This is a genomic window from Thermaurantiacus tibetensis (assembly GCF_015354055.1).
Lineage (GTDB): Bacteria > Pseudomonadota > Alphaproteobacteria > Sphingomonadales > Sphingomonadaceae > Thermaurantiacus > Thermaurantiacus tibetensis.
The window spans coordinates 226,217-270,000 of the sequence record NZ_JACHTM010000003.1 but is presented as its reverse complement, the minus strand read 5'-3'; the positions used below and the strand labels follow the sequence as shown (position 1 = coordinate 270,000).

The window sequence follows — 43,784 nt, the reverse complement described above, 5'->3', positions numbered from 1 at the left end:
GCAAGGAGGACGAGTTCACCGGCACCGTCGTCCTCTCCTGGAAGCCGGTGCGCGACCTCATGGTCTATGGCTCCTGGGCGCGTGGCTACAAGGCCGGCGGCTTCAACCTCGACACTTCCGCGCTCGACATCGTCTGCAACCCGAGCGCGGGCACGCCGGCGCAGCAGGCCGCCTGCGCCGCCCAGCTCGCCCTGCCCGCCAACACGGTCGGCAACGCCCGGCCCGAGGCGATCGACCTCCAGTTCGATGCCGAGACCGTGCAGTCGATCGAGGTGGGTGCCAAGTTCAGCCGGCCCGACTTCTCGGTGAACGCCGCCCTGTTCCGCTCGGCCTTCTCGAACTTCCAGCTCAACACCTTCAACGGAGTCAACTTCGAGGTCACCAACACGGCCGGTTGCCGCGACAGCCTGAACGGGACCGACCGCGACCCCAATCCGGCGACCGGCGCCTGCGCGCCCGACCGGCTGAAGCCCGGCGTGGTGGCCAAGGGGGTCGAGATCGAGGTGTTCGCAAGCCCGCTCGAGGATGTCGCCATCACGACGGGTCTCACCTATGCCGACACCCGCTACGCCGGCGACCTCGTCGGCACCAACGGCCGTCCGCTCTCGCCCGTGCTCTTCCAGCTCCCGGGCCGGCAGATCTCGAACGCGGCACCGCTCACCGTCACCGGCTCGCTCACCTGGACTCCGCCAATCCGCAACACGGGGCTCAGGGGCCTGTTCTACATCGACTACCGGATGCAGAGCGACATCAACACGGGCTCCGACCTTGACCTCGAGAAGGTTCAGGATTCCTTCATCGTGGTGAACGGCCGGATCGGCATCCAGGCTGAGGATCGGCGCTGGTCTCTGGAGCTCTGGGCGCAGAACCTGTTCGACAAATATTATCAGCAGATTGCCGCCGACATGCCGCTCCATGGCTCGGGGACCTTCCGCGCCGTGGCCGACGGCCGGATCGCAACGGCGAACCAGCTGTTCCTGAACTTCCCCGGCGAGCCGCGGATGTTCGGCATCACCGGCCGGTTCCGCTTCTAGCGTTGAGCGCTTGACGGCAGTCAAGGCGCGTCCCGCCCGCCTCTGCCATCGGGCCAGAGGTGGGCGGGGCGAGTCGCCGCGCCCTCCTGAAATGCCAAGGAGGACCGTTCCATGGATCTCAAGTCGCTCATTCCCTTTGCCGTCGGGGCCGGCTCCGACCGCGACCCCTTTGCCCTCATGCGCCGCGAGATGGAGCGCATGTTCGAGGACTGGGGCCGCGGCGTGACCGTGGCGTCCGGCTTCCTCTCGCCCAAGGTGGATGTGTCCGAGACCGAGGCCGGTCTCGAGATCCACGCCGAACTCCCGGGGCTCGAGCCCAAGGACATCGACCTCGAGCTCGACGGTGACGTGCTCACCCTCAAGGCCGAGACCGGCTCGGTGCGCGAGGAGAAGGACGAGAAGCGCAAGTACCATCTCGTCGAGCGGTCGAAGGGCACCTATCTGCGCCGCTTCCAGCTGCCCTTCGCAGCCGACGAGGCCGGGATCACGGCGAGCTTCGACAAGGGCGTGCTGACGGTCAAGGTGCCGCGCGCCCAGCCGGCCGAGCGGCCGAGCCGGAAGATCAGCATCTCCGGCAGCTGACGGGCCGGGAGGGCGGGGGCCGCACGCTGGCCTCCGCCCTTGTCTGGGGCCTGGAGGTGGCCTAGCCGGCGCGCATGACATCCCGAAGCCCTCGCGCGCTTGCAGCCACTCTGGCGGCGGCGCTCTTCTTGGCCACGCCTGCCGCGGCCTCGCCCAAGGCCGACTTCGACCAGCTTCTTGCAGACCACTGGCGGTGGTGGCTCGAGACCAATCCGACCGTGGCGACCAGCCTCGGCGTTCGCGACTACGACACCCAGCTCCCCGATCTTTCGCTGGCCGGCCAGGACCGGAGGGCTGCGGCGGCGAAGGCCTTCGCGGCCCGGCTTGCTGCGATCGACACGACGGCGCTCGAAGGCCAGGACCGCATCTCGGCCGAGGTGCTCGCCCGCCTCTTGGCGCGGCAGGTGGAAGCGAACGGCTTTCCCGCCCGCGCGCGGCTCTTCACCAACCGGGAGGGCTGGCACACCAGCTTCGCCACTCTTCCTGAGCGCATGCCCTTCTTCACGAACGCCGACTACGAGAGCTACGTTGCCCGCCTCGAGGCCTTCCCCGCCCACGCTGACCAGGCGATCGCCACCTCCCGCCTCGCGGCGGAAGCCGGCTGGGCGCTTCCGTGCATCGTCCTCGACAATTTCGCGCCCACCGTTCGCGCGGTCGCCGTGCCGGTGCCCGAAAGCCGCTTCTGGAAGCCGTTTGCCCAGCGCCCGCAGACCATTCCCGAGGCCGACTGGGTGCGGCTTTCGGCGCGCGCCCGCGCGGCGATCGAGACCGGCGTCAATCCCGCCTACCTCCGCTTCGCCGACAGCTTCGAACGCGACTATCTGCCGAGGTGCCGCAAGGAGGCTGGCATCTCGGCAGCGCCAGGTGGCCGCGCCTACTACCGTTGGATTGCGCGCGAGCAGACCACGACGGCGCTCTCGCCCGACGAGATCCACGAACTCGGCCTGCGTGAAGTGGCCCGCATCCGCGCCGAGATGGAGGCGGTGGCGAGGCGTGCCGGCTTCCCCACTCGCGAGGCCTATATCGCCCACCTGCGCACCGACCCCCGCTACTATGCGAGGACGCCGCAGGAGCTGATGGCGGCGGCCAGCTACTGGGCCAAGGTGGCCGACGGCTGGATGCCGCGCCTGTTCGGCCGGCTCCCGCGCCTGCCCTACACGCTTGCCGAGATTCCGGCCGAGACCGCGCCCTACACCACCACGGCCTATTACCAGCCCGGCAGCGCCACGGCCGGCCGGGCAGGGGTCTATTTCGTCAACACCTCCAAGCTCAACGAGCGGCCGCTCTTCGAGCTCCCGGCGCTCACGATCCACGAGGCGGTGCCGGGCCACCACCACCAGATCGCGCTCGCGCAGGAGCTGGACCTGCCGCCCTTCCGCCGCCACGCTGCAAGCTTCACCGCCTTTGTCGAGGGCTGGGGCCTCTATTCCGAGCGGCTCGGACTCGAGATGGGGGTCTATGCCGAGCCCGCCAACGACATGGGGCGTCTTTCCTACGAGATGTGGCGCGCGGCGCGCCTCGTGGTTGACACTGGCATCCACTGGAAGGGCTGGCCGAAGGAGCGGGCGGTCGCCTTCATGCTCGAGAATACCGCACTCTCGCCTGCCAACATCGACGCCGAAGTGAACCGCTACATCGCCTGGCCGGGGCAGGCGCTCGCCTACAAGGTGGGCGAGCTCAGGATCCGGGCGCTGCGCGAGGAAGCCGAGACGGCGCTGGGGCCGCGCTTTGACCTCCGCGCCTTCCACGACACAGTGCTCGAGAACGGCGCCATTCCGCTCGATCTCCTCGAGGCCCATGTCCGCGCCTGGATCGTGGCGGAGAAGGCGAAAGGCTGACGGGGCGCTGCCATTCCGTCACCCGACCGAACAGGCACCACGCTGCGACGAGGGAGCAGGTCGGTTGCGGCCATCCTTTAGGGGCAGGCCGGAGGCGGTGTCGCGCCTGCAGCTACCCGAGTGTCCGATCAGAGGCTGCCGATGGCGTTGATCGCAGCGCGCGCCTCGGCCGGCGCCATGCCGTCGAGGGGAAGCGCAAGCAGCGCCGAGAGCCGACGATGGAGCGTGTCGTAGGTGCGGGCGAAGGCTTCCTGGACTGCCGTCTCGTCGCCGGTCACGGCGGCAGGGTCTGGCATGCCCCAGTGGCAGGTGAGCGGATGACGGGGCCAGACCGGGCAGCTTTCGCCGGCCGCGGAATCGCAGACGGTGATGATGAGATCCATGGGCGCTGCATCGGGGCCTGCGAACAGGTCCCAGCGCTTTGAGGACAGGCCCGAGACGTCGTGGCCGCGCGCCTCCAGAAGCGCGAGGGCGTAAGGGTTCACCCGTCCGACAGGGTTCGAGCCCGCCGAGTGGCCGCGCCAGCCCTTCGCCGCCCCCATCTGGTTCAGGAGGGCCTCGGCGAGGATCGAGCGGGCGGAATTGCCGGTGCAGAGGAACAGGACGTTCACGCCTCCCTCCGCACCGCGGACAAGGCATCCGGGGGGCCAACCGAGGCCGTGGTGGGCGCGGCAGGGTTCGAACCTGCGGCCCCTGCGGTGTGAACACAGTGCTCTACCACTGAGCTACGCGCCCCTGTTCACGGCCGGCGGAGGGACCGGCTAGGGGAGGGACCGGGCCCTGTCAACCGCCGCGCGGCGCCGTCGGCGAAGCGCTCCGCCGACCAGGCCGAAGCCGGCGACGAGCAGCGCCCATGTTCCCGGCTCGGGCACGAAGCTGACCGGCCAGGCGTTGCCCGAGGGGAAGCGGATGTTGAGCGTGTGGCCGATGTTGCGGCCCGCGGCGTTGAGGAAGGCGATGTCGAGGATGCGGAAGGTCGCGCCATAGTCGGCGAAGGCGAAGGCGTTCGCCCCTGCCGCGACCTCGGCGTTGGCGGCAAAGCGCCAGACGAAGTCGATGAGCTCGAGACCGGGGTCGAGTTCGGCGGTCAGGTCGAAGGTGAAGACCGTGTCGTCGGGTGCAACGCTGATCGAGGTGAAGCCGCCGGAGACCCCGCGTACCGTCTCCTCGCGGCCGAGCGAGTGGACCTGGAAGCTGCCGCTGTCGGCAAGGCGGCGGACCAGCAGGATCTCGTCAAGGACTGCAGGATCAGCCGAGAGCCCGCCGCGATAGACACCCATCCGCATGAAGGCCTCGGTGCGCGCCCCGACCATGCCGGAGCCATCGAAGAAGCTGGACTGGCTCCCCGACATCTGGATGGTGAAGCGGGCGAACACCGGCTCGCCGAGCGTGGTGAAGGTGATCCGCTCGGTCCAGGCGCCGCTGCCCGTGCCGATGGTCACGGTCGTCTGGTCGCCGAAGCCCCGGGCGAAGGCCTGACCTCGGAAGCTGCCCTTGGGTTCGGCGCGGGCGAAGGCCTGGAAGAACTGCCCCTGGCTTCCCGAGCGGATGCAGCTGATCGTCACATCGATGGCGTTCGTCGAGGTGCAGGGATTGATCAGCGTGCCGTCGATGACGCCCGCTGTCGTCCCGAAATAGCCGATCGCCGCTGCCGGCTGGCCTGCCGCCAGCACCAAGCACCCCAGAGCGCCAATCCTCGCCTTGCCCATCGTGCAGCCCCCGCGCCTGACATGCCTGTGAGAATGCAGCCTGGCGGCCGCCGACGCAAGCCGTCAGTGGGTGACGGGGGCCTCCGTCGGCGCGGGCGCCGCCGCCTGGGCCGAGGGGTCGAGCACGGGGAGCGGCACGATGGGCCTCGTGAAGGCGCGGGCGATCACCTCGTCCACGTGCGAGACCGGGATGATGGTGAGACCCTCCTTCACATTCTCGGGGATCTCGGCCAGGTCCTTCTCGTTCTCGGCCGGGATGAGGACGGTGGTGATGCCGCCGCGAAGTGCCGCCAGCAGCTTCTCCTTGAGGCCGCCGATGGCCAGCACCCGGCCGCGCAGCGTGACCTCGCCGGTCATCGCCACGTCGCGGCGGACCGGAATGCCGGTCAGGGTCGAGACGATCGAGGTGACCATGGCGATGCCTGCCGAAGGCCCGTCCTTGGGGGTCGCACCCTCGGGCACGTGGACGTGGATGTCCTTCTTGGCGAGCGTCTCTGCGTCGATGCCGTAGGCGGCGGCGCGCGCCTTCACGAACGAGAAGGCCGTCGTGATCGACTCCTTCATCACGTCCCCGAGCTTGCCGGTCTGCACCACCTGCCCCTTGCCCGGTACGGTCACGCTCTCGATGGTGAGGAGATCCCCGCCCGACTGGGTCCAGGCCAGCCCGGTGACGGCGCCGACCTGGTCTTCCGCTTCCGACATGCCAAAGCGGAACTTCCTCACCCCCAGGAACTCGCCCAGGTTGTCAGGCGTGATCGTGAAGGTCTCGCCCTTCTTCTCGAGGATCCGCCGCAGCGACTTGCGCGCGAGCTTGGCAAGCTCCCGCTCGAGCGTCCGGACGCCCGCCTCGCGCGTGTAGTAACGGATGATGTCGCGGATCGCCGCCTCGGTCACCGCGAACTCCTCGGGCTTCAGCCCATGGGCCTCGAGCTGCTTCGGTATGAGGTGGCGCTTGGCGATCTCGACCTTCTCGTCCTCGGTGTAGCCGGAGAGGGAAATGATCTCCATCCGGTCGAGGAGGGGCTGGGGCATGCTGTAGCTGTTGGCCGTGGTCACGAACATGACCTGGCTCAGGTCGAAGTCCACCTCGAGGTAGTGGTCGTTGAACTTCGCGTTCTGCTCGGGGTCGAGCACCTCGAGCAGCGCCGAGGCCGGGTCGCCGCGGAAGTCCTGGCCAAGCTTGTCAATCTCGTCGAGCAGGAACAGCGGGTTGGCCGTGCCGGCCTTGCGCAGGTTCTGGATGATCTTGCCCGGCATCGAGCCGATGTAGGTGCGGCGGTGGCCGCGGATCTCGGCCTCGTCGCGCACGCCGCCGAGCGACACGCGCACGAACTCCCGGCCCGTCGCCTTGGCGATCGAGCGGCCAAGCGACGTCTTGCCGACCCCCGGCGGGCCGACGAGGCAGAGGATGGGGCCCTTCAGCTTGTTGGTCCGCGCCTGGACGGCGAGATACTCGATGATCCGCTCCTTGACCTTCTCGAGGCCGTAGTGGTCGGCATCAAGCACCGCCTGGGCTGCCACGATGTCCTTCTTCACCTTGGACGTCTTGCCCCAGGGAAGCGACAGCAGCACATCGAGCCAGTTGCGCACGACCGTCGCCTCGGCCGACATGGGTGACATGGTCTTGAGCTTCTTGACCTCGGCGAGCGCCTTCTCGCGCGCTTCCTTCGAGAGCTTCGTCTTCGCGATCTTCGCCTCATACTCGGCGGCTTCGTTGCCATCCTCGTCGTCGCCGAGCTCGCGCTGAATCGCCTTCAGCTGCTCGTTGAGATAGTATTCGCGCTGGCTCTTCTCCATCTGGCGCTTGACCCGGCTCTTGATCTTCCGCTCGACTTGGAGGAGGCCGATCTCGGCTTCCATGTAGCCGAGGACCAGCTCGAGGCGCTTTGCGACATCGGTCTCGGCCAGCAGCGCCTGCCGGTCGCCGATCTTGAGGTTGAGGTTCGCGGCCACCGTGTCGGCCAGCCGGCCCGGGTCCTCGAGCGACTCGAGCTGGGCGGCGAGCTCGGGCGAGGCCTTGCGGGCCTGCTTGGCATAGCTCTCGAACTGGCGGACGACCGAGCGCTGGAGCACCTCGCCCTCGGGGCCCTCGGGCGGCACGTCGGCCAGCGGCTCGACCTCGGCGACGAGATGCGCGCCGCCGGTCGCAAGGTGCCGCACCTTGGCCCGCCGCTGGCCTTCGACGAGCACCTTCACCGTGCCGTCGGGCAGCTTCAGGAGCTGGAGGACGGTGGCGATGGTGCCGACGTCATAGAGGGCATCCCGCCCCGGATCCTCGTCGGACGGGTTCTTCTGCGAGAGGAGGAAGATCTGCTTTTCCGCCTGCATCGCTGCCTCGAGCGCGCGCACCGACTTTTCGCGGCCGACGAACAGCGGCACGATCATGTGGGGGAAGACGACGATGTCCCGAAGCGGCAGGACGGGGAATGCGGTAGTCATGGCCGCGATATGGGACGGCGCCTGCGTTCGCGCAATGTCCCGGCGTGGTGACCGGCTTCAGCCGGGCCCATTGCCGGCAAGCCGGGGGGCGGGCCCGGGCACGTCCACCGCCGGCGTTGCCGAGAAGCGGATGGGGTGGCGGGCCACGCGCACGCGCCCGGCCGGCCCCTGGTCCACCTCGACGAGGCAGCGGTTGTGGCGGACCTGCGGGTCGGCCATGAGGCTTATCCGGTCGTTGACGACGCAGCCAACGGCACCCGCCCGGGTGAAGCCCTCCATGAGCTCGGCCACCGTCCGCTTCGCGATCTCCGCGCCCATGGCCGCCATCATGCGCGGAAGCTCGGCAAAGCGGCCGGCGCCCGTGTCGAACACCGGGTCGGCGAGGCTCTCGGGGTGGCCGAGCGCTTCGCGCAGCGCGCGGAACTCGACGTCCTGGAGCGCGGAGAGCGCGACCCAGCCGTCCTTCGCGCGCCAAAGCCGGCCGAAGGTCGCGTAGTCGGGCATCGGCACCTCGGGGCCCTCGACGAAGGCCTGGTTGTACATGCCTTCCACCCAGTTGAAGGCGACCGCGGCGTCGAGCATCGGCACCTCGACCTTCTGCCCCGCACCCGTCCGCTCGCGCGCGAAGAGAGCGGCGGTGATGGCCTGCGCGGCGGTGATGGCCGTCACCTTGTCGAAGATGAGCGTGCCGACAAGGCGCGGCTCCGGGTCGGCGCCCGCCTGGAGGGCGCACACGCCCGACGCCGCCTGCACGACCGGATCATAGGCGCGCAGGTTCGCATAGGGCCCGTCGGGGCCGAAGCCGGTGATCGAGCACCAGACGAGCCGCGGATTGAGCGCCGCGCAGCGTTCGTAGGGAAAGCCGAGCTTCGCCATGGCGCCGGGGCGGAAGTTCTCGATGAGGACATCGGCCCAGCGCACCAGCTCCTCGAAGCGGGGGTGTGAGGCCGGGTCCTTGAGGTCGAGCTTCTCGCCGCGCTTGCCCCGGTTGACCGCGACGTAGATGCCCGAGATGCCAGCGCGCCGCGCACCGAAACCGGTGACCGGGTCGCCCTCGGGGCTTTCGAGCTTGATGACGTCGGCGCCCTGGTCGGCAAGCCAGGCCCCCGCCATGGGCCCCGAGACGATCTGCGACAGGTCGAGAACCCGGATGCCTGCGAGCGGTCCCATGCGCACCTCCTCCTCGGGCCGGCAGATAGGGCGGCCGGGCGGGGGAGGGCAGCGCGCGCTTTCGGGAGGGGCCGGCGGCATGGCCCAGCCTACCGGCGCAACCTCACGCTTCGCAGCGGCGAAGCGGGTCAGTGGTGCTCCAGCACGCGCTCCCGGGTCTCGGGCAGCCAGATGAGGGCGACGACGAAGGCCATCGCCACCACCCCCACCGTATACCAGAGGCCGGCGAAGGGGTCTCCGGTGCGCACCACAATGAGCTGCGAGATGAAGGGGAGGAAGCCGCCGAAGTAGCCGGTGCCGATGTGGTAGGGCACCGACATGGACGTGTAGCGCACCCTGGCCGGGAACATCTCGACGAGGATGGCCGCCACCTGCCCGTAGGTCATGGCAGAGAGCGCCACCATCACGGCGATGCCGAGGATGATCTTCCAGCGCTGCTTCTCGGCCGGATCGGCGACGAGGGGGTAGCCGGCGGTCTCGAGCGCCTGCTCCCAGGCGGCGGCGTCGAACCCGGCAAGCCTCACCCCTCCCACCCGGAGCGCAACCTCCGGGGCCTCGGCCTTGGCGTAGGCGATGCCCCGTTTCGACAGGAAGGCGAGCGCCTGGCCGCACTCCGTCTCCTGCGTGCGGGCGAACACGTTGAAGCTGCACGCCGGGGACTCGAGCGTCACCGGGTTCTCGCGAGTGGCCCTGGAGAGCGCCGGGTTGGCGCCATCGGCCATCAGCCGGAACAGTGGGAAGACCAGAAGCATGGCAAGCAGGTAGCCGGCGAGCAGCAGCTTCTTGCGGCCGATCCGGTCGGAGAGCATCCCGAAGCCGACGTAGAGCGGCGCGGCAATCAGCGCGCCGAAGGCGAGGTAGAGGAGCGCTTCCTCCTCGGAGACCCGCGCCGTGCCGGTGAGGAAGTAGAGCGTGCCGAACTGGCTCGTGTAGTAGATGACGGTGAGCCCCGCTGCCACGCCGAACAGGGCGACGAGCACGTTGCCCAGGTTCGCCCTGTCGCTGAAGGCTTCGAGGATGGGGTTCTTCACGATCGTGCCTGCGTCCTTCATCGCCTTGAAGACCGGGCTTTCCGAGAGCTTCATGCGGATGACGATCGAGATGACCAGCATCAGGAAGGAGAGCAGGAACGGGATGCGCCAGCCCCAGGCTTCGAACGCCTCCGGGCTCATCGCCCGGCGCGAGACGAGGACGACGACGACGGCGAGGAGGAAACCGCCGACGACCGAGATCTGGATCCAGCTGGTGTACTGCCCGCGCTTGCCGGGCGGCGCGTGCTCGCCGACGTAGATGGCGGCCCCGCCATATTCGCCGCCGAGCGCCAGGCCTTGCAGCAGCCTGAGCACGAGGAGAAGGGCAGGCGCCCAGAGCCCGGCCTGGGCATAGGTCGGAAGCAGGCCGATGGCAACCGTGGCCCCGCCCATGAGGGTGATGGTGACGAGGAAGGTGTACTTCCGGCCGATCCGGTCCCCGTAGTAGCCGAAGAGCATCGCCCCGAGCGGCCGGACCGCGAAGCCGGCGCCGAAGGCGGCGAGGCTGGCGAGCAGCGCGGCCGTGGGGTTGTCGGCGGGAAAGAACAGCTTGCCGATGAGCGCGGCCAGGATCCCGTAGAGGAAGAAGTCGTACCACTCGAACACGGTTCCCATGGCGCTCGCGGTGATGACGAGCCGATCCCGCCGGGGGTCGATCACGTCGTCGGCAGCAAGCGTGGGAGCCTTTGCGTCGTTCATCGGGGAGGGGTGCCTAGCTGCTGCCCCTCTCGCGGGCAAGCGCAGCGCGGCCCGAGGCCAGCCCTAGGGCGGCGCCCCAGGCGATCACCAGGGCCGAGGCCGCGGCTGCCGGCGCCCCGGCCAGGGCGGGTGGCGCGGTTGCGAGGTTGAACAGGGCGTGGAGAAGGGCGGGGGCGGCGATGCTGCGCCCGGCGGCGAGGTGGAGGTGGCCGAGCAGGAAGGAGGCGGCCACGAGGCTGGCCGCCCAGCCGAGGAGGGCGGGGCCGATCATCTTCTGCATGCCAGCGTGCACGGCAAAGAGCGGGGCGTGCCAGGCCAGCCAGGCCAGTCCGACGAGAAGCGCCGCGCGGAACGGGCCGGCGGGCGCGAGCCGGTCGAAGAGGAAGCCGCGCCAGCCAATCTCTTCCCCGAAGCCGTTCAGGAGAAGGACGAGGAGAAGGACGGGCAGGAGACCGAGGCCTTCAGGGAGGCCGGGAAAGGCGGCGAGTTCGGCGGCCGCCGGGAGCCGCCCCTCGATCCCGGCGAAGACGGCGAGCGCCACGGCGGGGGAGGCGAGGATTGCGACCGGAACCCAGGCCGGCCGGACCGGAAGCCGGAGGCAGCGCCGGGCGAGATCGGCAAGCGCCGCGCGCCCGCCGCCAAGGCCGAGGATGACGGCGGCGGCAATGCCCGGCCCGGCGAGCGCCGGGAGATGGGTGGCCGGAGAGCCGGGGGCGACCTCGAGGCCGAGCAGCCGGAGGCCGAGGCACCAGCACGACGTCCAGCCGAAGGCGAGCGCGAGGAACAGGCCGGCGGGACGGCGGACGGCGAGGCCCCAGAGGCCGCGCGAGGGGAGGGTCTCCCCGGCCTCAGGCGGGCCGGGCCGGGCGGGACGCCGGGGCATTGCGGGCCGGCGGGGGCGGGCACGGGTGCGTCACGATCCGCCCCCGTCCATGGCTCCAACCTGTTCCACGGGGGGGGGGCGGACCGGAGGCGCCCGACTTCAGGCGGCCAGCGCCTGGCTCGCGGCGCGTGCCTGCACGAAGCGGCGGACGATCTCGTCGACGTCGTCGAGCCCGTGCTCGGAGGAGAGCGAGCAGCGCAGCAGATAGACGCCCATCGGCGTTGCCGGCGGCCGGGCGAGGTTGCAGTAGATGCCCTGGTCGAGGAGCGCCGACCACATGACGACGCAGGCCTCCTGGCTCGGCATGAGGACGGCGATGATGGCGCTCTCGGCCGTCTCGGTTGCCATGGTGAAGCCGGCGGCCTTGAGTCCCGCATGGAGCTTCCGCGAGGCGGCCCACAGCCGCTCGCGCTTGTCCCGCGCGGCCATGAGCTTGCGGATGCTCGCCTCGGCCGAGGCCGCGACCACGGGCGGCAGCGAGGCGGTGAAGCGGTAAGGGTTGCACACCAGGCGGAGGATCTCGAAGTGCGGGTGGTTCGAGACGGCGAAGCCGCCGACCGTCCCCACCGACTTCGAGAAGGTGCCCACCACGAAGTCGACCTCTTCCTCCAGGCCCTGCTCCTCGTAGACCCCCCGGCCATGGGGGCCGAAGAAGCCCATGGCGTGCGCCTCGTCCACCAGCACCATGGCACCATGTGCCTTGGCGGCGCCGACGAGATCGCGAAGCGGCGCCACGTCGCCCAGCATGGAGTAGACGCCCTCGAGGATGACGAGCTTGCCCTTGCCCGCCGGGACGCGCCGGAGGCGCTTTTCGAGGTCGGCGGCATCGTTGTGGCGGAAGCGCACCACCTCGGCATTGCCCAGCTTGCAGCCGTCGTAGATGGACGCGTGGCTGTCGGCATCGAGCAGGATGACGTCGTCCTTGCCGGCAAGAGTCGAGACCATGCCGAGGTTCGCCTGGTAGCCGGTCGAGAAGACGATCGCGCTCTTCGTGCCGTAGAAGTCCTTCAGGGCCTGCTCGACCGCGACGTGGGTGGCGAAGGTGCCATTCAAGACCCGCGAGCCGGTGGAACCGGCGCCGAAGGCATCCATCGCGGCTTTGCCCGCTGCGATCACGTCGGGGTCGAACGTCATCCCCATGTAGTTGTAGGTGCCAACGAGGATCGTCTCGCGGCCGCGGATGATGGCCCGCGTGGGGGAGAGCACGCGCTCCATCACCACGCCGAACGGATCGGAGAGCCCCGTCGAGAGCAGGAACGCGTACTCGGTGCGGATCGCGTCGAACTTCGCCAGCAGGTCGACGGGGGGCGTGCCGCTCATGCCTCGGCCTTCAGCTTCACGATCGCGTCCGCCACCTGACCCACCGTCTCCAGATCGGGCAGGAGGTTCAAGGGCACGTTGATGTCCCACTCGTCTTCCATGCTGGCGACGAGGTCCATGACGGTCAGCGAATCGAACTCGAGATCGTCGGCAAAGCGCGTGTCCTCGGCGAGCGGGACGGCCTTGGTATTGAAGGGCTGGATGAGCTCGAAGAGGCGGGCGAGCACCGCGTCGCGGGAAAGGGCCATGGCGCGGCGGTTAGCCGGTTTTTCGCCCAAGGGAAATGCGCAGCAGCGGGAAGAACGCGTGGAGGATCTGGGCGCCAAGCCCCAATGCGCCGGAAACCGTGTCCCATTTCGCCACCTGCAGGGCCGGCGACGTCCCCGTCGCGGCCCCAAGCGCGAACTCGGCGGCGATCAGAAGCGTGAAGCCCGTGCCTCCCATGACGAGCGCGGGGGCGGCGCGTCGGGGCACGGCCAGCCGCCGCAGGAGAAGGCCTGCCCAAAGCCAGGCAGCCCAGAGCATGACCGGAAGCTCGACAAGCACAGCGACCGTCTCGCCAAGCCGCGGCACGAGCCAGAGGATGCGCACCACCCCGAGCAGGAAGGCGAGCGCAAAGACGCCCGCGAAATAGAACAGGCCCGCGCGCACCGCTGCCGTCACAGCCACCCCTCGGCGCGGTACCAGGCAACCGTCTTCGCCAGGCCCTCGGCGAGGCCATGGGCGGGCCGCCACAGGCCGAGCGCCAGGAGCGGCGCCGAATCCGCCCGCCAGTCCGGGTGGGCAAGGTAGCGCGCCCGGTCGAACGAAAGCTTGGGCAGCGTGCCGCGGAGCCGAGCCTGCGCCGTGTCGAGGGCCGCCCCCAGCCGAAGCGCCGCCCCCGGCACCTCGAGCGCCCGCACCCGCTGGCCCAGCGCCTGCCCGATCGCTGCAACCAGCGCGGACTGCCGGTAGCCGCCTGCGCCGTCGTCGATCTCGAAGCAGTGGCCCGCCGCCCGGGCCGGCCCGGCGAGATCCTCGGCAAGCGCGACGAGGGCCTCGGCAAGGTCGGGCGCGAAGATCATCGCGGCCACTGCCCCCCTGGGCACCGGGACCAGGCCCAGCCGCGCCGCCCGGAACAGCGCGAGGAGCTCGGTGTCGCCGGGCCCGTAGACCGCCGGTGGCCGCACCATCGCGACCGGGCCGGCGCAGCCGCGCGCCACATGCTCGGCCGCAAGCTTCGAGGCACCATAGGCCGAAAGCCGGGGTGCGCGCGCCGCAAGCGAGGAGACATGGACGAAGGGGAGCCTTCCGGCCGCCATCCGCATGGCGGCCGTTCCTGCAACATTGCCCGCAGCAAACCCCGCAGCATCGCGCGCGTTCACCACTCCGGCGACATGGATGATGGCGTCCGCCCCGGCCACGAGCCGGGCAAGCGCGGCCGTATCGGCGAGGTCGCCCGGCACCCACTCAACCCCGTCGCGCGACCGCTGCGGCCGGCGCGCGAGCGCGCGGACGCGGTGGCCCCGCGCCTCTGCCGCCGCGAGCACATGGGAGCCGACGAACCCGGTTCCCCCCGTCACTGCGAGCGTCAGCGCCATCGCGCCTGCCCTAGCCGCCCTGCCGGGCCCGGTGCTAGGCCGACCGGCGATGCGCCAGATCCCGCGCCTGTTCGTCGAACCCCGTCTCGCCGCGGGCCTGCGCTTCGAGCTGCCCCCCGCGCAGGCACACCAGCTTCTCGCCGTCCTCCGCCTCGACACTGGCGCGGAGCTTCGCCTCCTCGACGATCAGACGGGGGAATGGGCCGCCCGCATTGCCAGCGTCACCCGCCGCTCCGTGACCGTCGAGCTTGGCGCCATGATCCGCGGCCGCGAGACCGTGCCCGACCTCTGGCTCTGCGCGGCCCCCATCCGGCCCGAGCGCTACGCGCTCGTTGCCGAGAAGGCGACCGAGCTGGGCGTCGCCCGCCTCGTCCCCGTTCTCACGCAGCGCACACAGCATGGTCGCCAGAACATGACCCGCCTCAGGGCCCACATGATCGAGGCGGCCGAGCAGTGCGGCCGCACGGCGCTTCCCGCGCTTGCCGAGCCGGTGCCGCTTGCCACCCTGCTTGCCGACTGGGACGGCGCCCGCACCCTTCTCTTCGCCGACGAGGAGGGCGGGGCGCCGGCTGCCGAGGTCATGCCGGCAAGCCCGCCGCCGGCGGCCATCCTCATCGGCCCCGAGGGCGGGTTCTCGGCCGACGAGCGCGCGCTCCTGCTTGCCCACCCGGCCGCGCGGCGCCTCGCGCTCGGGCCCCGGATCCTCCGCGCCGACACGGCCGCCGTGGCCGCGGTCGCGCTCTGGCAGGCGCTGTCAGCCGATCGCCGCTGAGCGCCGGGCGCGCCGGCTGGCCGCACCCACGAGGCCGAAGCCGGCGACGAGCAGCGCCCAGGTGCCCGGCTCGGGGATGACGGCCGGCGGCGGCACCATGCGGAAGCCATAGTCGAACCCGCTTGCGGCCGTGATGCTGCTGACAGCGAGCGGCCGCCCGGCGAAGTCGGTGACGGCGGAGAGTCCGCGGATGCCAAGGGTGCGGCCGGCGTCGCACTGGGCAGTGCCCCGTGCATCGTCGAACAGGATGAAGTTCGCCGAGACGATGCAGCGGACCGAAAGCTCGAACGCGAGCGGCTGGCCGATCCAGAAGGGCATCACCAGCTGGAATCCGAAGCCGGAGAGGCCGACCGGCTCATTGCCCTCGAAACGGCTCTCCTCGTTCCGAAGCAGGATGACCTGGTCGAGCGGCCCGAGCAGGCGCGCGCCGTCGCGGATCAGGCCATAGCCGGCAGGCGACGAGCCGCCGCGGAAGGCGACGAGGCCGACTTCCGCCACGCCCTGCCATGCGCTGCCGGCCTCGGGCAGGTCCGACCAGGACTGGCCGAGGAAGATCGCCTCGCCCGAGAGGGTGTAGAGGGGCGAGGACGCGGGGGCGAAAGTCCGGACCTCGCCGCTTGCGACCAGATCGAGCACGGCAAGCCCGAGGCCCTCGGCGCCCTCGGTTCCGATCAGCAGGCGGTCGGCGAAGCGGCCGCCGGCCGAGCCGGACACGGCGAAACCGCTCGTCGCCGTGACCAGCGCCTCGCCGCCGGCTTCCGGCAGGCCGCCACTGCCGCCCGCCGTCCGGGCACGAAAGGCGACGGCCCAGGGCTGCTCCACCCCGCCCGCGCCCAGATCGACGGCAACCGGCAGGCTGAAGTCGCCGCCGGCGCGCTCGTCCCCCGCCGCGCCGCTGGCAACCATCGTGCCGCCGAGCACCCGGACTCCATAGCCCGCGGATGCGCCAGCGAGCGGTGCGACGGTGTCGGCGCGGGCAGGCACGGCAAGGCCGCCCGCGAGGGCGGCGAGCGCGGCGAGCCCGCCCGCCAGTCTTTGCCTGCCGGCTGACGCAAGCAGATGTTTTGCCACCACGGGGTCTCCCGAATCGATCACGGCCAGGCTTTTGTGCACTGGCAAGTTTTCCGGGCGATGACGTCCGCCGTCTCGTCGGCTCGCAGCGCGCGGCGGGCTTCGGCCACTGGCATCGGCGATGCCCGGGGGCTAAGGCCGACGCAAATGAGCACCAGGACCGAAGGCGCGGGAGATTCCGCAACCATTGAATCGCGCGCCGATCTCGTCGCCGTGTTCGAGAGGGGGGAAAAGCCGCGGAGCCAGTGGCGCATCGGCACCGAGCACGAGAAGTTCGTCTTCCGCCTCGCCGACCGCCGGGCGCCGTCCTACGACGAGCCGGGCGGCATCCGCGACCTGCTCCTCGGCTTCACCCGCTTCGGCTGGAAGCCGGTGGAGGAAGGCGGCAACATCATCGCGCTTGCCGGACCCGACGGCGGCATTAGCCTCGAGCCAGCCGGCCAGCTCGAGCTCTCCGGGGCACCCTTGCGGACCATCCACGAGACCTGCGCCGAAGTCGGCCGCCACCTCTTCCAGTGCCGCGAGCTTGGCGAGGAACTCGGTCTTGGCTTCCTCGGCCTCGGCTTCCACCCCACTGCCGCCCGCGCCGATCTCCCGGTCATGCCCAAGGGCCGCTACGCCATCATGCTCCGCCACATGCCGAAGGTGGGCAGCCTCGGTCTCGACATGATGCTCCGCACCTGCACGACGCAGGTCAACCTCGACTATGCCTCCGAGGCCGACATGGTGAAGAAGTTCCGCGTCAGCCTCGCCCTCCAGCCGGTCGCGACTGCGCTCTTCGCCAACTCGCCCTTCACGGAAGGGAAGCCCAACGGCTTCCGGAGCTTCCGCGCCCATGTCTGGACCGATACCGATGCCAGCCGCACCGGCATGCTCCCCTTCGTCTTCGAGGAGGGCTTCGGCTACGAGCGCTACTGCGACTATGCGCTCGACGTGCCGATGTACTTCGTCTTCCGGAACGGCCGCTACATCGACTGCGCCGGCGAGAGCTTCCGTGCCTTCATGGACGGCCGCCTCCCGCAGCTTCCGGGCGAACGGCCGACCCGGGGCGACTGGAAGGACCATCTGTCGACCGCCTTCCCCGAAGTGCGGATGAAGAGCTTCCTCGAGATGCGGGGTGCCGATGGCGGGCCGCAGGGGCGGATCTGCGCGCTCCCGGCCTTCTGGGTGGGGCTTCTCTACGACGGCACCGCGCTCGACGCCGCCTGGGATCTCGTCAGGGGCTGGACGGCCGAGGAGCGCGAGGCGCTGCGCCGTGCCGCCCCGCGCCACGGGCTTGCGGCAGCCGCTCCCGGGGGCGGCACGCTCCAGACGCTGGCGCTTGAGGTGCTCGCCATCGCCGAGGCAGGGCTCCAGCGCCGGGCGGCGCTCGATGCCGGCGGCGCGTCCGAGGCTGGTTTCCTCGAGCCCCTGTGGGAGACGGCCCGCTCCGGCCAGACGCTTGCCGACCGCTGGCTCGAACGCTTCCACGGGGCCTGGGGCGGCGACGTGACCCCCGTGTTCGCCGAAGCCCGCTTCTAGCGGGCCGGGATGCGGGTCCGGGCCGCGTAGAGCGCGACCGCCGCTGCCACCGAGACGTTGAGGCTCTCCACCGCGCGCGAGATGGGAAGCCGGGCGAGCGCATCGACGTGCGCGCGGGTGTTGTGGCGCAGCCCCTCGCCCTCGGCGCCGAGCACGAGGGCGACCGGCCCGGCCGGAAGCGCGTCTGTCAGCAGCGTCTCGGCCTCGCCGGCAAGTCCCAGCCGCCAGAAGCCGGCCTCGGCGATCGCATCGAGCGCCCGGGCAAGGTTGGTGACGCGCGCCCAGGGCACCAGCTCCAGCGCGCCGGCCGCCGCGCGCGCGAGCGCTCCGGTCTCGCCGGGCGCGTGGCGGTCCTGCGTGACGAGGCCTGCCGCTCCGAACGCCGCCGCCGAGCGCAGGATGGCGCCGACGTTCATGGGGTCGGTCACCTGGTCAAGCACGACGAGCGGCCGCCCGGCTTCGGGCACTGCCAGCAGGTCCTCGAGCCACGCGCCTTCCAGCGGCTCCACCTCGAGCACCAGGCCCTGGTGCGGCGCATCCGCCGGCACCAGGCGCGCAAGGTCGGCCGCGTCGCCCGACTGCACGGCAAGCCCGGCCGGCAGCGCCCCCAGCGCGGCGAGCGCATCGGGCGTTGCGAAGAGCTTGCGCAGGCGCCGCGCCGGGTTGGCGAGCGCGGCCATGACCGCATGCCGGCCGTAGAGCCGGGACCTGCCGCCGCCACCGCCGCCATCTCGGCCGCGGCGAACCTGGGGGGGAGGGCGTCTCGGCACCGGGAACCCATGCAGCGCCCGGGGCTTCAAGGGAAGGGGCTGCGAAACCGGACGGGCGGCTGGAGCGGGTAACGGGACTCGAACCCGTATAGTCAGCTTGGAAGGCTGCTGCACTACCCTTGTGCTATACCCGCTCGTGCGCCTCCTGTCCGCACGCGGACCCCTCCGTCTTAGGACCGCCTCCGCAGCCGGGCAAGACGCTTGTAGGCCCGCGCGCCGGCGCAGCTCGGAGGGATGGGCCGCCCGGCCAATCCACGGCAGCGGGGCCGGTTGCCGTGGCGGCTGCCTGCCATGCCCCATGGGCGTGGTGGAGGGGGTTGGATTCGAACCAACGTAGACTGACGTCGGCAGATTTACAGTCTGCTGCCTTTGACCGCTCGGCCACCCCTCCGCGCACATGCCGCTCGAGCCTGCGGGGAGGGCGCGGGCATTGCCCAAGCGCCGCTTTCCTGTCAACGTCGGGCGCGGCGGGCTGCGCAGCTGCGCAGGAGTCGGCTCAGGCCGAAACCCGTTGCGCGCGTGCCGCTGCTTCGCTAGGAGCCTCAGCCCTGCGCTCCCGCAGGAGTGTAGCTCAGTCGGTAGAGCATCGGTCTCCAAAACCGAGGGCCGGGGGTTCGAGTCCCTCCACTCCTGCCAGCGCCCGGCAGCGGGCAAGCCGGCCGGGGCTGGGGGGTGGGCTTGGTTGAAGATGTCCGGCGGAAGGCTTACCTTCGCCGGCACATGTGCGTTGAGGAATGATGGCGGACGAGGCAGTCCAGAAGGTCGAGAAGTCCCGGGTCTCCCCGGGCGAGTTCGTGCGCCAGGTGCGCGCCGAGACGGCGAAGGTCGTCTGGCCCTCCCGCCGCGAGACGGTGCAGACCACCATCCTCGTCCTCGTCATGACGTCGCTTCTTGCGCTCTTCTTCCTCGGGGTCGACCAGATACTCGGCCGGGTCGTGAAGTTCCTGCTTTCGCTCGGGGGCGCCTGAGATGTCGCGCTGGTACATCATCCACGCCTATTCCGGCTTCGAGAACAAGGTGAAGGACGCCATCATGGCCGAGGCCCAGCGCATGGGTCTCGAGCGGATGGTCGAGGCCGTCGAAGTGCCCACCGAGAAGGTGACAGAGGTGCGGCGCGGCAAGAAGGTCCAGACCGACCGCAAGTTCTTCCCCGGCTACGTGCTGGCGAAGCTGGAGATGAACGACCAGATCTACCACCTGGTGCGCAACACGCCGAAGGTGACGGGCTTCCTCGGCGCATCGGGCAAGCCCCAGCCCATCTCCGATGCCGAGGCCAACCGCATCCTCTCGACGCGCGCCGAGGCTGCGGCGGCTGCGCCCAAGACGCGGCGCAAGGTGAGCTTCGAAATTGGCGACCAGGTGAAGGTGCTCGATGGCCCCTTCGCCTCCTTCACCGGGCTCGTCGAGGAAATCGACTTCGAGAAGGGCCGGGTGAAGGTCTCGGTCTCGATCTTCGGCCGGGCCACGCCCGTCGAGCTCGACTTCGACCAGGTGGAGAAGACGAAATAGGCGCCCGCCACCCGCGATCGGGCGGGCGCCACTGACCGTGGGAGGCGGGGCGCGCCCCGCCGCGTGGACCACATGATCGCCAGGCAGCGGGCCGCTCCGGCTTCAGGAGGGCCCGGGACATGGAGTGAGAGATGGCAAAGAAGATCACCGGCTACGTCAAGCTGCAGGTGGCGGCCGGCAGCGCGACGCCCAGCCCGCCGATCGGCCCGGCGCTCGGCCAGCGCCAGGTCAACATCATGGAATTCTGCAAGCAGTTCAACGCCGCAACCGCCAACCTCGAGAAGGGGATGCCGATTCCGACGGTCATCACCGTCTATGCCGACAAGAGCTTCACCTTCGTGACCAAGTCGCCGCCGGCGAGCTGGTTCCTGAAGCGGGCGGCCGGGATCAAGTCGGGGTCGAAGACGCCCGGGCGCGGCAGCGTCGGCAAGGTGACCCGCGCGCAGATCCGCGAGATCGCGGAAGCCAAGATGAAGGACCTGAACGCCCACGACATCGAGATGGCGATGCGCACGATCGAGGGCTCCGCCCGCTCCATGGGCCTCGAAGTGGTGGAGGGCTGACCATGGCGAAGCTGACGAAGAAGGCGAAGGCGCTCCAGGGCACCGTCGAGCCGCTGAAGCTCTACCCGGTCGACGAGGCGCTCGAGATCGTGAAGAAGAACGCGACCGCCAGGTTCGACGAGACGATCGAGGTCGCCGTCAACCTCAACGTCGACCCGCGCCACGCCGACCAGATGGTCCGCGGCGTGGTCACCCTGCCCAAGGGCACGGGCAAGACGGTGCGCGTGGGCGTCTTCGCTCGCGGGGCGAAGGCCGACGAGGCGCGCGAGGCGGGTGCCGACGTGGTCGGCGCCGAGGATCTCATGGAGGCGGTCCAGGCCGGCAACATCGACTTCGACCGCTGCATCGCCACCCCCGACATGATGGGCCTCGTCGGCCGGCTGGGGAAGATCCTGGGCCCCAAGGGCCTCATGCCCAACCCCAAGCTCGGCACCGTCACCATGAACGTGGCGGAAGCCGTGAAGGCGGCCAAGGGCGGCCAGATCGAGTTCCGGGTCGAGAAGGCCGGCATCGTCCACGGCCGGCTCGGCAAGGCAAGCTTTCCCCCTGAGGACCTGAAGGCCAATCTCGCGGCCTTCATGGACGCGCTCCAGAAGGCCAAGCCTTCGGGCGCCAAGGGCAAATATGTCGAGAAGGTCGCGCTCTCGTCCACCATGGGCAGGGGCGTGAAGGTCGACCCGGCAACGATCGGCGCCTGATCCGCTGTCTCCTGTCCGGCAGGCGGAGAGTGCCTCCGTTGCCGGGCAGGGCCTTTGCAGCCCGGCCTAGCATCCCCCGTCAGGGTAAAGGAGAGGGGGGAGCTCATGCGCGTTCGGGTTCGTCTTCGGCCGCTCGGTCTGCTGTCGCTGGGTCTGGGGTTCGGCCTTGGCAGTCTTGGCACCGCTGTCGTCCCCGCCGCCGCGCAAGGCGCGCCGGGCGCGGAAGCCGCGCGCGCCGCGCCGGGCGACGACATCGTGGTGACCGCCCGCCGCCGCGAGGAGCGGCTGCAGGACGTGCCGGTCGCCGTTTCCGCCTTCGGCCTCGAGACCCTCGAGCAGCTGCAGATCCTGCGCACCGAGAATCTCGCCGCCGCCGTCCCCAGCCTCTACATCAACCGCATCTCGGCGAGCCCTTCGGCGCTTGTCGTCTTCCTGCGCGGGGCAGGCGAACAGGTGGGCGGGCTGGCCACCTCGGAGAGCCCGGTCGGCATCTATGTCGACGACGTCTATTTCGCCCGGCTCGCGAGCGCCTCCTTCGACCTTGCCGAGGCCGAGCGCATCGAGGTACTGCGCGGGCCGCAGGGCACGCTCTACGGCCGCAACACCATGACGGGCGCGCTCAAGATCACGACCCGCCGGCCCACGGGCTCGCCCTTCGTCCGCGCCGAGGCAGGCTGGGGCCGGTTCGACCGGGTGCGCCTCAACGCGACCGCTAGCGCGCCCGTGACCGACGGCCTTGCCGTGCTCGCAACCGTCGGCTTCACCGATGCCGACGGCTGGTTCGACAACCTGGGCACGGACCCGCGCCGCGGCGACCGCCGCACCTGGAACACGCGGGCAACGCTTGCCACCACCGGCAGCGGCCCTATCTCAGCCCGGGTCAGCGGCTTCTGGGCGAAGGATACGAACGACGGCATCACGCCCGCGCCCGTCAACCCGGCGCCGCCCTTCGAGCGGCTCGCCGGCGGCTTCCGCACCACCCGCTCGCCGGTGCCGGCCTATGGCGAGAACCGCCAGTGGGGCGTCACGGCCGACATCGCCGCCGATCTCTCGGACACCTGGACGCTCAAGTCCATCACCGGCTGGATCGAAACCCGCGACCGCTGGGGCCTCGACTTCTCCGGCGGCTTCCGCAACGCCTCCGGCACCATCGTCGCCGGCTTCTTCCGCCAGAGCGAGACCCGCCAGCGCCAGCTGAGCCAGGAGCTCCAGCTCCAGGGCGAACTGGCCGACGGCGCCGCCAGGGTGACCTTCGGCGGTTACGTCTTCGACGAGAAGGCCGAACAGACCCTCGCCGACAGCTTCGGGGTGGGCGTCTTCGGGCCCTTCCCGGTCTCGCTCCTCCCGTCGAGCTTCGACCTCGACACCAAAAGCCGCGCCCTCTTCGCCCAGGCCGAGATCCGCCTGGCGGACGGCCTCACCGCCACGCTCGGCGGCCGCTACAGCTGGGAGAAGAAGCGGTTCTCCGGCCTCATCCAGAACGGTCTCGGCTTCCCGCCGGCCTATGCGCCCCCGGTCTCGCGCCAGCTCGACGAGGGCGAGTTCACGCCACGGTTCGGGCTTGACTGGCGCATCTCGCCGGATGTGCTTGCCTATGCGTCGATCGCCCGCGGCTTCAAGGCCGGTGGCTTCAACGGCCTCGCTGTCGCCAACCCCACGATCTTCGGCGCGCCCTATGACGCCGAGTCGGTCTGGGCCTACGAGGCGGGGGTCAAGTCCGACCTGCTCGACCGCCGGCTCAGGCTCAACCTCGCCTGGTTCTGGAACGATCTCCGGGACATCCAGCAGAATGTGGTGGTCGGCGGCGGCTCGACCCAGACGCAGAACGCGGCGCGGGCCCGGCTCACCGGCCTCGAGGCCGAGACCTCGCTTGCCGTCACCGACACGCTGCGCCTGTTCGGCATGCTCTCGCTCCTGTTCGACCGCTACCTCGAACTCGACCCGGCAAGCCAGGCGGCGATCGCCGGGGCCACGCGCCTGCCGCTCGTCTCCCGGGTCCAGTCCCAGCTCGGGGCCAGCTGGCGCCAGCCGGTCTCGGACTCGGTCGACCTCCTCGCCACGCTCGACTGGTCGCACCGCTCGTCGCGCTTCTCCGAGGCGGCCAACCTGCCGCTCGGGCGCATCGGCCCGGTCGACCGGGTCAACCTGGTGGCAGGCGCGAGCTTCGGCGACGGCCGCTGGGAGCTGACCGCCAATGTCCGCAACCTGCTGAATGCCGATGACGACTATTCCGGCCTGTCGCTCATTCCCGGTCTTATCGCGGTGCGCTTCTTCGAGGAGCCGCGGACCTACCAGATGATCCTGCGCTACCGCTTCGGCGGCTGAGGCCCGGGGCGGGCCGTCGCGCGACATCCCTGCCCGTCCGCTGGGGGCGCCGCAGATGGTGCGGCCGATCGCCGCGGGGTTCGAGATGCGGCGGGAGGCTTCGGTGGCGCGACTTGGGCCTGGGCAGGGCGGCCCGCCTTCTGGCACGCGGTCGATCCCTTGCCTCAAGCTGGCGCAGTTTGCGCGGTTGAGATGTCAGGCACGCGGGGCGAGTGTGGTGGGGGGCGTGCGATGATCCTCATTCGGCCTACAGCCGCAGCAGCTCTGGTCGGGCTGGCGTTGCCCGCTGGCGTGGTGTCCATGGCCAGTGCAAGCGCCTCGGCGCGGCTTGCAATCACGCTGATGCCGCCGCCTCCTGGCATCACCTTTGAGCCAGGAGCGCCGTTGACCCATGTCCGGAAGTCCGAGAGGGGGTCGGGGACCGCCGTTGGAAGAGCGTCCGCGACCGGCTCAATCCTCCTCGTCTCCCCAGTCCAAGACGAAGCTCGAGCCGGACCCGACCTTCCGGTGCAGTTCGCGGACCTCTGCCTATACTCGCGGGTCGGCGCGCAGGTCCGGAGTCAGGATGACGGGCTCAACCTGATTGCGCCGCTCAGGCGAGAGATACTCGCACAGGTCGGCGATCAGTTGCCGTCGGTCGTCCCGGATCTGAAGTGACCGCAATGCCATGGCGAGTTCTGCCGCGCGTTCGTCCGGGTCGCGGCTGGTGTGGGCATCGATCCAGTTCCCGAACAGTCGCTCGCCCTCGCTTCCCCAGCAGGTTGTGCAGAAGGCTGCCGTGCAGCCGCGCGGCTCGTAAGCATCGATGAGGTCCTGCAGCCAGTTGGTCCTTGCCCGGTAGGTTCCTGGAATGGGCAACGTTCCCAGTTTCACCTGCGCGCATTCCCTGTTCCACCTGCGCGCATGAAGCGGCAGCGAAGTGAAGCCCTGACGCTGCTCGGCCGTCAAGGGGGCTGGCAGGGAGCCCAGAGAGGCCCTTGACCTCCCGCCCGCTTGCTGTAAGGGGGCGCGCCTGCGCCCGGGCGAAGGCTCGGGCGCGCCGTCCGAGACCGTGGGTGCCCTCCGGGGCCTAAGCGCAAGGCCCGCGGGAGACGGAAATCGGAACACCGTCGTGCGATGGCGGGGTTCGTGGCGGCGACGGGGGGCGAGACCCCCGTCTGCGCACAGATTTCTCATCGGGCGGGCCGTGGTGGCCCGGCATCTCCGGACATCGACGGCTCTTCGAACCGGCAGCGGGCGTGTCCGCTGCCATGGGAAGTGGAGTGGGCATGGATCGGAACCAGAAGAAGGAGCTGGTCGCAAAGCTCGCCGAGACCTTCGGGTCGACCCAGGTCGTCGTCATCACCCGCAACCACGGGCTGACGGTGGCGCAGGTGTCTGACCTCAGGTCGCGGATGCGCGGCGCCGGCGCCCAGTTCAAGGTGACGAAGAACCGGCTCGCCCGCATCGCCCTCGAGGGCACGCCCTATCAGGAGATCGGGGCGCTCTTGGTCGGCCCGATCGGGCTTGCCACCTCGAAGGACCCGGTGGCGGCGGCGAAGATCGCCGTCGAGTTCGCGAAGACCAACGAGAAGTTCGAGATCGTTGGCGGCGCGATGCCGGGCACGCTCCTCGACGCGAACGGGGTGAAGGCGCTCGCCGAACTGCCGTCGCTCGACGAGCTCCGGGCGAAGCTCGTGGGTCTCATCCAGGCGCCGGCCACCAAGCTGGCCCAACTGGCGAATGCGCCTGCCGCGAAGCTGGCGCGGGTGTTCGCCGCCTATGGCGAGAGCCAGGCGGCCTGACGGGAAAGGACTAGGACATGGCCGATATCGCGAAGCTCGTCGAGGAACTCTCGGCGCTGACGATCCTCGAGGCGGCGGAACTCGCCAAGGCGCTCGAGGAGAAGTGGGGTGTCTCGGCAGCGGCGGCGGTCGCGGTCGCGGCGGTGCCGGGTGCGGCCGGCGGGGCCGCAGCGGCGCCCGCGGCCGAGGAGAAGACCGAGTTCGACGTGATCCTGACCGGCGACGGCGGCAAGAAGATCAACGTCATCAAGGAAGTCCGCGCGATCACCGGGCTCGGGCTCACGGAAGCCAAGACGCTGGTCGAGAGCGCGCCCAAGCCGGTCAAGGAAGGCGTCAACAAGGAAGAGGCCGAGAAGATCAAGAAGCAGCTCGAAGCTGCCGGCGCCACCGTCGAGATCAAGTAGGCCGGAGGCGGCCGCAGCCGGCAGGCGGCGCCGGCTGCGGTCGGTCTGCGCGGGCCCATCGGGCAGGCCGCGGAGCCGCGCTGCCCCGGCGAAGCGCCTCGGCAACGCGGGGCACCTGCCGCAGCATGCGCCGTGTCCGGTTCGCCTGCGTGCGCGAACGGGACGGTTGACACCGTGGCGGACGCGGCCTAGCCCGCATGCTCCCGCACAGCTCCGGGACAGGGTGCGCCATGGCGGCCGCGCGCCAAACGCATGGAGCTGAACGGTTTTTCGGAAGCTGACGGTCACGGCCGCGAGGGCGTGACCCAAGGTTCCGATTCGGCGCGCCAGGCACGACAGGCTGAAGGACACTCATGGCGACGCTCGCGGCTACGCTTTCCCCCACGTCTTCGCGCTTCAGGCCCACCTACCGGATCCGCCGCCGCTTCGGCTCGACGGCCGAGGTGGTGGACATGCCGAACCTCATCGAAGTGCAGCGGGAGAGCTACGAGCAGTTCCTCCGCTCGGATCCTGCAACCGGCCACGTCTCGGGGCTCGAGAAGACGCTGCGCTCGGTCTTCCCCATCCGCGACTTCGCCGGAACCGCCGAGCTCGACTTCGTGCACTACGAGCTCGAGGACCCGAAGTACGACATCGAGGAGTGCCGCCAGCGCGGCATCACCTACGCCGCGCCGATGCGCGTCACGCTGCGCCTCATCGTGTTCGAGATCGACCCCGACACCGAGACGAGGAGCGTCGTCGACATCAAGGAGCAGGACGTCTACATGGGGGACATGCCGTTGATGACTCCCAACGGCACGTTCATCATCAATGGCACCGAGCGCGTCATCGTCTCGCAGATGCACCGGTCGCCTGGCGTCTTCTTCGATCATGACCGCGGCAAGACCCACTCGTCGGGCAAGTATCTCTTCGCCGCCCGGGTGATTCCGTATCGCGGGTCGTGGCTCGACTTCGAGTTCGACGCCAAGGACATCGTCAACGTGCGCATCGACCGCAAGCGCAAGTTGCCGGTGACGACGCTCCTCTATGCGCTCGGCATGAACAGCGAGGAGATCCTCCATTACTTCTACCGCCGGGTGCGGTGGGAGCGGGACACGGCACGGGGCGGCTGGCGGCTGCCGTTTGTCGCCGAGGCGTGGCGCGGCGCAAAGCCGGCCTTCGACGTCGTCAACGCCGACACCGGCGAGGTCGTGTTCCCCGCGGGTACCAAGGTGACTCCGCGGGTGGCGCGCAAGGCGCAGGCCGAAGGTCTCACCCGGATCCTCGTGCCCGAGGGCGAGATCCTCGGCCGCTATGCCGCCGACGACCTGATCGACGAGGCCACGGGGCGGATCCATGTCGAGGCCGGCGAGGAGATCACGCAGGAGGTGCTCGACCGGCTCGTCAAGGCCGGCTTCGACCATGTCGACCTCCTCGACATCGACGGTGTCAATTACGGGCCGTGGATCCTGAAGACGCTCCACGCGGACAAGGCCGAGGAGCGGGACCAGGCGCTCGCCGACATCTACCGGGTGATGCGCCCGGGCGAACCGCCGACGCGCGAGACGGCGGAGGCGATGTTCCACGGCCTGTTCTTCGACCCCGAGCGCTACGACCTCTCCGCCGTCGGCCGGGTGAAGATGAACATGCGTCTCGGCCTTGACGCGCCCGACGACCTCACCACGCTCAGGAAGGAGGACATCCTCGCCGTGGTGAAGACGCTCGTCGATCTCAAGGACGGGCGCGGCGAGATCGACGACATCGACAACCTCGGCAACCGCCGGGTGCGCTCGGTGGGCGAACTGCTCGAGAACAGCTACCGCGTGGGGCTGCTGCGGATGGAGCGCGCGGTCAAGGAGCGGATGAGCTCGGTCGACGTGACGGTCGTGATGCCCAACGACCTCATCAACGCGAAGCCCGCGGTGGCGGCGGTTCGCGAGTTCTTCGGCTCGTCGCAGCTCTCCCAGTTCATGGACCAGACGAACCCGCTCTCGGAAGTGACGCACAAGCGCCGGGTCTCGGCGCTCGGCCCGGGGGGGCTCACCCGCGAGCGCGCCGGCTTCGAGGTCCGCGACGTTCACCCCACCCACTACGGCCGGATTTGCCCGATCGAGACCCCGGAAGGGCCGAACATCGGCCTCATCAACAGCCTTGCCACCTACAGCCGGGTCAACAAGTATGGCTTCATCGAGACGCCGTACCGCCGGGTGGTCGACGGCCGGGTGACCGACGAGGTCATCTATCTCTCGGCCATGGAGGAAGCGCGCGAGACGATCGCCCAGGCGAACCTGCCGCTCGGGCCCGACGGGCGCTTTGCCGACGAGCTGGTCTCGGCCCGGCGCGGCGGCGAGTTCCTGATGGCCCGGCGGGAGGACGTCACACTCCAGGACGTGAGCCCGAAGCAGCTCGTCTCCGTTGCTGCCTCGCTCATTCCCTTCCTCGAGAACGACGACGCCAACCGGGCGCTCATGGGCTCCAACATGCAGCGCCAGGCGGTGCCGCTCGTCAAGGCCGAGGCGCCCTTCGTCGGCACCGGCATGGAAGCGACGGTTGCCCGGGATTCGGGCGCGGCGATCGCCGCACGCCGCGCCGGCGTGGTCGACCAGGTGGACGCGGGCCGCATCGTCATCCGCGCGACCGAGGATGTCGAGCCCGGCACGTCCATGGTCGACATCTACCGGCTGCAGAAGTTCCAGCGGTCGAACCAGTCCACCTGCATCAACCAGCGGCCACTGGTCTCGGTGGGTGACGTGGTGGGCAAGGGCGACATCATCGCCGACGGGCCGTCCACCCAGTACGGCGAGCTCGCGCTGGGGCGGAACGTGCTCGTCGCCTTCATGCCGTGGAACGGCTACAACTTCGAGGACTCGATCCTGATTTCCGAACGGATCGTGCGCGAGGACATCTTCACCTCGATCCACATCGAGGAGTTCGAGGTGATGGCCCGCGACACCAAGCTCGGGCCTGAGGACATCACCCGCGACATTCCGAACGTGGGCGAAGAGGCGCTGCGGAACCTCGACGAGGCGGGCATCGTCTACGTCGGCGCCGAGGTCGAGCCGGGCGACATCCTCGTCGGCAAGATCACGCCCAAGGGCGAATCGCCGATGACGCCGGAGGAGAAGCTCTTGCGCGCCATCTTCGGCGAGAAGGCCTCCGACGTGCGCGACACCTCGCTGCGCCTGCCGCCGGGCGTGTCCGGCACGGTCGTCGAGGTGCGCGTGTTCAACCGGCACGGCATCGACAAGGACGAGCGGGCGCTCGCGATCGAGCGCGAGGAGATCGACCGGCTGGAGAAGGACGCGCAGGACGAGCGCGCCATCCTCGATCGCGCGACCTACGCGACGCTGCGCGAGCTGCTGGTCGGCCAGACGATCGTGTCGGGCCCGAAGGGGGCGAAGAAGGGCGCCGTCATCGACGAGGCGCTGCTTGCCGAGCAGCCGAAGCGGGAGTGGTGGAAGTTCGTCGTCGCCGACGATGCCGTGCAGGCGAGCCTCGAGGCCACCCGCGCCCAGTGGGACGAGACCAACAAGCGGATCAACGAGAAGCTCGAGGACCGACGGGAGAAGCTCCAGCGCGGAGATGAGCTGCCGCCCGGCGTGCTGAAGATGGTCAAGGTCTTCGTCGCGGTGAAGCGGAAGCTCCAGCCGGGCGACAAGATGGCCGGGCGCCACGGCAACAAGGGTGTCATCAGCCGGATCCTGCCGCAGGAGGACATGCCGTTCCTCGAGGATGGCACCTCGGTCGATATCGTGCTGAACCCGCTCGGTGTGCCGAGCCGGATGAACGTCGGCCAGATCTTCGAGACCCACCTCGGCTGGGCGGCGCGCGGGCTCGGCCGGCGGATTGCCGCGCTCCTCGACGAGATCCGCGGCGCGAACGAGGGTGCGGTGCGCGATGCGGCCGGCGACCTCGGCCGGCTGCGCGAGCTCCTCGTGCGGATCTACGGCGGGCAGGCCGGGGTGGAGTCGATGAGCGACGACGACCTGCTTCGCTTCGCGGAGTCGCTCACGCCGGGCGTACCGGTCGCGACACCGGTCTTCGACGGCGCGAAGGAAGCCGACGTGACCCAGATGCTCGAGCTCGCCGGGCTCGACAGCTCGGGGCAGGTGACCCTCTTCGACGGCCGCACCGGTGATGCGTTCGAGCGCAAGGTGACGGTGGGCTACATCTACATGCTGAAGCTCCACCACCTTGTCGACGACAAGATCCACGCGCGCTCGATCGGGCCCTACAGCCTCGTTACCCAGCAGCCGCTGGGCGGCAAGGCGCAGTTCGGTGGCCAGCGCTTCGGCGAGATGGAGGTGTGGGCGCTTCAGGCCTATGGCGCGGCCTACACGCTCCAGGAGATGCTGACGGTCAAGTCCGACGACGTCGTCGGCCGGACCAAGGTCTACGAGGCGATCGTCAAGGGCGACGACACCTTCGAGGCCGGCATTCCGGAGAGCTTCAACGTGCTGGTGAAGGAGATGCGGTCGCTGGGCTTGAACGTCGAGCTCGAGACCTCGTCCGACGCCGCCTGACCCCGTTCCGCCGCGCGTTCGCGCCCTGGAGGACCCGATGAACGAACTCGCCCTCAACGTCTTCTCGCCGATGGCGAAGCCGGAGACCTTCGACGCCATCCGCATCTCGATCGCGAGCCCGGAGAAGATCCGCAGCTGGTCGTTCGGTGAGATCAAGAAGCCGGAGACGATCAACTACCGGACGTTCAAGCCCGAGCGTGACGGTCTGTTCTGCGCCCGCATCTTCGGTCCCATCAAGGACTACGAGTGCCTGTGCGGCAAGTACAAGCGCATGAAGTACAAGGGGATCGTCTGCGAGAAGTGCGGCGTGGAGGTGACCGTTGCCAAGGTCCGGCGCGAGCGCATGGGCCACATCGAGCTAGCCTCGCCGGTTGCGCACATCTGGTTCCTGAAGTCGCTGCCGAGCCGCATCGGGATGCTGCTCGACATGACCTTGAAGGATCTCGAGCGGGTTCTCTACTTCGAGAACTACATCGTGCTTGACCCTGGCATGACACCGCTCAGGAAGCTCCAGCTGCTGTCGGAAGACGAGTATCTCGAGGCCCAGGACGAATATGGCGAGGAGAGCTTCATCGCCGGGATCGGCGCCGAGGCGATCCGCAAGCTCCTGGAAGACCTCGATCTCGAGGGCGAGAAGGCCGAGCTTCTGGAGGAACTGGCGACCACCAAGTCGGAGCTGAAGCCGAAGAAGATCATCAAGCGGCTCAAGATCATCGAGAGCTTCCTCGAGAGCGGCAACCGGCCCGAATGGATGGTGATGACGGTCATTCCCGTCATCCCGCCCGAACTGCGCCCGCTCGTCCCCCTTGACGGCGGCCGCTTCGCCACCTCCGACCTCAACGATCTCTACCGGCGCGTCATCAACCGGAACAACCGGCTGAAGCGGCTCATCGAACTGCGCGCGCCCGACATCATCGTGCGCAACGAGAAGCGCATGCTGCAGGAAGCCGTGGACGCGCTGTTCGACAACGGCCGGCGCGGGCGGACCATCACGGGCGCGAACAAGCGGCCGCTGAAGTCGCTGTCCGACATGCTCAAGGGCAAGCAGGGCCGGTTCCGGCAGAACCTGCTTGGCAAGCGCGTGGACTATTCGGGCCGCTCGGTCATCGTTACCGGGCCCGAGCTCAAGCTCCACCAGTGCGGCCTGCCGAAGAAGATGGCGCTCGAGCTGTTCAAGCCGTTCATCTACGCGCGGCTCGACGCCAAGGGCCTGTCGATGACGCTGAAGCAGGCCAAGAAATATGTGGAGAAAGAGCGGAGGGAGGTCTGGGACATCCTCGACGAGGTGATCCGCGAGCACCCCGTCCTCCTCAACCGCGCGCCGACGCTCCACCGCCTCGGCATCCAGGCGTTCGAGCCCGTCCTCATCGAAGGCAAGGCGATCCAGCTCCACCCGCTGGTCTGCGCCGCCTTCAACGCCGACTTCGACGGCGACCAGATGGCGGTCCACGTGCCGCTCTCGCTCGAAGCGCAGCTCGAGGCGCGCGTGCTCATGATGAGCACGAACAACATTCTCTCGCCGGCCAACGGCAAGCCGATCATCGTGCCCTCGCAGGACATGGTGCTCGGCCTCTACTATCTCTCGATGCTGCGCGAGGGTGAGCCCGGCGAAGGCGCGGTGCTTGCCGACATGGCCGAGGTGCACCATGCGCTGAACGCCCGGGCCGTCACCCTTCACACGCGGATCGTGACCCGCGTGCCGCAGACCGACGAGGCCGGCCGCACCTATCTCAAGCGGGTGGAGACGACCCCGGGGCGGATGCTCATCGGCGAGTGCCTGCCGAAGTCGCACAAGGTGCCGTTCGAGACGGTGAACCGTCTGCTCACCAAGCGCGAGATCGGCGACGTCATCGACACCGTCTACCGCCATACGGGTCAGAAGGAGACGGTGCTCTTCGCCGACGCGATCATGGCGCTCGGCTTCCGCTACGCCTGCCAGGCCGGCATCAGCTTCGGCAAGGACGACATGGTCATCCCGGCGGCCAAGGCGGAGCTTGTCGAGAAGACGCGCGCGCTCGCCAAGGACTTCGAGCAGCAGTACCAGGACGGCCTCATCACCCAGGGCGAGAAGTACAACAAGGTGGTGGATGCCTGGGCCCGCTGCGGCGACGAGGTCGCGGCAGCCATGATGAAGGAGATCTCGGCGCAGGTGCCGGGCAAGCCCGTCAATTCCATCTACATGATGGCGCACTCGGGCGCCCGCGGCAGCCAGGCCCAGATGAAGCAGCTGGCCGGCATGCGCGGGCTCATGGCCAAGCCGTCAGGCGAGATCATCGAGACGCCCATCATCTCCAACTTCAAGGAGGGCTTGACCGTCCTCGAATACTTCAACTCGACCCATGGCGCGCGCAAGGGGCTTGCCGACACGGCGCTCAAGACGGCGAACTCCGGCTATCTCACCCGGCGGCTCGTCGACGTGAGCCAGGACTGCGTCGTCTCCGAGGAGAACTGCGGCACCTTCCGGGGCCTCGTCACCCGGGCGATCGTCGAGGGCGGCTCGACGATCGTGACGCTGGGCGAACGGATCCTCGGCCGCTCGCTTGCCGACGACGTCTTGGACCCCAAGACTGGCGACCTGCTCTTTCCGCGCGACACGCTCCTCGATGAGACGCATGTCCGCGCGATCGAGGAGGCGGGCGTCGTCGAGGTGAAGATCCGCTCGCCGCTCACCTGCGAGGCGGCCCGGGGGGTCTGCGCTGCCTGCTACGGGCGCGACCTGGCCCGGGGCACGCCGGTCAACATCGGCGAGGCGGTCGGGGTCATCGCCGCGCAGTCGATCGGCGAGCCCGGCACCCAGCTCACCATGCGCACCTTCCACATCGGCGGCGCTGCGCAGGTCTCCGAGCAGTCGTCCGTCGACGCTCCGGTCGAGGGGCGGGTGCAGTTCCGCAACCTGCCCACGCTCCGCGACAGCCGCGGCCGTCTCATCGCCATGGCGCCTACCGGCGGCGAGATCGTCATCGTCGATGCCGACGGGCGCGAGCGCTCGAGCCACAAGGTGCCGTTCGGCGCCTTCCTCTCGGTCGCCGAGGGCGACACGGTGACGAAGGGCGCGCGGCTCGCCGACTGGGACCCCTTCACCCGGCCCATCATCACCGACCGTGCCGGCCAGGTGAAGTTCCAGGATCTCGTCGACGGCCAGACGCTGAAGGAGGAAGTGGACGAGACGACCGGCATCGCGAACCGGGTGGTCTCGGAGTACAAGTCGCGGGCCAAGGAGGAGCTGCGGCCGCGCATCACCCTCCTCGACCCCGTCTCCGGTGAGGCCGGGCGCTTCCTCCTGCCCGTTGGCGCCATCCTTTCCGTCACCGAGGGCCAGCACGTGGAAGCCGGTGACGTGCTGGCGCGGATCCCGCGCGAGGCCGCCAAGAACCGCGACATCACCGGCGGTCTGCCGCGCGTGGCCGAGCTGTTCGAGGCGCGCGTGCCGAAGGACCACGGCATCATCGCCAAGGTCGATGGCCGGGTGGAGATGGGCAAGGACTACAAGGCCAAGAAGCGGCTCATCCTGCGGCCCGAGGATGGCTCCGACCCGGTCGAGTATCTGCTGCCCAAGGGCCGGCAGATCGTCGTGCAGGAAGGTGACATGGTCCGCCGTGGGGACTTCCTCGTCGACGGGCCGGCAAACCCGCACGACATCCTCGACGTGCTCGGCGTCGAGAAGCTGGCCGAGTATCTCTGCGCCGAGATCCAGGAAGTCTACCGGCTCCAGGGCGTCAAGATCAACGACAAGCACATCGAGGTGATCGTGCGCCAGATGCTGCAGAAGGTCGAGATCGTCGACGAAGGGGACTCGACCTTCCTCAGGGGCGAGCAGGTGGACAAGGACGAGCTCGATGCGGTGAACGCCAAGCTCGAGGCCGAGGGCAGGCGGCCGGCGGAGGCCAAGCCGGTGCTCCTTGGCATCACCAAGGCGTCGCTCCAGACCCGGAGCTTCATCTCGGCCGCCTCCTTCCAGGAGACGACGCGGGTGCTGACCGAGGCGGCAGTGCAGGGCAAGGTGGACCGGCTCGAGGGGCTCAAGGAGAACGTCATCGTCGGGCGCCTGATCCCGGCCGGCACGGGTGCTGCGATGGAGCGGCTGCGGGTGGCCGCCTCGGCCCGCGACGCCGCGCTCCGCGCCCAGCAGGCCAAGATCGCGTCGGCGAACGCGGCCGCCACCCAGTAGGCGCTGCACCGGGGCGGAGCGCGCCGACCGTCGGCGGCATCCGGGCGGTGGCCGCGCGCGGTCCGGGGCGCGGGAGTTGCCGGTCCCCGACGGTGGCGGGCGTCTGCCGGCCTCCCGCCTCCGGGCCGCCGCGGGAGAGCGCCGGCAGAGGGGAGAGGCGGACCGTCGGAGGCGTGGCTGCGCGACCCATGCCGGAAGGTTCCGCCCGGGCTTTCGCGAGCAGCCGATCCCCACTATGAGCCGCGTCATGTCCGACCGCGCTGGCCCGGCGGGCCGCCCGCTGCGCGTTGCGGTCTTCTCCGGCAACTATAACTATGTGAGGGATGGCGCCAACCAGGCGCTCAACCGGCTCGTGGGGCGCATGCTCGCGCGTGGCGACACGCTGCCGCGAGTCTATGCCCCCGTGTCGAAGACACCGGCCTTCCCGCCCACCGGAGACCTTGTGCCGGTGCCCTCGGTGCCCATCCCCGGCCGCAGCGAATACCGCCTCGGTCTCGGCCTGTCTGGCCGGGTGCGCGCAGACCTCGAGGCCTTTGCACCCGACCTCGTACACCTGTCCGCCCCCGACCTCCTCGGCCACCGCGCCAAGCGCTGGGCCTTCGCCCGCGGGTTGCCGGTGGTCGCCTCGGTCCACACGCGCTTCGAGACCTACGGCGACTACTACGGGCTCGGCTGGCTCCGCGGCTGGGCGGAGGACATGCTGCGCCGCTTCTACGGCGACCTCGCCGAGATCTACGCGCCGACCGAGGGGATGGCCGAGCTGCTGCGCGCCGGCGGCTTCTCGCAGCGGGTGCGGATCTGGAGCCGGGGGGTCGACCACGCCCTGTTCCACCCCGGCCGACGGGACCTCGGGTGGCGGCGGAGCCTCGGGATCGGCGATTCCGACTTCACCGTCGGCTTCGTCGGCCGGCTGGTGCTCGAGAAGGGCCTCGATGTGGTGGCTGCGGTCGATGCGAGGCTGCGGGCGCTTGGCGTGGCCCACCGGCTGCTGGTGGTGGGCGATGGTCCGGCGCGCGCCTTCCTCGAGCGCGCGGCTCCGGGTGCCATTTTCACCGGGTTCCTGACCGGTGAGGCCCTGGCGCGGGCCCATGCCTCGGCCGACCTGTTCCTGAACCCCTCCGTCACCGAGACGTTCGGCAACGTGACGCTGGAAGCCATGGCCTGCGGGGTGCCGGTGGTGGCGGCCGATGCCACTGGCTCGCGCTCGCTCGTGGTGGACGGCTTGACTGGCCGGCTCGTGCCGGCGGGAGACGTGGAGGCGTTCGCCGCCGCCATTGCCGCCTATGCCGGGGATCGGGAGATGGCAGCAGCCCATGGCGCGGCTGGCCATGCACGCGCCCAGGCCTTCGAGTGGGACCGGGTGAACGATGCCGTCATCGACCGCTATGCGCTGCTCGTTCGCCGGGAGAGCTTCAAATCCGCGCCGGCCTTCGCTACATGAGGGCTGTCGCGGGATCGCGAAGATGGCGATGAACGGCGGCGTGGAATAGGTGCAGCGGACCCGGGGGCAGTACCCGGCGGCTCCACCATCCGGGGTGCAGCGAAGGGCCGATGCCGGGCCCGCACCCCGGCTGACGGGGCCGAACCAGGATCGACGTGCGCTGAAAGACGCTGCTTTCGCCCGGCCTGAATGTGCCGTTAAACCATTCGCAACCCACAAATGCCAACGACAACGAGGCATTTGCGATCGCGGCGTGACGCTGGCCCCCAAGGCCGTCATCACGTTGCCTGAGCAGGGTTCGGGCCGAACCCGGTAACAGAATCGGACTCCAGCGGCAGGCAGGCGCGCCGGGCAACAGAAGCGCCTGCACCTCCCGTCGTTGCGGCGACCCGAGCTTCCCCGCCTTGACGCGCCTGGGCCAGGCGGTCAGGGAGATGCGGCCGTCCATGTCCGATCTGAGACCGAGCCAGCGATGAGCGACCCCGACGAGCCTTCGGACCCGCCGGACAGCCTCATCCCCTACGACGAGATCGTGCAGGACTGCCTGCGCGGCGTCATCCGCCGCGTACTCGCCGACGTCGCCGCTGCCGGCGGCCTTCCGGGCGGCCACCATTTCTACATCAACTTCAAGACGCGCTATCCGGGTGTGGAGATGCCGGCCTACCTCGTCGAGCGCTACCCGGACGACATGACGATCGTCATCCAGCACCGCTTCTGGGACCTGAAGGCGGAGGAGACCCATTTCGAGATCGGCCTCACCTTCAACCAGGTGCCAGCGCGCCTGAAGATCCCCTATGCCGCGATCACCGGCTTTCTCGACCGGGCCGTCAACTTCGCGCTGCAGTTCGCGGTGACCATGCCGGATGGGCCGTCGCCCGCCCCGGAAGACCCGGCCCCGGCGCCGGAGGGAGAGACCGCGGGCTCGAACGTCGTCAGCCTCGACTTCACGCGCCGAAAATCGTGACGGGTCACGCCTGCGCCTCCGCGCCCCGACCCGAGCGCCGCGGCCTGATGCTCGTGCTCTCCTCGCCGTCGGGGGCGGGCAAGAGCACCATGTCGCGGCGGCTGCTCGAGAGCGACCCGGCCATCCGGATGTCGGTCTCGGTCACCACGCGCCCGAAGCGCCCAGGCGAGGTGGACGGGGTCCACTATCATTTCGTGAGCCCGGAGACCTTCCAGCAGCTGATCGAGCAGGAGCATTTCCTCGAATGGGCGCGCGTATTCGGCAATTTCTACGGCTCGCCCCGCGCCCCTGTCCGCGAGGCGATCGACAACGGGTTCGACGTGCTGTTCGACATCGACTGGCAGGGCGCGCAGCAGCTGGCGCAGACGCAGTTCCGCAAGGAGCCCGATGCCGACCTCGTTTCGATCTTCCTGCTCCCGCCCTCGATGGCCGAGCTCGAGCGGAGGCTGCGCGCCCGCGCGGATGAGCCCGACTCGGTCATCGCCGGGCGGATGGCCAAGGCGAAGGACGAGATCAGCCATTTCGCCGAATATGACTATGTGCTCGTCAACGACGATGCAGATGCCTGCTTCGCCAACATCCGGACGATCGTTGCCGCCGAGCGGCTGCGCCGCCCGCGCCAGATCGGGCTGTTCCGCCTCGTCCGGTCCCTCCTCGACTGACCGGGCTTCCCGGCCCCTGCGTCGCCGCCCCTCAGGGCTGGCTGCCGCCCTGCGGCGGCGCCGGCTTCGAGGAGTCGGCCCGGGTCCACCCGGGCGGCGTGGGGCGAATCGCGCTCCACACGGGCTCGCCGCGCGAGTCCCGCGGGATCTCTCCGGGGGCTGCGATGCCATCGGATCCGCCCACGTAGAGGAGGGACCGCGCGCAGCCGGGGAGGCACAGGGCCAAGGCCAGAAGGGCAAGGATCGGCCGGTGGGCTGTCACCACTCCGTCATCGGCCTTCAACCTTTCGCCCGCGTGAACGGGTGCGGCAGGGCGGTTGCAGCCCGCGGCGACACGCGGGCGCCTTCGCGTCACGCCGCGAGGCTCGGGCCGGTGGGAAGGCGTCTGGCGTGAGCGAGATCGTCCGGCTCGCCGCCCGGGGGGACGGTGTCTCGGCCGATGGCCGCTTCGTTCCCGGCGCGGTTCCCGGCGACCGTGTCGCGCCCGACGGCAGCATCGTGCCAGGCCCCGGGCGCGTCAGGCCGCCCTGCCGCCACTTCGGCATCTGCGGCGGCTGCCAGCTGCAGCACGCCAGCGAGCCGGTGCTGGCGGAGTTCACTGCAGCGAGGATCCTCGAGCCGCTGCGCAGGCTCGGCATTGCGCCGCGCGAGGTCCGGCCCGTGCACCTGTCGCCCCCGTTCAGCCGGCGGCGCGCGAGCCTGCGTGCGGTCCGCCGCGAGGGGCGCGTGCTGCTCGGCTTCAACGCCGAAGGCACCCATCAGCTCGTCGACCTCGGGATGTGCCCGGTGCTTGCGCCGGAGCTTTTCGCCCTCTTCGCGCCGCTCCGCGCGCTCCTTGCGGACATCATGCCCCCGCGCGCCGTGGTGGGGGTGACCATGGCGACGACGGACGGCGGGGTGGACCTGCTGCTTTCGAACCTGGCGGCCGAAGCCCTGCCGGTGGTGGAGGCGCTGACCCGCTTTGCCGAGGCGCAGGGGCTGGCCCGGCTTTCGGTCGAGGGGCCGTTCGGTATCGAGACGGTCGTGGCGCCGAAGACGCCCTCGGTCACGCTGGGGGGCGTTCCCGTCACCCTGCCGCCGGGCGCCTTCCTGCAGGCGACGGCCGATGGCGAGGCGGCGCTGGTGGCCGCAGTTCTGGAAGGTGCGGCGGGCGCGCGCCGGGTGGCCGACCTCTTTTGCGGGGTGGGCACCTTCGCGCTTCCCCTTTTGCGCGGCGCGCGCGTTCTCGCGGCAGATGCCTCTGGGCCGGCGGTTGCGGCACTGGCGCGTGCGGCGCAGGCCGCGGGCCGCCCGGTCGAGACGCAGCACCGCGATCTCTTCCGCCGGCCCCTTGCCGCTGCCGAGCTTCGGGGTCTGGAGGCGGTCGTCATCGACCCGCCGAGGAGCGGTGCCGCCGCCCAGACGGCCGAGATCGCGGCTGCCCGCGTGCCCGTCGTGATGGCTGTCTCGTGCAATCCGGCCACCTTCGCGCGCGATGCCGAGCGGCTGGTAGCTGCCGGCTACGGCCTCGAGACGCTCTGGCCGGTGGCCCAGTTCAGATGGTCCACCCATGTCGAGCTGGCCGCACGATTCTGTCTCCGATGAGAAATCATCGACCGGACGGGCTGACATGTAAAATTTCTTGACAGGACCGCTGGCGGCGGCGCGGGTAACCCTTTGAGTTCACGAAGGTGAGAAGTTTGGCACGAATCTTGCTCCACCTAAAAAGGAGTGCGGGGGGTCCGCGCTTCGTTCGGAGGGTCAGTCCATGAAGAAGCTTCTCCTTGCCGCCGCCGGTGCGGCCCTCGTCGCTGCGCCCGCAACGGCCGCTGTCACCGTCCTCACCTTCGAGGGCATCGGCAACCTGAACCCGGTCGGCGCCTTCTACGCGCCCGACTACATCTTCTCGCCGGCCACGCTCGCCATCGTCGACGCGGATGCCGGGGGCTCGGGCAACTTCGCCAACGAGCCGTCGCCCAACACCATCATGTTCTTCCTCGATGCGAACAACGCCATCCTCGACGTGCCGGCCGGCTTCACCACCGGTTTCAGCTTCTGGTACACGTCGTCCGTTGCAGCGTCGGTCACCGTCTATGACGGCCCGGGCGCGACTGGCAACGTGCTGGCGACTCTCAATCTCGTCGCTCAGGCCTTCGGCTGCCCCGGCGACCCGACCGGCGCCTTTGCCTGCTGGTCGCCCGTCGGCGTCACCTTCTCTGGCACCGCCTTCTCGATCGACTTCGGCGGCACGGCGAACCAGACCGGCTTCGACAACATCACCTTCGGCAGCGCCAATCCCCGAGTTCCGGAGCCGGGCGTCTGGGCGATGCTGATCGCCGGCTTCGGCCTTGTGGGCCACGCCGCGCGCCGGCGCCGGACGGCGCTCGCCGCCTGACCGGTCAACCGTTCGTCACCAGGGGAAGGGCGGGCCGCGTGGCCCGCCCTTCTTCGCGTCAGTCGAAGATCCTGGCCCAGCGGCGGGGCGTGCGCTCCTTCCAGAGGCCGCGGTGCCAGGCATCCGAGGCAAGCAGCGGCATGACCGATCCGGCCTCGGCGAAGACCATCTGCTCGATCGCGGTCGAGACCTTGCCCCAGCTCGCCGCCTCCTTGAGGGTGGAGGAGGAGCAGGCGCCGTCGCGCACGTCGGCCACCGTGATCTGCACTGCATATTTGTGCGGCTCGACATCCTCGTGGCCCAGGATCTCGGCGCACACCACCGTATCCTGCACGAAGTTCTTCGGCACGCCGCCGCCCACCATGAGGAGGCCCGAGGTGCCGCCGCGGATCTTGATCTCGGTGAGTTCGCGGAAGTCGGCGATCGAATCGATCGTGAGGTAGGGCTCGCCCGCCTTCATCCGGTCCACCTGGTGCTTGACGAGGCCGAAGCCGGCCGACGAGTCGGTGAAGGCCGGGCAGAAGATCGGCACGTCATGCTCGTAGGCGAGCTTGACGAGGCTGTTCTCCTTCTTCCCGTGCTCGACGAGGTAACGCCCCATCTCGCGGATGAAGGCGCGGCTCGAGTAGGCGCGGGGCGGGAGCGAGTCCGCGATGCGGCCGATAGTGAAGTCGCAGTCCTGCAGCTCCTCCTCGTCGATGTAGGTGTCGTAGATGCGGTCGATGTAGAGCGAGCGCAGCGTGTCGTCGTCGGGCACCTCGAGCGCCTGATAGTGCCGGTGGCCGAGGCCCTCGAAGAAGTCCATGTCGACGATGGTGGCGCCGGTTGCGACCACGGCATCGACCATGTTCGAGCGCACGAGTTCCGCATAGAGGTCCATGCAGCCCCCGGCAGAGGTCGAGCCGGCGATCACGAGGAAGATGGTGCACTCGGGGTCGGCCAGCATCTGGTTGTAGATGCGGGTCGCGCGCGCGAGGTCGCGGCTGGTGAACGACATGTCGGCCATGCGCTCGATGATCGGCCGGGCGTCGAAGCTGCGGATGTCGATGTGCTCGACGGTCTTCGACAGGAGCTCGCGCTTCCTCTGGTCGTTGATGCGGGTGGTCATCGGGTCCTCCATGGCGGAGACGTCCCGGGCCTTGGCGGCCCGGGGCGCTCCGCGCCTGTCCTAGGGCGGTTTCGTGACGGGTTGCCAGTCCTCGCGGTCAGGCCTGGCGGCGGATGAGCGGCATGACGTTGTCCGGCACGGCCGCGTCCTCGCCGTCGGGGATGAGCGAGAGCATCGGCGCATCGTGCACGATGGCCGCGTCATGCTCGCCGAAGCCGTTGAAGCCGGTCCGCATGGCCTGGCCGTAGGCGCCGAGCTGGCCGATCTCGAGATAGTCTCCCGGCCGCACGTCCGCCGGCAGCACGAACGGCCCCTTCATGTGGTCCATGTCGTCGCAGGTGGGGCCCCACAGGGCGAAGCCGAGCGGCTGCGCCGTGCTGGGCTCGGCGCGAACGAGCCTCGCCGGGTAGCGCCAGGCGACGTGCGCGGCGTCGAACAGCGAGCCGTAGGCGCCGTCATTGACATAGAGTTCCTCGCCGCGGCGCTTCTCCACGCGCACGAGCACGCTCGCATAGTCGGCGGCGAGCGCCCTGCCGGGCTCGCACCAGAGCTCGGCCGAGTAGGAGATGGGCAGCGCCTCGAACGCGCGGTGGATGACCGCGAAGTAGGCGAGGAGCGGTGGCGGCTCCATCCCCGGGTAGCGCGACGGGAAGCCGCCGCCCACGTCGATCACGTCGACCGTGACCGATGCCTCGACGATCGCCGCGCGGACGAAGGCCATGGCATCGGCATAGGCCTGTGGCGTCATGGCCTGGCTGCCCACATGGAAGCAGACGCCGAGCGAATCGGCCACCTGCCGCGCGGCCATGAGAAGCGCGGGCGCCTCCGTCACGCCGATCCCGAACTTCGAGGCGAGGCTCAGCTTCGAATGCGCAGAGGACACGCGCAGCCGCACGAGGAGCGAAAGGTCGGTCGCGCCGCCGGTCGCGCGCACGATCTTCGCCAGCTCCTCATGGCTGTCGAGCGAGAAGATCCGGCAGCCGAGCGCATAGGCCTCGGCGATCGCCTCCTCGGCCTTGACCGGGTGCATGAAGGCAAGCGTGGCCTCGGGCAGCAGCGCGCGGACGAGCCGGGCCTCGCCGATCGAGGCGACGTCGAAGGCACGGATTCCGCCCGCCCACAGCTCGTTGAGCAGCATGGGGTCGGGGTTCGCCTTGACCGCGTAGAAGCTTCGCCCCGGGAAGTGCCGGGCGAAGAATCGCGCGGCCGCGCGTGCGGCGTGCGGGCGGACGAGGGTAACCGGCCGGGCCGGTGCCAGCGCTTGCGCTACCCCCAGCGCGTGATGGCTCTCGAACAACTCAAGGGACCTCCACGAAGCAGTTGCGAACAGGCTGCCTTGCGGTGGAAGTCCCATGGGGCAGCGGGGCGCGCATATGGGACCACGGGGGCGGGTTGTAAAGGCCCGTTTCGAGGCGCGGGCCGGCGTGGCTCAGGCGCGGGCGCGCTGGCCTCGGTGCTGGCGGGCGAGTTCGGCTGCGACGTGGTCAGCGAGCGCGCCGACGCTGTCGAACAGCTCGGCCGTTACGTCCTCGTCGTCGATGAGGATGCCGAACTCGTCCTCGAGCGCGGTCAGCACGGTGGCAACTGCCATCGAATCGAGTTCGGGCAAGTTGCCGAACAGGCGGGTGTCGCGGGCAAGGTCCGCGGTGCGGTCCGGCGCAAGACCCAGGGTCTCGCCAAGGACGGCTGCCACGCGCGCGAGGACGTCGTCGGGTCCGCTGGCCGGGGGCATCGGGGTTCGGGGCTCGCTGTTGCAGATTTCTTGCAGGCGCCGCGCCCTACACGCGGCACGCGCCGCTTGCAACCGCGCGCGATTGCCAGTGCCGAAGCCGGCCCCTATGGCCGCCCGCGATGGCGGTTCCCTTCGTCAAGATGCACGGGGCAGGCAATGATTTCGTCATCTTCGACGCGCGCGAGCGGCCCGTGCCCCTCGATGCCGAGACCGTGCGGCGCCTCGCCGACCGGCACGTCGGCATCGGCTGCGACCAGCTGTTCCGGCTCGAGCCGAGCAGCCGGGCGGACCTGTTCCTCCGCATCTGGAACCCGGACGGCAGCGAGGCTGAGGCCTGCGGCAACGGCACCCGCTGCGTGGCCGCGCTGACCGGCGCGCGGCGGATCGAGACGGCGGCGGGCGTGCTCGAGACCGAAGGTGAGGCGCATGGCGTCGTCATGGGCCGGCCGCGCTTCGGCTGGGAGGAGATTCCGCTGGCGATGCCGATGGACACGCTCGCCATGCCGGTCGCCTGGGACGGGCTGGCCGAGCCCTCCGCCGTCTCGATCGGAAACCCGCACCTCGTCTTCTTCGTGGCCGATCCGGCGGCCGTGCCGCTCGAGCGGCTGGGGCCCGTCATCGAGGGCGACCCCCTGTTTCCCGAGCGAGTCAACGTGGGCGTGGCCGCCGTCGAGGCCCGGGACCGGATCCGCCTGCGCGTGTGGGAGCGCGGCGCGGGGCTCACGCTTGCCTGCGGCTCCGGGGCGTGTGCGGCCTTCGCGGCGGCCCGGCGGCGGCGGCTGGTGGATGCATCCGCGACGGTGGCGCTTCCCGGAGGAGAGCTCCGCATTGCCGAGCGGCCCGACGGGCAGCTGCTGATGGAGGGGCCGGTCGCCTTCGTGTTCCGCGGCGAGGTGGAGCCGTGAACGCAACCGTCATCACCCACGGCTGCCGGGCGAACCGGGCGGAAGCCGAGGCGCTTGCCCGCTGGGCCGGCCCGGGCCGCACCGTCATCAACAGCTGTGCCGTCACCGCCGGGGCCGTGCGCGATGCGCGGGCGGCAGCGAAGCGCGCGCTGGGCGGGGGAGGTGAGGTCTGGGTGACCGGCTGTGCGGCGGTGGTTGCCCCCGAGCGATTTTCGGACCTCGCCGT

General features: G+C 69.8%; 36 protein-coding genes, 4 tRNA genes, 1 other RNA gene and 1 pseudogene (2 of these 42 running past the window's edge). 23 read left to right on the top strand and 19 right to left on the bottom strand.

Features of this window, described 5'->3' with window-relative positions:
- The 3 genes from H3H34_RS09885 to H3H34_RS09875 all read left to right on the top strand — a co-directional run.
- Positions 1 to 1,034: the 3' portion of a TonB-dependent receptor gene (locus H3H34_RS09885; RefSeq protein WP_328831803.1), read on the top strand. It extends 1,558 nt beyond the left edge of the window; 1,034 of the gene's 2,592 nt are visible here — the last part of the coding sequence; its start codon lies off the left edge, out of view; it ends in the stop codon at positions 1,032 to 1,034.
- Positions 1,035 to 1,145: 111 nt separating this feature from the next.
- Positions 1,146 to 1,616 carry an Hsp20/alpha crystallin family protein gene (locus tag H3H34_RS09880; RefSeq protein WP_194745115.1) on the top strand — a complete coding sequence of 157 codons (471 nt, stop codon included), beginning with the start codon at positions 1,146 to 1,148 and terminating at the stop codon, positions 1,614 to 1,616.
- 128 nt (positions 1,617 to 1,744) lie between these two features.
- Positions 1,745 to 3,454, top strand: a complete 1,710-nt coding sequence (locus tag H3H34_RS09875; protein ID WP_235983266.1) for a DUF885 domain-containing protein — start codon at positions 1,745 to 1,747, stop codon at positions 3,452 to 3,454.
- Positions 3,455 to 3,582: 128 nt separating this feature from the next.
- Here H3H34_RS09875 and H3H34_RS09870 read toward each other — a convergent pair whose 3' ends face one another.
- The 11 genes from H3H34_RS09870 to H3H34_RS09820 form a co-directional block, all read right to left on the bottom strand.
- Positions 3,583 to 4,065 (bottom strand): arsenate reductase ArsC, encoded by a 483-nt coding sequence (locus H3H34_RS09870; protein ID WP_194745113.1) that lies wholly within the window; start codon positions 4,063 to 4,065, stop codon positions 3,583 to 3,585.
- Between the two features lie 49 nt (positions 4,066 to 4,114).
- Positions 4,115 to 4,189: transfer RNA gene (locus H3H34_RS09865), tRNA-Val, on the bottom strand.
- Positions 4,190 to 4,215: 26 nt separating this feature from the next.
- Positions 4,216 to 5,127, bottom strand: a complete 912-nt coding sequence (locus tag H3H34_RS13680; protein ID WP_328831798.1) for a PEPxxWA-CTERM sorting domain-containing protein — start codon at positions 5,125 to 5,127, stop codon at positions 4,216 to 4,218.
- 99 nt (positions 5,128 to 5,226) lie between these two features.
- On the bottom strand, positions 5,227 to 7,602 hold the full coding sequence (gene lon / locus H3H34_RS09855) for an endopeptidase La (RefSeq protein ID WP_194745112.1): 2,376 nt from the start codon (positions 7,600 to 7,602) through the stop codon (positions 5,227 to 5,229).
- A 57-nt stretch (positions 7,603 to 7,659) separates the two neighbouring features.
- Positions 7,660 to 8,772 (bottom strand): CaiB/BaiF CoA transferase family protein, encoded by a 1,113-nt coding sequence (locus H3H34_RS09850; RefSeq protein ID WP_194745111.1) that lies wholly within the window; start codon positions 8,770 to 8,772, stop codon positions 7,660 to 7,662.
- 128 nt (positions 8,773 to 8,900) lie between these two features.
- Positions 8,901 to 10,502: an MFS transporter gene (locus H3H34_RS09845; protein ID WP_194745110.1), complete on the bottom strand. Its 1,602-nt coding sequence runs from the start codon at positions 10,500 to 10,502 to the stop codon at positions 8,901 to 8,903.
- Between the two features lie 13 nt (positions 10,503 to 10,515).
- Positions 10,516 to 11,385, bottom strand: coding sequence for a CPBP family intramembrane glutamic endopeptidase (locus tag H3H34_RS09840; protein WP_194745109.1), 870 nt, complete (start codon positions 11,383 to 11,385; stop codon positions 10,516 to 10,518).
- Between the two features lie 99 nt (positions 11,386 to 11,484).
- Positions 11,485 to 12,705 carry a serine palmitoyltransferase gene (spt, locus tag H3H34_RS09835; RefSeq protein WP_194745108.1) on the bottom strand — a complete coding sequence of 407 codons (1,221 nt, stop codon included), beginning with the start codon at positions 12,703 to 12,705 and terminating at the stop codon, positions 11,485 to 11,487.
- Positions 12,702 to 12,953, bottom strand: a complete 252-nt coding sequence (locus H3H34_RS09830; protein WP_194745107.1) for an acyl carrier protein — start codon at positions 12,951 to 12,953, stop codon at positions 12,702 to 12,704. The genes spt and H3H34_RS09830 overlap by 4 nt, the downstream gene beginning before the upstream one ends.
- A 10-nt stretch (positions 12,954 to 12,963) precedes the next feature.
- A complete protein-coding gene (locus tag H3H34_RS09825) occupies positions 12,964 to 13,368 on the bottom strand; it encodes a hypothetical protein (RefSeq protein ID WP_194745106.1) in 405 nt (134 codons plus the stop codon).
- Positions 13,365 to 14,285: an NAD-dependent epimerase/dehydratase family protein gene (locus H3H34_RS09820; protein WP_194745105.1), complete on the bottom strand. Its 921-nt coding sequence runs from the start codon at positions 14,283 to 14,285 to the stop codon at positions 13,365 to 13,367. Before H3H34_RS09820 ends, H3H34_RS09825 begins: the two co-directional genes overlap by 4 nt.
- A gap of 49 nt (positions 14,286 to 14,334) precedes the next feature.
- Between H3H34_RS09820 and H3H34_RS09815 the strand changes: the two genes are divergently transcribed.
- Positions 14,335 to 15,057, top strand: coding sequence for a 16S rRNA (uracil(1498)-N(3))-methyltransferase (locus H3H34_RS09815; RefSeq protein ID WP_194745104.1), 723 nt, complete (start codon positions 14,335 to 14,337; stop codon positions 15,055 to 15,057).
- Here the strand turns inward: H3H34_RS09815 and H3H34_RS14180 are convergent.
- Positions 15,040 to 15,138: pseudogene (locus H3H34_RS14180) on the bottom strand (PEPxxWA-CTERM sorting domain-containing protein); the annotation flags it as partial. The gene H3H34_RS09815 and the pseudogene H3H34_RS14180 overlap by 18 nt on opposite strands.
- A gap of 1,137 nt (positions 15,139 to 16,275) precedes the next feature.
- Between H3H34_RS14180 and H3H34_RS09805 the strand changes: the two are divergent.
- The gene (locus H3H34_RS09805) at positions 16,276 to 17,649 is read left to right on the top strand and encodes a glutamate--cysteine ligase (protein ID WP_194745103.1); all 1,374 of its coding nucleotides are present in this window, start codon (positions 16,276 to 16,278) and stop codon (positions 17,647 to 17,649) included.
- Here the strand turns inward: H3H34_RS09805 and rlmB are convergent.
- The 3 genes from rlmB to H3H34_RS09790 form a co-directional block, all read right to left on the bottom strand.
- The gene (gene rlmB / locus H3H34_RS09800; protein ID WP_328831790.1) at positions 17,646 to 18,419 is read right to left on the bottom strand and encodes a 23S rRNA (guanosine(2251)-2'-O)-methyltransferase RlmB; all 774 of its coding nucleotides are present in this window, start codon (positions 18,417 to 18,419) and stop codon (positions 17,646 to 17,648) included. The two genes, H3H34_RS09805 and rlmB, sit on opposite strands and share 4 nt — an antisense overlap.
- Before the next feature lie 60 nt (positions 18,420 to 18,479).
- A tRNA-Gly gene (locus tag H3H34_RS09795) sits at positions 18,480 to 18,553 on the bottom strand.
- A gap of 171 nt (positions 18,554 to 18,724) precedes the next feature.
- A tRNA-Tyr gene (locus H3H34_RS09790) sits at positions 18,725 to 18,810 on the bottom strand.
- A gap of 169 nt (positions 18,811 to 18,979) precedes the next feature.
- Here H3H34_RS09790 and H3H34_RS09785 point away from each other — a divergent pair.
- From H3H34_RS09785 to H3H34_RS09760, 6 genes are all read left to right on the top strand, one after another.
- A tRNA-Trp gene (locus tag H3H34_RS09785) sits at positions 18,980 to 19,055 on the top strand.
- Positions 19,056 to 19,156: 101 nt separating this feature from the next.
- Positions 19,157 to 19,387: a preprotein translocase subunit SecE gene (gene secE / locus H3H34_RS09780; RefSeq protein ID WP_194745101.1), complete on the top strand. Its 231-nt coding sequence runs from the start codon at positions 19,157 to 19,159 to the stop codon at positions 19,385 to 19,387.
- Position 19,388: 1 nt separating this feature from the next.
- Entirely contained in the window at positions 19,389 to 19,928 is a 540-nt protein-coding gene (gene nusG / locus H3H34_RS09775; protein ID WP_194745100.1) for a transcription termination/antitermination protein NusG, read from the top strand.
- 131 nt (positions 19,929 to 20,059) lie between these two features.
- A complete protein-coding gene (rplK, locus tag H3H34_RS09770) occupies positions 20,060 to 20,491 on the top strand; it encodes a 50S ribosomal protein L11 (RefSeq protein WP_194745099.1) in 432 nt (143 codons plus the stop codon).
- A gap of 2 nt (positions 20,492 to 20,493) precedes the next feature.
- A complete protein-coding gene (gene rplA, locus H3H34_RS09765) occupies positions 20,494 to 21,189 on the top strand; it encodes a 50S ribosomal protein L1 (protein WP_194745098.1) in 696 nt (231 codons plus the stop codon).
- A gap of 105 nt (positions 21,190 to 21,294) precedes the next feature.
- Positions 21,295 to 23,514, top strand: coding sequence for a TonB-dependent receptor (locus H3H34_RS09760; RefSeq protein WP_194745097.1), 2,220 nt, complete (start codon positions 21,295 to 21,297; stop codon positions 23,512 to 23,514).
- Positions 23,515 to 24,042: 528 nt separating this feature from the next.
- Here the strand turns inward: H3H34_RS09760 and H3H34_RS09755 are convergent.
- Positions 24,043 to 24,462, bottom strand: coding sequence for a hypothetical protein (locus H3H34_RS09755; protein ID WP_194745096.1), 420 nt, complete (start codon positions 24,460 to 24,462; stop codon positions 24,043 to 24,045).
- 320 nt (positions 24,463 to 24,782) lie between these two features.
- On the opposite strand from H3H34_RS09755, the gene rplJ reads away from it, so the two are divergent.
- The 10 genes from rplJ (at position 24,783) to H3H34_RS09705 (ending at position 39,813) form a co-directional block, all read left to right on the top strand.
- Complete coding sequence (gene rplJ / locus H3H34_RS09750) at positions 24,783 to 25,298, top strand: 50S ribosomal protein L10 (RefSeq protein ID WP_194745095.1); 516 nt, start codon at positions 24,783 to 24,785, stop codon at positions 25,296 to 25,298.
- A 17-nt stretch (positions 25,299 to 25,315) separates the two neighbouring features.
- Positions 25,316 to 25,702, top strand: coding sequence for a 50S ribosomal protein L7/L12 (gene rplL / locus H3H34_RS09745; protein ID WP_194745094.1), 387 nt, complete (start codon positions 25,316 to 25,318; stop codon positions 25,700 to 25,702).
- Positions 25,703 to 26,055: 353 nt separating this feature from the next.
- Positions 26,056 to 30,204, top strand: a complete 4,149-nt coding sequence (rpoB, locus tag H3H34_RS09740) for a DNA-directed RNA polymerase subunit beta (protein ID WP_194745093.1) — start codon at positions 26,056 to 26,058, stop codon at positions 30,202 to 30,204.
- A 37-nt stretch (positions 30,205 to 30,241) separates the two neighbouring features.
- On the top strand, positions 30,242 to 34,372 hold the full coding sequence (gene rpoC / locus H3H34_RS09735; RefSeq protein WP_194745092.1) for a DNA-directed RNA polymerase subunit beta': 4,131 nt from the start codon (positions 30,242 to 30,244) through the stop codon (positions 34,370 to 34,372).
- 247 nt (positions 34,373 to 34,619) lie between these two features.
- Positions 34,620 to 35,813, top strand: a complete 1,194-nt coding sequence (locus H3H34_RS09730) for a glycosyltransferase family 4 protein (protein WP_194745091.1) — start codon at positions 34,620 to 34,622, stop codon at positions 35,811 to 35,813.
- Positions 35,780 to 36,143, top strand: a transfer-messenger RNA (tmRNA) gene (gene ssrA, locus H3H34_RS09725). The genes H3H34_RS09730 and ssrA overlap by 34 nt, the downstream gene beginning before the upstream one ends.
- A 142-nt stretch (positions 36,144 to 36,285) precedes the next feature.
- On the top strand, positions 36,286 to 36,777 hold the full coding sequence (locus H3H34_RS09720; protein WP_194745090.1) for an SspB family protein: 492 nt from the start codon (positions 36,286 to 36,288) through the stop codon (positions 36,775 to 36,777).
- 47 nt (positions 36,778 to 36,824) lie between these two features.
- Complete coding sequence (gmk, locus tag H3H34_RS09715) at positions 36,825 to 37,439, top strand: guanylate kinase (RefSeq protein ID WP_194745089.1); 615 nt, start codon at positions 36,825 to 36,827, stop codon at positions 37,437 to 37,439.
- Between the two features lie 390 nt (positions 37,440 to 37,829).
- A complete protein-coding gene (locus H3H34_RS09710) occupies positions 37,830 to 39,023 on the top strand; it encodes a class I SAM-dependent RNA methyltransferase (RefSeq protein ID WP_194745088.1) in 1,194 nt (397 codons plus the stop codon).
- A gap of 163 nt (positions 39,024 to 39,186) precedes the next feature.
- Positions 39,187 to 39,813, top strand: a complete 627-nt coding sequence (locus H3H34_RS09705; protein ID WP_194745087.1) for a PEPxxWA-CTERM sorting domain-containing protein — start codon at positions 39,187 to 39,189, stop codon at positions 39,811 to 39,813.
- A gap of 58 nt (positions 39,814 to 39,871) precedes the next feature.
- Here H3H34_RS09705 and H3H34_RS09700 read toward each other — a convergent pair whose 3' ends face one another.
- The 3 genes from H3H34_RS09700 to H3H34_RS09690 all read right to left on the bottom strand — a co-directional run bounded on the left by H3H34_RS09700 (position 39,872) and on the right by H3H34_RS09690 (position 42,653).
- Positions 39,872 to 40,921 carry a 1,9-bis(guanidino)-5-aza-nonane synthase gene (locus H3H34_RS09700; protein ID WP_194745086.1) on the bottom strand — a complete coding sequence of 350 codons (1,050 nt, stop codon included), beginning with the start codon at positions 40,919 to 40,921 and terminating at the stop codon, positions 39,872 to 39,874.
- Positions 40,922 to 41,018: 97 nt separating this feature from the next.
- Positions 41,019 to 42,218 (bottom strand): alanine racemase, encoded by a 1,200-nt coding sequence (locus H3H34_RS09695; protein ID WP_194745085.1) that lies wholly within the window; start codon positions 42,216 to 42,218, stop codon positions 41,019 to 41,021.
- A gap of 132 nt (positions 42,219 to 42,350) precedes the next feature.
- Entirely contained in the window at positions 42,351 to 42,653 is a 303-nt protein-coding gene (locus tag H3H34_RS09690) for an acyl carrier protein (RefSeq protein WP_194745084.1), read from the bottom strand.
- Between the two features lie 119 nt (positions 42,654 to 42,772).
- Between H3H34_RS09690 and dapF the strand changes: the two genes are divergently transcribed.
- Together dapF and H3H34_RS09680 are read left to right on the top strand one after the other, a co-directional pair.
- A complete protein-coding gene (gene dapF, locus H3H34_RS09685) occupies positions 42,773 to 43,558 on the top strand; it encodes a diaminopimelate epimerase (protein ID WP_194745083.1) in 786 nt (261 codons plus the stop codon).
- On the top strand, positions 43,555 to 43,784 hold the start of the coding sequence (locus H3H34_RS09680) for a radical SAM protein (RefSeq protein WP_194745082.1). Its footprint extends 886 nt past the window's final position; 230 of the gene's 1,116 nt are visible here — the first part of the coding sequence; the start codon lies at positions 43,555 to 43,557; its stop codon lies off the right edge, out of view. Before dapF ends, H3H34_RS09680 begins: the two co-directional genes overlap by 4 nt.

Bases quoted from the DNA above. Each gene is read 5' to 3' on its own strand.
- H3H34_RS09880 (WP_194745115.1), top strand. From the start codon at position 1,146: ATGGATCTCAAGTCGCTCATTCCCTTTGCCGTCGGGGCCGGCTCCGAC.
- lon (WP_194745112.1), bottom strand. From the start codon at position 7,602: ATGACTACCGCATTCCCCGTCCTGCCGCTTCGGGACATCGTCGTCTTC.
- H3H34_RS09850 (WP_194745111.1), bottom strand. From the start codon at position 8,772: ATGGGACCGCTCGCAGGCATCCGGGTTCTCGACCTGTCGCAGATCGTC.
- H3H34_RS09845 (WP_194745110.1), bottom strand. From the start codon at position 10,502: ATGAACGACGCAAAGGCTCCCACGCTTGCTGCCGACGACGTGATCGAC.
- H3H34_RS09840 (WP_194745109.1), bottom strand. From the start codon at position 11,385: ATGCCCCGGCGTCCCGCCCGGCCCGGCCCGCCTGAGGCCGGGGAGACC.
- spt (WP_194745108.1), bottom strand. From the start codon at position 12,705: ATGAGCGGCACGCCCCCCGTCGACCTGCTGGCGAAGTTCGACGCGATC.
- H3H34_RS09830 (WP_194745107.1), bottom strand. From the start codon at position 12,953: ATGGCCCTTTCCCGCGACGCGGTGCTCGCCCGCCTCTTCGAGCTCATC.
- H3H34_RS09820 (WP_194745105.1), bottom strand. From the start codon at position 14,285: ATGGCGCTGACGCTCGCAGTGACGGGGGGAACCGGGTTCGTCGGCTCC.
- H3H34_RS09815 (WP_194745104.1), top strand. From the start codon at position 14,335: ATGCGCCAGATCCCGCGCCTGTTCGTCGAACCCCGTCTCGCCGCGGGC.
- H3H34_RS09805 (WP_194745103.1), top strand. From the start codon at position 16,276: ATGAGCACCAGGACCGAAGGCGCGGGAGATTCCGCAACCATTGAATCG.
- secE (WP_194745101.1), top strand. From the start codon at position 19,157: ATGGCGGACGAGGCAGTCCAGAAGGTCGAGAAGTCCCGGGTCTCCCCG.
- nusG (WP_194745100.1), top strand. From the start codon at position 19,389: ATGTCGCGCTGGTACATCATCCACGCCTATTCCGGCTTCGAGAACAAG.
- rplK (WP_194745099.1), top strand. From the start codon at position 20,060: ATGGCAAAGAAGATCACCGGCTACGTCAAGCTGCAGGTGGCGGCCGGC.
- rplA (WP_194745098.1), top strand. From the start codon at position 20,494: ATGGCGAAGCTGACGAAGAAGGCGAAGGCGCTCCAGGGCACCGTCGAG.
- H3H34_RS09760 (WP_194745097.1), top strand. From the start codon at position 21,295: ATGCGCGTTCGGGTTCGTCTTCGGCCGCTCGGTCTGCTGTCGCTGGGT.
- rplJ (WP_194745095.1), top strand. From the start codon at position 24,783: ATGGATCGGAACCAGAAGAAGGAGCTGGTCGCAAAGCTCGCCGAGACC.
- rplL (WP_194745094.1), top strand. From the start codon at position 25,316: ATGGCCGATATCGCGAAGCTCGTCGAGGAACTCTCGGCGCTGACGATC.
- rpoB (WP_194745093.1), top strand. From the start codon at position 26,056: ATGGCGACGCTCGCGGCTACGCTTTCCCCCACGTCTTCGCGCTTCAGG.
- rpoC (WP_194745092.1), top strand. From the start codon at position 30,242: ATGAACGAACTCGCCCTCAACGTCTTCTCGCCGATGGCGAAGCCGGAG.
- H3H34_RS09730 (WP_194745091.1), top strand. From the start codon at position 34,620: ATGTCCGACCGCGCTGGCCCGGCGGGCCGCCCGCTGCGCGTTGCGGTC.
- H3H34_RS09720 (WP_194745090.1), top strand. From the start codon at position 36,286: ATGAGCGACCCCGACGAGCCTTCGGACCCGCCGGACAGCCTCATCCCC.
- gmk (WP_194745089.1), top strand. From the start codon at position 36,825: ATGCTCGTGCTCTCCTCGCCGTCGGGGGCGGGCAAGAGCACCATGTCG.
- H3H34_RS09705 (WP_194745087.1), top strand. From the start codon at position 39,187: ATGAAGAAGCTTCTCCTTGCCGCCGCCGGTGCGGCCCTCGTCGCTGCG.
- H3H34_RS09700 (WP_194745086.1), bottom strand. From the start codon at position 40,921: ATGACCACCCGCATCAACGACCAGAGGAAGCGCGAGCTCCTGTCGAAG.
- H3H34_RS09690 (WP_194745084.1), bottom strand. From the start codon at position 42,653: ATGCCCCCGGCCAGCGGACCCGACGACGTCCTCGCGCGCGTGGCAGCC.
- dapF (WP_194745083.1), top strand. From the start codon at position 42,773: ATGGCGGTTCCCTTCGTCAAGATGCACGGGGCAGGCAATGATTTCGTC.